This is a genomic window from Massilia sp. HP4, from assembly GCF_005222695.1.
Taxonomy (GTDB): Bacteria; Pseudomonadota; Gammaproteobacteria; order Burkholderiales; family Burkholderiaceae_D; genus Telluria.
In genome coordinates this window covers 401065-457753 of sequence record NZ_STGG01000012.1, presented here as the reverse complement: position 1 = coordinate 457753, position 56689 = coordinate 401065, and the positions used below count along the sequence as shown (strand labels likewise).

Annotated in this window: 55 protein-coding genes and 1 tRNA gene (2 of these 56 running past the window's edge); 25 read left to right on the top strand and 31 right to left on the bottom strand. The window is 66.8% G+C overall.

The annotated features are described in order from the left end of the window. The 9 genes from E8M83_RS07530 to E8M83_RS07490 all read left to right on the top strand — a co-directional run. Positions 1-263, top strand: the 3' end of a protein-coding gene (locus E8M83_RS07530) for a carboxyl transferase domain-containing protein (protein WP_137172728.1). The gene continues 1345 nt to the left of window position 1, outside the view; 263 of the gene's 1608 nt are visible here — the last part of the coding sequence; its start codon lies off the left edge, out of view; it ends in the stop codon at positions 261-263. A 14-nt stretch (positions 264-277) separates the two neighbouring features. Then, on the top strand, positions 278-1066 hold the full coding sequence (locus E8M83_RS07525; RefSeq protein ID WP_137172727.1) for an enoyl-CoA hydratase/isomerase family protein: 789 nt from the start codon (positions 278-280) through the stop codon (positions 1064-1066). Positions 1067-1082: 16 nt separating this feature from the next. Further along, positions 1083-2423, top strand: a complete 1341-nt coding sequence (gene bioA / locus E8M83_RS07520; RefSeq protein WP_137172726.1) for an adenosylmethionine--8-amino-7-oxononanoate transaminase — start codon at positions 1083-1085, stop codon at positions 2421-2423. A gap of 2 nt (positions 2424-2425) precedes the next feature. Further along, on the top strand, positions 2426-3613 hold the full coding sequence (gene bioF, locus E8M83_RS07515) for an 8-amino-7-oxononanoate synthase (protein WP_137172725.1): 1188 nt from the start codon (positions 2426-2428) through the stop codon (positions 3611-3613). Beyond that, entirely contained in the window at positions 3610-4437 is an 828-nt protein-coding gene (gene bioD / locus E8M83_RS07510; RefSeq protein ID WP_137172724.1) for a dethiobiotin synthase, read from the top strand. Before bioF ends, bioD begins: the two co-directional genes overlap by 4 nt. Positions 4438-4456: 19 nt before the next feature. Then, the gene (gene bioB / locus E8M83_RS07505) at positions 4457-5482 is read left to right on the top strand and encodes a biotin synthase BioB (RefSeq protein WP_137172831.1); all 1026 of its coding nucleotides are present in this window, start codon (positions 4457-4459) and stop codon (positions 5480-5482) included. 66 nt (positions 5483-5548) lie between these two features. After that, a complete protein-coding gene (locus tag E8M83_RS07500; RefSeq protein WP_137172723.1) occupies positions 5549-7570 on the top strand; it encodes an acetyl/propionyl/methylcrotonyl-CoA carboxylase subunit alpha in 2022 nt (673 codons plus the stop codon). Between the two features lie 44 nt (positions 7571-7614). Next, positions 7615-8544, top strand: coding sequence for a glyoxylate/hydroxypyruvate reductase A (locus E8M83_RS07495; RefSeq protein ID WP_137172722.1), 930 nt, complete (start codon positions 7615-7617; stop codon positions 8542-8544). Between the two features lie 3 nt (positions 8545-8547). Continuing rightward, positions 8548-9468 (top strand): hydroxymethylglutaryl-CoA lyase, encoded by a 921-nt coding sequence (locus E8M83_RS07490; protein WP_137172721.1) that lies wholly within the window; start codon positions 8548-8550, stop codon positions 9466-9468. A gap of 97 nt (positions 9469-9565) precedes the next feature. Here the strand turns inward: E8M83_RS07490 and E8M83_RS07485 are convergent. After that, a tRNA-Pro gene (locus E8M83_RS07485) sits at positions 9566-9642 on the bottom strand. Between the two features lie 99 nt (positions 9643-9741). Here E8M83_RS07485 and E8M83_RS07480 point away from each other — a divergent pair. Then, complete coding sequence (locus E8M83_RS07480; RefSeq protein ID WP_137172720.1) at positions 9742-10347, top strand: hypothetical protein; 606 nt, start codon at positions 9742-9744, stop codon at positions 10345-10347. 9 nt (positions 10348-10356) lie between these two features. Here E8M83_RS07480 and rsmI read toward each other — a convergent pair whose 3' ends face one another. Beyond that, positions 10357-11262, bottom strand: coding sequence for a 16S rRNA (cytidine(1402)-2'-O)-methyltransferase (gene rsmI / locus E8M83_RS07475; RefSeq protein ID WP_137172719.1), 906 nt, complete (start codon positions 11260-11262; stop codon positions 10357-10359). Between the two features lie 206 nt (positions 11263-11468). Between rsmI and E8M83_RS07470 the strand changes: the two genes are divergently transcribed. The 5 genes from E8M83_RS07470 (at position 11469) to E8M83_RS07450 (ending at position 14853) form a co-directional block, all read left to right on the top strand. Beyond that, entirely contained in the window at positions 11469-12614 is a 1146-nt protein-coding gene (locus E8M83_RS07470; RefSeq protein WP_229491447.1) for a penicillin-binding protein activator, read from the top strand. Position 12615: 1 nt separating this feature from the next. Further along, positions 12616-12975 carry a YraN family protein gene (locus E8M83_RS07465; RefSeq protein ID WP_137172717.1) on the top strand — a complete coding sequence of 120 codons (360 nt, stop codon included), beginning with the start codon at positions 12616-12618 and terminating at the stop codon, positions 12973-12975. A gap of 56 nt (positions 12976-13031) precedes the next feature. Continuing rightward, complete coding sequence (locus tag E8M83_RS07460; protein ID WP_137172716.1) at positions 13032-13628, top strand: phosphoheptose isomerase; 597 nt, start codon at positions 13032-13034, stop codon at positions 13626-13628. Beyond that, entirely contained in the window at positions 13621-14265 is a 645-nt protein-coding gene (locus E8M83_RS07455; protein WP_137172715.1) for a BON domain-containing protein, read from the top strand. The genes E8M83_RS07460 and E8M83_RS07455 overlap by 8 nt, the downstream gene beginning before the upstream one ends. A 69-nt stretch (positions 14266-14334) precedes the next feature. Next, complete coding sequence (locus E8M83_RS07450) at positions 14335-14853, top strand: TlpA disulfide reductase family protein (RefSeq protein WP_137172714.1); 519 nt, start codon at positions 14335-14337, stop codon at positions 14851-14853. A 3-nt stretch (positions 14854-14856) separates the two neighbouring features. Here the strand turns inward: E8M83_RS07450 and E8M83_RS07445 are convergent, their stop codons facing one another. The 12 genes from E8M83_RS07445 to E8M83_RS07390 form a co-directional block, all read right to left on the bottom strand. After that, positions 14857-15279, bottom strand: coding sequence for a PaaI family thioesterase (locus E8M83_RS07445; RefSeq protein ID WP_229414851.1), 423 nt, complete (start codon positions 15277-15279; stop codon positions 14857-14859). Positions 15280-15363: 84 nt separating this feature from the next. Next, positions 15364-17391: a helicase-related protein gene (locus tag E8M83_RS07440; protein ID WP_137172712.1), complete on the bottom strand. Its 2028-nt coding sequence runs from the start codon at positions 17389-17391 to the stop codon at positions 15364-15366. 123 nt (positions 17392-17514) lie between these two features. Beyond that, a complete protein-coding gene (lipA, locus tag E8M83_RS07435) occupies positions 17515-18507 on the bottom strand; it encodes a lipoyl synthase (protein WP_137172711.1) in 993 nt (330 codons plus the stop codon). A gap of 14 nt (positions 18508-18521) precedes the next feature. Beyond that, the gene (gene lipB / locus E8M83_RS07430) at positions 18522-19226 is read right to left on the bottom strand and encodes a lipoyl(octanoyl) transferase LipB (protein ID WP_137172710.1); all 705 of its coding nucleotides are present in this window, start codon (positions 19224-19226) and stop codon (positions 18522-18524) included. A 320-nt stretch (positions 19227-19546) separates the two neighbouring features. Continuing rightward, positions 19547-22633 (bottom strand): YDG domain-containing protein, encoded by a 3087-nt coding sequence (locus E8M83_RS07425; RefSeq protein ID WP_137172709.1) that lies wholly within the window; start codon positions 22631-22633, stop codon positions 19547-19549. Between the two features lie 42 nt (positions 22634-22675). Continuing rightward, a complete protein-coding gene (locus E8M83_RS07420) occupies positions 22676-24196 on the bottom strand; it encodes a ShlB/FhaC/HecB family hemolysin secretion/activation protein (protein WP_170976721.1) in 1521 nt (506 codons plus the stop codon). Between the two features lie 587 nt (positions 24197-24783). Beyond that, positions 24784-25041: a transposase gene (locus E8M83_RS26460; protein WP_267874195.1), complete on the bottom strand. Its 258-nt coding sequence runs from the start codon at positions 25039-25041 to the stop codon at positions 24784-24786. 187 nt (positions 25042-25228) lie between these two features. Beyond that, the gene (locus E8M83_RS07410) at positions 25229-25495 is read right to left on the bottom strand and encodes a DUF493 family protein (RefSeq protein ID WP_137172706.1); all 267 of its coding nucleotides are present in this window, start codon (positions 25493-25495) and stop codon (positions 25229-25231) included. Between the two features lie 62 nt (positions 25496-25557). Continuing rightward, positions 25558-27486: a DUF6600 domain-containing protein gene (locus E8M83_RS07405; RefSeq protein WP_170976720.1), complete on the bottom strand. Its 1929-nt coding sequence runs from the start codon at positions 27484-27486 to the stop codon at positions 25558-25560. A gap of 132 nt (positions 27487-27618) precedes the next feature. After that, positions 27619-28257, bottom strand: a complete 639-nt coding sequence (locus E8M83_RS07400; protein WP_137172704.1) for a LysE family transporter — start codon at positions 28255-28257, stop codon at positions 27619-27621. 121 nt (positions 28258-28378) lie between these two features. Then, on the bottom strand, positions 28379-28666 hold the full coding sequence (locus E8M83_RS07395) for an HU family DNA-binding protein (RefSeq protein WP_005664253.1): 288 nt from the start codon (positions 28664-28666) through the stop codon (positions 28379-28381). A gap of 89 nt (positions 28667-28755) precedes the next feature. After that, positions 28756-28980, bottom strand: a complete 225-nt coding sequence (locus E8M83_RS07390) for a BrnA antitoxin family protein (protein ID WP_137172703.1) — start codon at positions 28978-28980, stop codon at positions 28756-28758. 220 nt (positions 28981-29200) lie between these two features. Between E8M83_RS07390 and E8M83_RS07385 the strand changes: the two genes are divergently transcribed. Then, complete coding sequence (locus E8M83_RS07385) at positions 29201-30142, top strand: DUF808 domain-containing protein (RefSeq protein WP_137172702.1); 942 nt, start codon at positions 29201-29203, stop codon at positions 30140-30142. A 42-nt stretch (positions 30143-30184) separates the two neighbouring features. Here the strand turns inward: E8M83_RS07385 and E8M83_RS07380 are convergent, their stop codons facing one another. Next, entirely contained in the window at positions 30185-30658 is a 474-nt protein-coding gene (locus E8M83_RS07380) for a hypothetical protein (RefSeq protein WP_137172701.1), read from the bottom strand. 37 nt (positions 30659-30695) lie between these two features. On the opposite strand from E8M83_RS07380, the gene E8M83_RS07375 reads away from it, so the two are divergent. From E8M83_RS07375 to E8M83_RS07365, 3 genes are read left to right on the top strand one after another with little or no spacing between them, the layout of a single operon-like run. Then, positions 30696-31988 carry an SDR family oxidoreductase gene (locus tag E8M83_RS07375; RefSeq protein WP_137172700.1) on the top strand — a complete coding sequence of 431 codons (1293 nt, stop codon included), beginning with the start codon at positions 30696-30698 and terminating at the stop codon, positions 31986-31988. Continuing rightward, a complete protein-coding gene (locus E8M83_RS07370) occupies positions 31988-32452 on the top strand; it encodes a DUF2269 domain-containing protein (protein ID WP_137172830.1) in 465 nt (154 codons plus the stop codon). The genes E8M83_RS07375 and E8M83_RS07370 overlap by 1 nt, the downstream gene beginning before the upstream one ends. A 45-nt stretch (positions 32453-32497) precedes the next feature. Next, entirely contained in the window at positions 32498-33547 is a 1050-nt protein-coding gene (locus E8M83_RS07365; protein ID WP_137172699.1) for an NAD(P)-dependent alcohol dehydrogenase, read from the top strand. Positions 33548-33709: 162 nt separating this feature from the next. Here E8M83_RS07365 and E8M83_RS07360 read toward each other — a convergent pair whose 3' ends face one another. The 5 genes from E8M83_RS07360 to E8M83_RS07335 all read right to left on the bottom strand — a co-directional run bounded on the left by E8M83_RS07360 (position 33710) and on the right by E8M83_RS07335 (position 38213). After that, entirely contained in the window at positions 33710-34495 is a 786-nt protein-coding gene (locus E8M83_RS07360; RefSeq protein ID WP_137172698.1) for a glutaminyl-peptide cyclotransferase, read from the bottom strand. Between the two features lie 72 nt (positions 34496-34567). Continuing rightward, a complete protein-coding gene (locus E8M83_RS07355) occupies positions 34568-34945 on the bottom strand; it encodes a hypothetical protein (protein WP_307721851.1) in 378 nt (125 codons plus the stop codon). A 98-nt stretch (positions 34946-35043) separates the two neighbouring features. Further along, complete coding sequence (locus E8M83_RS07350; protein WP_170976719.1) at positions 35044-35388, bottom strand: DUF6152 family protein; 345 nt, start codon at positions 35386-35388, stop codon at positions 35044-35046. Between the two features lie 234 nt (positions 35389-35622). Continuing rightward, positions 35623-37047 (bottom strand): MFS transporter, encoded by a 1425-nt coding sequence (locus tag E8M83_RS07340; protein WP_170976718.1) that lies wholly within the window; start codon positions 37045-37047, stop codon positions 35623-35625. A gap of 44 nt (positions 37048-37091) precedes the next feature. Then, entirely contained in the window at positions 37092-38213 is a 1122-nt protein-coding gene (locus E8M83_RS07335) for an ROK family transcriptional regulator (protein ID WP_137172694.1), read from the bottom strand. A 135-nt stretch (positions 38214-38348) separates the two neighbouring features. Here E8M83_RS07335 and E8M83_RS07330 point away from each other — a divergent pair, with 135 nt between their 5' ends. Both E8M83_RS07330 and E8M83_RS07325 read left to right on the top strand, forming a co-directional pair. Next, positions 38349-40853 (top strand): TonB-dependent receptor, encoded by a 2505-nt coding sequence (locus E8M83_RS07330; RefSeq protein ID WP_206077435.1) that lies wholly within the window; start codon positions 38349-38351, stop codon positions 40851-40853. Between the two features lie 5 nt (positions 40854-40858). Continuing rightward, positions 40859-41998, top strand: a complete 1140-nt coding sequence (locus tag E8M83_RS07325) for a YdcF family protein (protein ID WP_206077434.1) — start codon at positions 40859-40861, stop codon at positions 41996-41998. A 17-nt stretch (positions 41999-42015) separates the two neighbouring features. Here E8M83_RS07325 and E8M83_RS07320 read toward each other — a convergent pair whose 3' ends face one another. The 3 genes from E8M83_RS07320 to E8M83_RS07310 form a co-directional block, all read right to left on the bottom strand. Next, positions 42016-42777: an SDR family oxidoreductase gene (locus E8M83_RS07320; RefSeq protein WP_137172693.1), complete on the bottom strand. Its 762-nt coding sequence runs from the start codon at positions 42775-42777 to the stop codon at positions 42016-42018. 129 nt (positions 42778-42906) lie between these two features. After that, entirely contained in the window at positions 42907-43560 is a 654-nt protein-coding gene (nfsB, locus tag E8M83_RS07315) for an oxygen-insensitive NAD(P)H nitroreductase (RefSeq protein ID WP_137172692.1), read from the bottom strand. 52 nt (positions 43561-43612) lie between these two features. Next, positions 43613-44620, bottom strand: coding sequence for a zinc-binding alcohol dehydrogenase family protein (locus tag E8M83_RS07310; protein ID WP_137172691.1), 1008 nt, complete (start codon positions 44618-44620; stop codon positions 43613-43615). 108 nt (positions 44621-44728) lie between these two features. Between E8M83_RS07310 and E8M83_RS07305 the strand changes: the two genes are divergently transcribed. Then, on the top strand, positions 44729-45652 hold the full coding sequence (locus E8M83_RS07305) for a LysR family transcriptional regulator (RefSeq protein WP_137172690.1): 924 nt from the start codon (positions 44729-44731) through the stop codon (positions 45650-45652). Here E8M83_RS07305 and E8M83_RS07300 read toward each other — a convergent pair. Together E8M83_RS07300 and E8M83_RS07295 are read right to left on the bottom strand one after the other, a co-directional pair. Then, entirely contained in the window at positions 45649-46932 is a 1284-nt protein-coding gene (locus tag E8M83_RS07300; protein ID WP_137172689.1) for an amidohydrolase family protein, read from the bottom strand. The genes E8M83_RS07305 and E8M83_RS07300 overlap by 4 nt on opposite strands. Positions 46933-47004: 72 nt before the next feature. Continuing rightward, the gene (locus E8M83_RS07295; protein WP_137172688.1) at positions 47005-47622 is read right to left on the bottom strand and encodes a LysE/ArgO family amino acid transporter; all 618 of its coding nucleotides are present in this window, start codon (positions 47620-47622) and stop codon (positions 47005-47007) included. Between the two features lie 95 nt (positions 47623-47717). On the opposite strand from E8M83_RS07295, the gene E8M83_RS07290 reads away from it, so the two are divergent. Next, the gene (locus E8M83_RS07290; RefSeq protein ID WP_137172687.1) at positions 47718-48611 is read left to right on the top strand and encodes a LysR family transcriptional regulator ArgP; all 894 of its coding nucleotides are present in this window, start codon (positions 47718-47720) and stop codon (positions 48609-48611) included. Here E8M83_RS07290 and E8M83_RS07285 read toward each other — a convergent pair. Further along, positions 48536-49003: a hypothetical protein gene (locus E8M83_RS07285; protein ID WP_137172686.1), complete on the bottom strand. Its 468-nt coding sequence runs from the start codon at positions 49001-49003 to the stop codon at positions 48536-48538. The two genes, E8M83_RS07290 and E8M83_RS07285, sit on opposite strands and share 76 nt — an antisense overlap. Before the next feature lie 140 nt (positions 49004-49143). Further along, positions 49144-51414 carry a PhoX family phosphatase gene (locus E8M83_RS07280; RefSeq protein ID WP_137172685.1) on the bottom strand — a complete coding sequence of 757 codons (2271 nt, stop codon included), beginning with the start codon at positions 51412-51414 and terminating at the stop codon, positions 49144-49146. A gap of 220 nt (positions 51415-51634) precedes the next feature. Here E8M83_RS07280 and E8M83_RS07275 point away from each other — a divergent pair, with 220 nt between their 5' ends. Continuing rightward, a complete protein-coding gene (locus E8M83_RS07275; RefSeq protein WP_206077433.1) occupies positions 51635-51820 on the top strand; it encodes a hypothetical protein in 186 nt (61 codons plus the stop codon). Between the two features lie 3 nt (positions 51821-51823). Here E8M83_RS07275 and E8M83_RS07270 read toward each other — a convergent pair whose 3' ends face one another. From E8M83_RS07270 to tssE, 4 genes are all read right to left on the bottom strand, one after another. Next, positions 51824-52231 (bottom strand): DUF2750 domain-containing protein, encoded by a 408-nt coding sequence (locus E8M83_RS07270; RefSeq protein WP_137172684.1) that lies wholly within the window; start codon positions 52229-52231, stop codon positions 51824-51826. 95 nt (positions 52232-52326) lie between these two features. Further along, positions 52327-53445, bottom strand: coding sequence for a type VI secretion system baseplate subunit TssG (gene tssG / locus E8M83_RS07265; protein WP_137172683.1), 1119 nt, complete (start codon positions 53443-53445; stop codon positions 52327-52329). Next, entirely contained in the window at positions 53409-55250 is a 1842-nt protein-coding gene (tssF, locus tag E8M83_RS07260; RefSeq protein ID WP_137172682.1) for a type VI secretion system baseplate subunit TssF, read from the bottom strand. Before tssF ends, tssG begins: the two co-directional genes overlap by 37 nt. After that, positions 55251-55775 carry a type VI secretion system baseplate subunit TssE gene (tssE, locus tag E8M83_RS07255; protein WP_137172681.1) on the bottom strand — a complete coding sequence of 175 codons (525 nt, stop codon included), beginning with the start codon at positions 55773-55775 and terminating at the stop codon, positions 55251-55253. A gap of 155 nt (positions 55776-55930) precedes the next feature. Here tssE and tssK point away from each other — a divergent pair, with 155 nt between their 5' ends. Next, positions 55931-56689, top strand: partial view of a type VI secretion system baseplate subunit TssK gene (tssK, locus tag E8M83_RS07250; RefSeq protein ID WP_137172680.1) — the 5' portion only. The gene runs 582 nt beyond the window's last position; the window shows 759 of its 1341 coding nt (coding positions 1-759); the start codon lies at positions 55931-55933; its stop codon lies beyond the right edge, outside the window.

Below are 56689 nucleotides of genomic sequence, written 5' to 3'. Positions count from 1 at the left end.
AGGCGGCGTCGGTGCTGGCCACCGTCAAGCGCGATGGCATCGAATCGAAAGGCGGCCAGTGGACGCCAGAAGAAGAGGCCGCGTTCAAGCAGCCGATCAAGGACCAGTACGAACACCAGGGCCACCCTTATTACGCCAGCGCGCGCCTGTGGGACGATGGCGTGATCGACCCATGCGACACGCGCATGGTGCTGGGCCTGGGCCTCTCCGCGGCGATGAACAAGCCGATCGAAGACACGAAGTTCGGCGTGTTCCGCATGTAAGGGAGACGATGAATATGGACTATCACACCCTCACCATCGCGATCGCCGACAAGGTGGCCACCGTCACCCTCAACCGCCCCTTGCTGCGCAACGCCTTCAACGAACACGCGATCGCCGAACTGGCGCTGGCCTTCGATGAACTGGGCAGGAGCGACACGGTGCGCGCCATCGTGCTGGCCGCGAACGGCCCGTCGTTCTGTGCAGGCGCGGACCTGAACTGGATGAAGAAGATGGCCGGCTACTCGCATGAAGAGAACCATGACGACGCGCTGCGCCTGGCCGATATGCTGCGCACGATCTACCTTTGCCCGAAGCCGACGGTTGCCAAGGTCCAGGGCGATTGCTACGCCGGCGGCATGGGCCTGGTGGCGGCCTGCGACATCGTGGTCGCCGTCGACAGCGCCGGTTTTTGCCTGTCCGAAGTGAAGCTCGGCCTGATTCCGGCTACCATCTCGCCTTACGTGATCAAGGCCATGGGCGAGCAGGCTGCGCGCCGCTACTTCCTGACCGCCGAGCGCTTCGACGCGCTTGAGGCGCGCCGCATCGGCTTCGCGCATGAGGTGGTGGCCGCCGATGCGCTGGATGCGACCGTCGCCGGCATCGTCAAGGCCCTGGTCAATAACAGCCCGAACGCCGTGAAACAAGCCAAGACGCTGGTGCGCGAGATCGTCGGGCAGCCAGTCAGCGATGCGCTGCTGGCGGACACCGCCGGCCGCATCGCCGCCATCCGTGCCTCGCTCGAGGGCCGCGAAGGCGTGGCCTCCTTCCTCGAAAAACGCAAGCCGACATGGCTTCAAACATAGATATTGGACACCTGAAGTGACTCAATCGACCTCCTCCGAGTGGATCGCGCGCAGCCTGCGCAGCGTATGGCATCCCTGCACGCAAATGCAGCACCACGAGGAGGTGCCGCTGATCGCGGTCAGCCATGGCAAGGGCCCGTGGCTGTACGACTACGACGGCAAGCGCTACCTGGACGGCATCAGCTCCTGGTGGGTCAATATGTTCGGCCATGCAAACCCGCGCATCAATGCGGCGCTGAAAGACCAGCTGGACAAGCTCGAACACGCGATGCTGGCCGGCTTCACGCATGCGCCGGTGGTCGAGCTGGCCGAACGTTTGTCGGCACTCACCGGCCACGCGCTGGGCCACGCCACCTTCGCCTCGGACGGCGCGTCGGCGGTCGAGATCGCGATGAAGATGAGCTTCCACGCCTGGCGCAACGCCGGCTTGTCGGGCAAACAGGAATTCGTCTGCCTGCAGGGTAGCTACCACGGCGAGACCATCGGCGCGCTGTCGGTCACCGACGTCCCGCTGTTCAAGGATGCCTATGGCCCGCTGCTGCGCGCTTCCCACGTGGTGAGCGCGCCGGATGCACGCAATGCGGCCGAAGGCGAAACCGCCCAGGACGTGGCGCGCCGCGCGATCCTGGAAGTAAAAGAACTGTTCGAGCAGCGCGGCGACAACATCGCCGCCATCATCGTCGAACCGCTGGTGCAGTGCGCGACCGGCATGGCGATGTACGACCCGCTCTACCTCAAATTGCTGCGCGACCTGTGCGACCAGCACCATGTGCACCTGATCGCCGACGAGATCGCGGTCGGGTGCGGGCGCACCGGCACCTTCTTCGCCAGCGAACAGGCCGGCATCTGGCCTGACTTCCTGTGCCTGTCGAAAGGCATCAGCGGCGGCTACCTGCCGTTGTCGCTGGTGCTCACCCGCGACGATATCTATCAAGCCTTCTACAGCGAAGACATCACGCGCGGCTTCCTGCACTCGCATTCGTACACCGGCAATCCGCTGGCCTGCCGCGCGGCGCTGGCCACGCTCGACATCTTTGAACAAGACGATGTCCTGAACCGCAACCGCGAACTGGCCACCAGGATGACGATCGCGCTGGCCCCGCTGGCAGAACATGAACGCGCGCGCCACTTCCGCCAGCGCGGCATGATCTTCGCCTTCGACGCCATCGAGCCGGACACCGACCGCGCCTCGACCTTCTCGCGCCGCTTCTTCTCGACCGCGGTCGAGAACGAACTGCTGCTGCGCCCGATCGGCCGCACCGTCTACCTGATGCCGCCGTACGTGCTGGACGACGAGGACGTCGCAGGCCTGGCCGCGCGCACGCTCAAGACCTTCGAGTCGGTGATCGCGCCCTGACCATGAACCTGATTGCCGACATCGACCGCAAGCTCGACGCGCTCGCCGCCCACAGCCTGGTACGCAAACGCCGCGTCACCGATGGCGCCTGCGCGCCTCGCCAGCGCGTCGACGGCCGCGATCTGCTTGCGTTCTGCAGCAACGACTACCTCGGCCTGGCATCGCACCCACAGGTGATCGACGCGCTGCGCGAAGGCGCCTCGCTGTACGGCGCCGGCAGCGGCGCCTCGCACCTGGTATCGGGCCACGGCCGCGCCCATCATCTGCTGGAAGAGCGCCTGGCCGAATGGATGGCGCCGAACCTGGAACAGGCGCGCGCGCTCACGCTGTGCACCGGCTATATGGCCAACCTGGCGATCCTGACCGCGCTGGGCCAGGACGCCGACGCGATGATCTTTTCCGAAGCGCTGAACCACGCCTCGCTGATCGACGGCGCGCGCCTGGCCAAGGCTGGCGTCACGGTCTACCCGCATGGCGACGTCGCCGCGCTCGAAGCACACCTCGAGGCCAGCAGCGCCGGCACCAGGATCGTCGTCACCGACAGCGTGTTCAGCATGGACGGCAACCTGGCTCCGCTGCCCGCCCTGCTGGCCGCCTGCGAGCGCCACGGCGCCTGGCTGGTGGTCGACGATGCGCACGGCTTCGGCGTGCTGGGGGCAAATGGCCGCGGCGCGCTCGAGCATTTCAACTTGCGCTCGCCCAACCTGGTCTATATGGGCACGCTCGGCAAGGCCGCCGGCGTCGGTGGCGCCTTCGTCGCGGCCCACGCCAGCGTGATCGAATTGCTGGTCCAGCGCGCCCGCCCCTACATCTACACCACGGCGTGCGCGCCGGCCCTCGCGCACGCCCTGCTCGCCAGCCTTGCTATCATTGGCGGGGCCGAAGGCGCAAAACGACGCGCCCACCTGGCGGGACTCATCAAGCAGTTGCGCGAATCGCTGGATTTCCAACGTTGGAAACTGGCGGCATCGGCCACCGCGATCCAGCCCGTCATCATCGGCAGCAACGACGATGCGCTGGCAGCCAGTGCGGCCCTTCACGAGCAGGGCCTGTGGGTGCCGGCGATCCGCCCGCCGACCGTGGCGCCGGGCACGGCGCGCCTGCGCGTGACCTTGTCGGCCGCCCATGGCATCGACGACGTCGCGCAGTTGGCGCAGGCGCTCAACAGACTGGAAAAGGCCGCACCATGAAAAACCTGAACGAGACCGACGACCCGATCGCCGCACCACCGGCCGTCGTGCCGCAAGCAGAACTCGACGAACCGGCGCTGGAGCCGGAGCTCGAAGCGCGCGCCATCGATGGCTTGCCGTCGCGCTTCGCCTGCTTCGTCACCGGCACCGACACCGAGATCGGCAAGACCCTGGTGTCGAGCGCCATCCTGCACAAGCTGGCAAGCGGCGGCGTACGCGCCTGCGGCATGAAGCCGGTAGCGGCCGGCGCCGAGCTGGTCGAGGGCGAACTGCATAACGACGACGCCGACATGCTGATCGCAGCCGGCAACGTGCACCTGCCGGCATCGATCACCACGCCCTACATGCTGCGCGAGCCGGCGGCGCCGCACATCGCCGCCGCGCTGGAAGGCGTGACCATCGAATCGGCGCCGATCATCGCCGCCTTCGCCGAGATCCAGGCCGCGTCCGACGCGGTCGTGGTCGAGGGTGTGGGCGGCTTCCGGGTGCCGTTCAACGACGACTTCGACAGCGCCGACCTGGCCGCGCAACTGAACCTGCCGGTGATCCTGGTGGTCGGCATGCGCCTGGGCTGCATCAGCCACGCCCTGCTCACGGTCGAAGCGATCGTGGCGCGCGGCCTGGTGCTGGCCGGCTGGGTCGCCAACACGGCCGACCCGAACATGCGCTTTGCGCAAGAAAACATCGAAGCGCTGGCACAGCGCATCCCGGCGCCGCTGCTGGGCCGCGTGCCACGCCTGCAAACACCGACGGCCGCCGCGGCGGCCGAATTCATCGATCTCGCTGGACTGCCGGGATGGCCGTCCACGCGAGGCCAGTCCTGAAGGAACCACTATGTCCGATATGAACACCATCGCCCTGCACCGCCCTGCGGCCGCCATCAAGCCTGCGGAGAATGCAACCTGGCCGCTGGCCGACGTGCTCGCGCTGTTCGAGCTGCCTTTCCCCGAACTGATGCACCGAGCGTCCAGCCTGCACCGCGAACACTTCCCTGACGGCGACGTCGAGCTGGCGACCCTGTTGTCGATCAAGACCGGCGGCTGCGAGGAAGACTGCGGCTATTGCCCGCAGGCGGCGCGCTACGACACCGGCGTCGAAGCCAAGAAGATCCTCGACATCGACACCGTGCTGGACGCGGCGCGCGCGGCGAAAGCCAGCGGCGCGACCCGCTTCTGCATGGGCGCCGCATGGCGTAGCCCGAAAGAGCGCGACATGGAAAAGGTCGAGACCATGGTGCGCGAAGTGAAGGCGCTGGGCATGGAAACCTGCGCCACCCTGGGCATGCTCGAAGCCGGCCAGGCCGAGCAGCTGAAAAAGGCGGGCCTGGACTACTACAACCACAATATCGATACCGCGCCCGACTTCTACAACAACGTGATTTCGACCCGCGAATACCAGGACCGCCTGGATACGCTGGGCCGCGTGCGCGAAGCCGGCCTGAAGGTCTGCTGCGGCGGCATCGTCGGCATGGGCGAGACGCGCGAACAGCGCGCCGGCCTGATCGCCCAATTGGCGAACCTGAATCCGTACCCGGAATCGGTGCCGGTCAACCACCTGGTGCAGGTGGCAGGCACGCCGCTGCACGGCATGGACAAGCTGGACCCGATCGAATTCGTGCGTACCATCGCGGTCGCGCGCATCACCATGCCGCTGGCGCGCGTGCGCCTGTCGGCGGGCCGCCGCGAACTGGGAGAAGCGGTGCAGGCGATGTGCTTCATGGCCGGCGCCAACTCGATCTTCTACGGCGACAAGCTGCTCACCACCGACAACCCGGAAGCCGACGACGACCGCGTCCTGCTGGCCAAGCTGGGCCTCAAGACCCGCGCCGCCACGCTCGATTCGGTGCAGAAGGAAGCCTGCGGCTGCTAAGCATCGGCGGCTGGGGGAGACACAGCCGCACCATCTCCGAACAACCATAAGCGAAAGATACAGCGCATGTTCACCAAGATCCTCATTGCCAACCGTGGCGAAATCGCCTGCCGTGTCGCCGCCACCGCGCGCCGCATGGGTATCCGTACCGTCGCCGTGTACTCGGAAGCCGACGCCGGCGCCAAGCATGTCGCGGTGTGCGATGAGGCAGTCCTGATCGGCCCCGCGGCCGCCCAGGACAGTTATCTGCGCGGCGCGAAGATCATCGAGGTGGCGAAAGCCACCGGCGCCCAGGCGATCCACCCCGGCTACGGCTTCTTGTCCGAGAACGCCGGGTTCGCGGATGCGGTGCAGGCCGCCGGCCTGGTGTTCATCGGCCCGCCGGCATCGTCGATGCGGGCGATGGGCTCGAAGTCGGCCGCCAAGCAGCTGATGGAAGGCGCCAGCGTGCCGCTGGTGCCGGGCTACCACGGCGACGAACAGGATCCTGGTTTTCTACGCCAGCAGGCCGACCGCATCGGCTATCCGGTGCTGCTCAAGGCCAGCGCCGGCGGCGGCGGCAAGGGCATGCGCGTGGTCGAGCGTTCGGAAGATTTCGAGGCCGCGCTGGCCTCGTGCCAGCGCGAAGCAATCAGTTCGTTTGGCGACGCCAAGGTGCTGGTCGAGAAATACCTGATCCGCCCGCGCCACATCGAGATCCAGGTGTTCGCCGACAGCCTGGGCAACTGCGTCTACCTGCACGAGCGCGATTGCTCGGTGCAGCGCCGCCACCAGAAGGTGCTCGAAGAAGCACCGGCGCCCGGCATGCCGGCGGACCGCCGCGCCGCCATGGGCGAAGCGGCCGTGAACGCCGCGCGCGCAGTCGGCTACGTCGGCGCCGGCACGGTCGAATTCATCGCCAACCAGGACGGATCGTTCTACTTCATGGAGATGAACACCCGCCTGCAGGTCGAACATCCGGTGACCGAGATGATTACCGGGACCGACCTGGTCGAATGGCAGTTGCGCGTCGCCTTCGGCGAGCCGCTGCCGAAGAAGCAGCATGAGCTGGCCATCCACGGCCACGCGATCGAGGCGCGCGTGTATGCCGAAAATCCCGAGAAGGGCTTCCTGCCGTCGATCGGCACCTTGCGCCACATGGACGTGCCGCAGGCGGTGGCGTTCGAGCTCGGCGCGGACGGAGTAAACCCAGCCGCGGTGCGCGTCGATTCCGGCGTGCGCGAGGGCGATGCGATCTCGCCGTTCTACGACCCGATGATCGCCAAGCTGATCGTCTGGGGCGCCGACCGCACGCAGGCACTGGCGCGCATGTCGCAGGCCCTGGCCGAGTTCCGCATCGTCGGCCTCGCCACCAATATCGCTTTCTTGAAACGCCTGGTCGACGGCGAGGCGTTCTCGAGCGCCGACCTGGATACGGGTTTGATCGAGCGCAATCAAGCCTCACTTTTCCCGCCGGCGGCCCCGGCCCCGCTGGGTGCGCTGGCCCTGGCCGCGCTCGCCCTCAGCGACAGCGAAACCGTACACGGCGCTGCCAACGACGCCGATCCATGGAGCCAGGCGCGCGGCTGGCGCATGAATGGCGACTATCGCCGCACCCTGTCGTTCGCCGACGAGTACGGCGACTACCGTGTCGGCCTGACCTACCGCAAGGATAGTTGGGATATCGACCTGAGCGACCTCGACAGCCAGCGCCAGCGCGTCGAGCTGGTATCGCAGATTGGTGCCGAGCTGGCCCTGCGCCTGGGCGACACCGCCCTGCACGGCTGCGTGCGCCGCGACGGCGACGCATTCCATGTATTTACCGGTGGCCGTCATCACACCCTGACGTACAATGACCCGATGGCACATGCCGGCGAGACTGAAGCGGCCGGTGGACGGCTGACGGCGCCGATGCCGGGCAAGGTGGTCGCGGTGCTGGCCCAGTCCGGCAAGGACGTCAAAAAGGGCGAGCCGCTGGTGATCATGGAGGCGATGAAGATGGAACACACGATTGCCGCGCCGAGCGACGGCCTGGTCGAGGAAGTGCTGTACCAGGTCGGCGACCAGGTCGCGGATGGCGCGCCGCTGCTGGCCTTCAAGGCGGCATAGACAAACACATACAAGAACCACCCTGACAAAAACGAGGGGGAGACATGCGCATTGTCCTGTACCGGGGCGATGGCGTCATCGAGCCGTGGGAGCGCGAGCTCTCGGCCGTGATGCCAGGCGTCGAGACGGTCACCTGGAAGGAGGGCCAGTTGCTGGCCCCCTGCGATTACGCCGTATTGTGGAACCCGGCGCCGGGCCTGCTGGCCCAGCTCAGCGAGGTCAAGGCGATCTTCTTGATGGGCGCCGGCGTCGACGCCGTGCTCAAGTTCGGCGATTCGCTGCCGCGCGTGCCGCTGGTGCGCCTGGGCGACGCCGGCATGGGCGTGCAGATGGCCGAGTACGTAGCGCACGCCGTGCTGCGCTATTTTCGGCGCTTCGACGAATACGAACAACAGGCCCGGCACGGCGCCTGGAACCCGCTGCCCCAGCATCCGAAAGAATCGTTCACGATCGGCGTCATGGGCCTGGGCCGGCTCGGCATGCCGGTGGTCGAGGCGATGCGCCATTTCGGCTTTCCGGTGCGTGGCTGGAGCCGCAGCCCGAAGGACATCCCCGGCGTGCCGACCTATGCCGGCATGGAGGGGCTCGACGACTTTTTACACGGCACGCGCGTGCTGGTGTGCCTGCTGCCGCTGACCGCGGACACCACCAACCTGCTCGACCGCCACCGGCTGGGCAAGCTGGCGCCCGGCGCCTACCTGATCAACGTCTCGCGCGGCGCCATCCTGGCCGAGCCCGACCTGATGACCCTGATCCGTTCCGGCCACATCGCCGGCGCCACGCTCGACGTGTTCCGCCACGAACCGCTGCCGGCCCCGCATCCGTTCTGGAACGAGCCGCGCATCGCCCTCACCCCGCATATCTCGGCGCTCACCATGCGCCATGACGCCGTGCGCCAGATCGCCGACAAGATTGGCTCCCTGGAAGACGGTCTATCGGTCGACGACCTGGTCGATCGCCAACTTGGATACTGATAGATGAACCAACAAGCCGTGTTACCCACCAAGGTCAAGATCGTCGAAGTCGGCCCGCGCGACGGCCTGCAGAACGAGAAGGAAGCCCTCAGCGCCGACGTGAAAGTCGAGCTGGTCGAGCGCCTGGCGCGCGCCGGCTTCGTCAACGTCGAGGCGGCGGCCTTCGTGTCGCCCAAATGGGTGCCGCAGATGGCGACCAGTGCCGAGGTGCTGGCGCGCATCGAGCGCCGTCCCGGCACCATCTATTCGGCGCTGGTGCCGAATATGCAGGGCTTTGAAGCGGCCCTGGCCGGCGGGGCCGACGAGGTGGTCGTGTTCGGCGCGGCCTCGGAAGCCTTCTCGCAAAAGAACATCAACTGCTCGATCGCGCAGTCGATCGCGCGCTTCGAGCCGGTGGCGCGCGCGGCGCAGGAACACGGCCTGCGCCTGCGCGGCTCGATCAGCACCGCCTTCGGCTGCCCCTACCAGGGCGAGGTCGCGCTGGACGCCGTGGGCGACGTGGTGGCGCGCATGCGCGACCTGGGCTGCGACGAGATCGACATCGCCGACACCATCGGCGTCTCGACCGCACGCAAGACACAGGCCGTGATGCTGCGCGCGGCCCGTGAATTCCCGATCGGCCAGCTGGCCGGCCACTTCCACGACACCTACGGCCAGGCGCTGGCCAATATCTATGCGGCGCTGGAAGTCGGCGTGGCGATCTTCCACTCGTCCGTGGCCGGCCTGGGCGGCTGCCCCTATGCCAAGGGCGCGACCGGCAATGTGGCGACCGAGGACGTGCTGTACCTGATGCAGGGGCTGGGCATCGAGACCGGCGTCGATCTCGACCAGGTAGTCGATGCCGGGCTGTTCATCTCGCAGCAGCTGGGACGTCCGAACACCAGCCGCGCCGGGAAGGCGATCGCCGCGAAACGCGCTGGATAATCGTCCTTGTGACGGGTGGCTGCGCGCCACCCGCCACAAAAACCGTTGGTCAACGAAAAAAGCCGACAACTCACGTTGTCGGCTTTTTTCTTAATGCTGGTCGGAGTACAAGGATTCGAACCTTGGACCCCCTGGTCCCAAACCAGGTGCGCTACCGGGCTGCGCTACACTCCGAAGAAGCGAGATCATATCGGTTTTGCGTGACCTGGTCAAGTTTTCGTTGCAAAATAGTGCGCTGGACGTTTTCTAAAGTTAAGTTGAGGTATGTATGTCATGCATATGGTTCTAAGCCATGCCGAGCCGGCCAGCCTGCGACAAGGCAACCGGCGCGTCGTCATCGGCGTCGTGGTATCGATCGCGGTACACGCCTTGTTCTTGCTGGCGTATCGGAATACGAATTTCAAGACCATGGAGGTCGGGCCCACCGAACCGACGGTAATCTCCGTCATGATCGCCCGGCCGGCGCCACCACCGCCTGAACCGCCACTTGCCCGCCCCATGCCGGCAGCGCCAAGCGCCCCCGTCGCACCACGCGCCACCCGGCCGGCGCCACCGCAAGCAGTGATCACAGTGCCCGAAAGCGCGAGCCCCGCACCCGATCCATTCGTCGTGCAGCAGGAAGAGACGCCGGAACCGGCGCCGAAGTTCGATATGAACGCGGCGCGCCAGGCTGCGCGCGCGAATGCGAATATGCGCGATCCGTCCAGGGAGGGCACGGCGCTGGCGCAATTCCCCGAGCCGGCGCTGCAGACCGAGTCGAAGCTGGCGCGCGGGATCCGCGAGGCCAAGCGACCCGATTGCAAGGATGGCCTCCCGGGTGGCTTGCTGGCGCCGATTTATTTATTGATGGAGAAGAAGGACTCGGGGTGCAAGTGGTAAGCCGTTCCGTCACTCGCCCTTGATCTGCAGGGCACGCTCATACAGCGCATTCTTCTTGCGGCCCGTAATCTGCGCCGCCAGGTTTGCTGCCTGCTTGACGCTGCATTCGCTCAACAGGATCTGCAAGATGCGCTCGGCCTCGGCGTCGTCGGCGTCAGTCGCCTCGACCGCCCCCGCCACCAGCACCACGAATTCCCCGCGCTCGCGGTGCTGGTCGGCCTTGACCCAGGCCAGCGCGTCCTTCAGTTCGCAGCGGTGCACTTCCTCGAACATCTTGCTCAATTCGCGGGCGAACACCACCTGCCGGCTCGGCTCGAAGGCCGCCGCCAGCGCTTCGACGCAGTCGACGATGCGGTGCGGCGCCTCATACAGCACCAGGGTCGACGTTTCGCGCACCAGCGACGCCAGCGCCGCCTCGCGGCCCTTGGCCTTGGCCGGCAGGAAGCCGACAAAGTGAAACCGGTCGTTTACCAGCCCGCTGGCCGACAGCGCCGCGATCGCGGCCGAGGGGCCGGGCAGCGGCACCACGTTCAGGCCGGCGGCGCGCACCGCGTCGACGATGCGCGCGCCGGGGTCGGACACGCCCGGCGTGCCGGCGTCGGACACCAGCGCCACGCGCTGGCCGGCCCGCAGCCGCTCGACGATTTTATCGGCCACTTCGCGCTCGTTGTGCTGGTGGGCGGCGATGGTCGGCTGGCTCAAGCCGAAGCGCTGCAGCAGCGCACCGGTCTTGCGCGTGTCTTCACAGGCGATGACGTCGCTAAGGGCCAGCAGGTGTAAAGCACGCAGCGTGATATCGGTAACGTTGCCGATCGGAGTAGCCACGACGTACAGCGTTGCGGTAGGATAGGACTGCTGGGCCGCCTCGCCCATGACGGGAAGTCGGGCGATGTCGATGGTCTGCTGATCTGTCATAAAGGGTTCCGATGCTGAAGAAAAAAAATCTACCGGGCTTGCTCGCGGCCGCCGTAATTACACTCTTGGCCGGCTGCGGCAGCACGCCATTGCCTCCCGATACCGGTTGCGGCATGCCAGGTGGCGTGTGCGGTCCCGGGGCGCCGGTGACAAATGCGCCGCCGCCGGCGCCAGCTTACACGCCACCGCCGCGTGACGAAAGTGGCGTGCAGACCAATCCGGTCGAACTGCCGCCAAGCGCCGATGGCAACCCACGCGCGGCGGCGCCATCGTCGGCGCCGTACAACGGCCCGGCCGTGCGCGTGGCGCTGCTGCTGCCGCTCGACTCGCAAGCCCTGGCCCAACCGGCCGAGGCGGTGCGCGCCGGCTTCATGGCAGCCCATCAGCTGCAACCGGAAGGCGTCACCGTCAACCTGGTGCCGACCGGCGACTCGGCACAGGCGGCGCTCGACGCCTACCGCGGCGCAGCCGAGCAAAACGATATCGTGGTCGGCCCGCTGGCGCGTTCCGCCGTGGCGTCGCTGGCCACCAGCGGCGCGGTCAACAAGCCGACCATCGCCCTGAACCACCCGCAAGTCAACTCCCCGCTGCCGCGCCAGATGCTCGTCATCGGCCTCTCGCTCGAAGACGAAGCGCGCCAGGTGGCCGAATGGGCCGCCAGCGAACAGCCTGTCGGCCAGGCCCTGGTGCTCACCGGCCGCGCCGCCTGGCAGCAACGCCTGGCGGGCGCCTTCAGCCAGCGCTGGGCCGAACTCGGCCGCAGCCAGGCGACGGTCGAATTGCCGGCCGAAGGCGGTTATGTCGACGGCAATGCGCTGGCCGAGCTGCGCGCCCGCTTGTCGAGCGAACCGCCGCAGCTGGTGTATGCCGCGCTCGACGCCAACGGCCTGCGCCAGGTGCGCATGTCGGTCGGCACCTCGCTGCCGACCTATGGCACCGCCTCGGTCAATCCAGGCCTCGATCCGGCCAGCGTGGCGGCCGAACTGGCGGGCGTGCGCTTCCTCGACCTGCCCTGGACGGTGCAACCCGACCATCCGGCCGTCGCCGGCTATCCGCGCTGGAGCGCCGGTGGCCAGGGACTCGACCCGCAGCGCCTGTACGCGCTCGGCATCGACGCCTACCGCGTCGCGCGCGAGCTGGCGCAACGCCCCAACGGCGCGTTCGAGCTCGATGGCGCCACCGGCCGCCTGTCGGTGAATATGGGACAAGGCGAACGCGCCTTCCGCCGCGTCGAGACCGGCGTCGTGGTGCGCGACAACGGCCCGACCGACCAGATCCTGACCGACGACGCCGGCGGCGACAGTGTCCCGCCACCGCGCCGCGTGTTCGAACCGGTCTCGACCGGTCTATGAGATGTGGCCGTCCCGCCTGTCCCGACGGCAGGCCCAGGGCCAGCAATGGGAACGCGCCGCCCTCGACTACCTGCGGCGCCACAAATTAAGCCCGGTCGAACAGAACTTTCGCTGCAAGGGCGGCGAGATCGACCTGATCATGCGCGATGGCGCAACCCTGGTGTTCGTCGAGGTGCGCCAGCGCGCCGACCGCGAACACGGCGGCGCCGCCGCCAGCATCACCCCTGCCAAGATACGCCGCTTGATCTGCGCGGCCCAAGTCTATCTGTTGCGTTTTCCCGTCACCCCTCCCTGCCGTTTCGACCTGGTCGCCATCGATGGCGAGCAAATTGAATGGTTGCGGAACGTCATTGAAGTGTAAGCAATTTTTACTGCGCTTGCTCAGGTGGGGTTGCCGCTGCACTATAATCCTCGGCTATGAATACACAACGCATCCTCGCTCACTTCCAGGAGAGCGCCGACCTGAAGATGAAGTCGGCCGCCACCCTGGCTCCCTCCATTTCGGCAGCGGTCGAACTCATGTTCGGCGCCCTCTCCAACGGCAACAAGATCCTGGCCTGCGGCAATGGCGGCTCGGCCGCCGACTGCCAGCACTTCGCGGCCGAGCTGGTCGGCCGTTTCGAGCGCGAGCGCTTCCCGCTCCCGGCGATCGCCCTGACCACCGACACCTCGATCCTGACCGCGGTCGGCAACGACTACAGCTTCAAGGAGATCTTCTCCAAGCAGGTGCAGGCATTCGGCCAGGCGGGCGACATCCTGCTGGCGATTTCGACCTCAGGCAACTCGACCAATGTGCTAGCCGCGGTCGAGGCGGCCCTGGAGCGCGAAATGCGCATCGTGGCCTTCACCGGCAAGGACGGCGGCCAGCTAGGCAAGCTGCTGACCGACGCCGACGTACACATCAACGTCCCGCATGCGCGCACCGCCCGCATCCAGGAAGTCCACCTGTGCGCCATTCACTGCATCTGCGACGGCATCGACGTCGCGCTATTCGGAGGAGACGAGAATGCGTAATGCCCGCCGGCCCATGGCCGCGCTGTTGACCAAAATTGTCCTGGGCACCGCCCTGGCCGCCTCGCTGTCGGGCTGCTTCGGCCTGGTGGTCGGCGCGGGCGTGGCCGGCGCCGTCTCGACGGTCGACCGCCGCACCCTGGGCGCCCAGACCGAGGACAAGTCGATCACGGTCAAGGCCGAGCTCGAAATGCGCAAAGTCACCGGCGACGCGGGCAACGTCAACGTCACCAGCTTCAACCGCCGCGTGCTGCTGACCGGCGAAGTGCGCGACGAAGCCATGAAGCAGGCCGCCGAGCGCCAGGTGCGCGCGATCACGAACGTGGTATCGGTCATCAACGAGCTGCAGGTCTCCGGTTCGTCGAGCTATACCTCGCGCTCGAACGACGCGCTGATCACCACCAAGGTCAAGGCCAGCCTGGTCGACATGAAGACCGTGTCGGCAATCTCGTTCAAGGTCACCACCGAACGCGGCGTGGTCTACCTGATGGGCCTTGTCACCCCGCGCGAAGGCAATATCGCCGCCGACGTCGCCAAGGGCGTCTCGGGCGTGACCCGCGTGGTGAAGATCTTCGAGTACATCAACGAAGAAGATCCGCGCGTGCGGCAGAACAGCCCGGCCCAGGCTTCGCTGGACTGAGCCTTTACCAGCCAGCCAAGAGCGGCAGGACTATAATGGTCCTGCCGCTTTTTTTATATCCGATCGACCATGACCGCACCTACCTCTTCCCGTTCCTGGTTCAAGCCCGCCGCCATCGGCGCCGTGGTGCTCGCGCTGGCCGGCATCGGCTATGCCTCGTTCAGCAGCACGACGCAGGCGCCCGACGTCACCTTCATCAGCATCGCCGGCGAAAAGATCTCCACCGAGTCCTTGCGCGGCAAGGTCGTGATGGTGAACTTCTGGGCCACGTCGTGCGTCACCTGCGTCAAGGAGATGCCGGACATGGTCGCGACCTACAACAAGTACAAGGACCAGGGCCTGGAGTTCGTCGCGGTCGCGATGCAGTACGACCGCCCCGACTACGTACTGAACTTCACCGAGCAGCGCCAGCTGCCGTTCAAGGTGGCGCTCGATTCGGCGGGCGACATCGCGCGCCAGTTCGGCGACGTCACCCTGACCCCGACCACCTTCCTGATCGACAAACAAGGCCGCATCATCAAGACCTATGTGGGCGAGCCCGATTTCGCGGCCGTCCACAAGCTGATCGAGAAGGAACTGGCGGGGTAAGCCTTACGCTTTCGGATACAGGATCATCTGGGTGCAGCGGAACAGGGCGATGGTCTTGCCGCTGGCCTGGTCCGTGACCGTGGCGTCCCACACCTGCGTGGTGCGGCCCAGGTGGACCGCGGTGGCGGTGCAAGCCAGCGTGCCTTCGCGCGCGGTGCCCAGGTGGTTCGATTTCAGTTCGATGGTGGTGAAGTTCTGCGCACCTTCGGGCAGGTTGCTCACGCAGCCATAGCCGGCGCAGGTATCGGCCAGGGTGACCACGCTGCCGGCATGCAGGTAGCCGTTGGGCGCCAGCAGCTGCGGCTCGACCTTCATCTCGGCGGACAGCTTGCCGGGGCTGACCTCAGTGATGCGGATGCCCAGGTGGCCAGGGAGGAACTTGGCGCCGAACTCGTTGAAGGCTTCCGGGGTGTACTTGGTATTCACTTGTGTCTCGATGTTGTTGTAAAAAACGGCATCGTACACCGGGAACGCCGCGCCGGTTCGAGTGAAGCTTCTAGTCGGCCGTGCTCAACGCCGCTTGCCACCGCCCTGCTTGCCACCCTGCTTCGCGCCCGGCCTGCCGCCTTGCCCGCCTCCCTGGCGCTTGCGCGCCGCCGAATTCTGCTGCTGCAGCACCGCATCGACCCGCTCCGCCGCCTCGCGCGCCAGCTCTTGGGCCAGCTCGATGCTGGGGAAATATTCCGGCTCGCGATAACCCAGCCAGGCATAGGCCGAATACACGCGGCAGGTATCCTCGACCTCTTGCAGGTTCATGTAGAACAGGTGCTGCGGATTCGGGTTCGGCTGCAGCTTGACCACCTTCTTCTTGGCGAGCGACAGCGCCCAGTGCTCCCAGGCGCTTTGCAGCACCGGCACCCGGCTCGAGATCGGCACCAGCGACAGCATGAATTTCTCGGCCACCGACAGCGGCAGCGTATCGAGCCATTCGGCGCGCTCGTTCTGTTCCTCGGTAATGCGCGGGTAGAAGAAACCATCCGGCACGTCGATATTGTGCACGAAGCGTTTCAGGAGCTTGACCAGCGAGGTCTCGCCGGTCACCGCCGCGATGCGGTGCAACTGCTCGAGCGACGGCGCGACCGCGAAGCCGGTGGCGGCCACTGGCGGGATCTTCTCTTTCATCAGCGCGCGCATCACCTGGTGGGTGTCGTCGTCGTAGCCGGCGACGAAACCTTCCTCGTGCACGCCATAGCGCCCTGCCCGGCCCGCGATCTGCTTGGCCAGCGCGGCCGGGATCTCTTCTTCCTCGACCCCGTTGTACTTGACCGTGGTGGTCATCACGATACGCGCGATCGGCATGTTCAGGCCCATCGCCAGCGCGTCGGTGCCGACCACGATGTCGGCCTGGCCTTCGCGGAAGCGCTCGGCCTGGGCCCGGCGCACCTCGGGCGACAGGTTGCCGTACACGGTCGCCACCGACAGGCCCTTCTCGGTGATCATGTCGCGCCACATCAAGACTTCGCGCCGCGAGAAGCAGATCACGGCGTCGCCGCGGCGCAGGTTCGACAGCTTGCGCACGCTGGTCGGCTCCATCAACAACGGCCCCATGCGCTTGAGCACATGGACTTCGAGCGGCACCTCCAGCCGTTCGGCCAGCGCCTCGATCGCGCGCCGCGCTTCGACCGCGCCGACCAGGTACACGACGTTGGCCGGCGCGCCGCACACGGCGGTGGTCCAGGCGGCGCCGCGGTCGCGGTCGGCCAGCATCTGGATCTCGTCGATCACGGCCACCTCGACCGGCGTTTTCGTGTCGAGCATCTCGACCGTGCTGGCGACGTGGGTCGCGCCTTCTTCGAGGCGCCGTTCCTCGCCCGTGACCAGGCTGACCTTGACCGGCTCGCCGTGCGGCCGCGCGGCCTGCAGGCGCTCGTAGTTCTCCAGCGCCAGCAAGCGCAGCGGCGCCAGGTAGACGCCGCTGCCGGCCTTGGCCAGCGCTTCCATCGCGCGGTGGGTCTTGCCCGAGTTGGTCGGGCCCAGCAGGGCGATGAACTTGCGCTGCATGCGGCTGGCGACCTCGAACGATTGCGGGTACTCGGCCAGGTTGATGCTTTCCTTGGTACGCGCCGCATGGCGTTCTTCTTCCGCGCGCTCGACCGCGTGGGTCAGGCGCTGCGAGATGCGCTGGAACACGTACTCGGCCGGCTCGGAGGTTTCGAGCTCATCCAGCACGTCGAGGAAGGTCATGGGATCCCATCCGAACTGGTCGGCGTCTTCGGCGATGTCGCGCACGAATTCCTGGGTCTCCGCGTGCAGGCGCTGCAGGTCTTTCTCGTCGGTGCGTTCCTCGATCAATTCGCGCCGTGCAAGCAGGTCCATCTTGCGCCACTTGCTCGGCTTGGCCAGCACGCCGCGCCCCGGCACCAGGCGGTAGGGCACGCGCAGGCCTTCGTAGCGCACCTCGCCCGAAAAGCGCAGGAAGACGCGGCCTTCGAGCTTGACCAGTTCGATGCCGCGCGCGGCCAGGCCGAGTTCGCGTTCGAGGAAGGCGTCGTCGGGTTCGGTGTTATCGGAGGGCAGGAAATCGCGGTGGTCGGTCATGGATCGATGCTGGATGTCTGGTTGTCGCACTATATCGCGCTGGCGGCATGAGCCTCGCGCGGGTGCCTGGAAGAAAAAAGGGACGGCAGAGCCGTCCCTTCGATCAGTCGCACGAGGCTGGAATCAGGCCGCCACACCCGCTTCATGCGCCTGCTGGTCGGCGTGATACGACGAGCGCACCATGGCGCCCACGGCGGCGTGCACGAAGCCCATCTCGTATGCCTTCTCTTCGAACATCTTGAACACGTCAGGGTGCACGTAGCGGCGCACTGGCAGGTGCGAGTTGGTCGGCGCCAGGTACTGGCCGATGGTCAGCATGTCGATGTCGTGCTCGCGCATGTCGCGCATCACTTCGAGGATTTCCTCGTCGGTCTCGCCCAGGCCGACCATCAGGCCCGACTTGGTGACCGCGCTCGGGTACATCTTCTTGAAGTCGCGCAGCAGCACCAGCGAGTGCTTGTAGTCGGCGCCCGGACGCGCTTCCTTGTACAGGCGCGGCACGGTTTCCAGGTTGTGGTTCATGACGTCAGGCAGGCCGTCGGCGAAGATGTTCAGCGCCTTCTCCAGACGACCGCGGAAGTCGGGCACCAGCACTTCGATCTTGGTGTTCGGCGACAGATCGCGGGTCTTCTGGATGCACTCGACGAAGTGGCCGGCGCCGCCGTCGCGCAGGTCGTCGCGGTCGACCGAGGTGATCACGACATACGACAGGCGCAGGTCGGCGATGGTCTTGGCCAGGTTGCCCGGCTCATTCACATCCAGCGGATCCGGGCGGCCGTGGCCGACGTCGCAGAACGGGCAGCGGCGGGTGCACTTGTCGCCCATGATCATGAAGGTCGCGGTGCCCTTGCCGAAGCATTCGCCGATGTTCGGGCAGCTGGCTTCCTCGCACACGGTGACCAGCTTGTTGGCGCGCAGGATGTCCTTGATCTCGTAGAAGCGCGACGAGGCGGTGGCCGCCTTGACGCGGATCCAGTCCGGCTTTTTCAGGCGCTCGACGTCCGCGATCGGCACGATCTTGATCGGGATGCGCGATGTCTTGCTGGCGCCTTTCTGCTTTTCGCTGGCGTTGTAGGCGGATGCGGAGGCGATGCCGGTATCGATTTCGGAAGTCATTTGGCTCGTTGCCCTTAAAGGGCGTCAGTTGGTTTGTTCGGTTCGGACTGGCCGGCGCCGATCGGCTGGCCCAGATGCTCGGTCAGGGCCCTGGCCAGCGCCTGCTGGACATCGGCCAGCGGCGCCGTGACGCCCATGGTGCGCATGTCGACCGTGGCCAGTCCCGAATAGCCGCACGGGTTGATCCAGGTGAACGGGGCCAGGTCCATGCCTACGTTCAGCGACACGCCGTGATAGGTGCAGCCGTTGCCGCGCACCTTGAGGCCCAGCGCGGCAATCTTGGCGCCCTTGCGCGGGCCTTCGGCGATATAGATGCCGGGCGCGCCGGCGATGCGCTCACCGGCCAGATTATACGCCCCTAATACATCGATCACCGCCTGTTCGATTTTTTCCACAAACTGGCGCGCATACAGCTTGCCGCCTGGCTTGTTGCGGCGCAAGTCCATCAACAGGTAGATCACGACCTGGCCCGGACCGTGGTAGGTCACCTCGCCGCCGCGGTCGGTCTGGACTACCGGCACGCCCTGCGGCGCCAGCACGTGGCCCGGATCGGCGCCCAGGCCCAGCGTGAACACGGGCGGGTGCTCGACGATCCACAACTCGTCCCGTGTTTCGGACGTGCGCGCGTCGGTGAAGGCGCGCATGGCGGCGAACGTGGGTTCGTAGTCGGCGCGGCCGAGTTCACGGACGAGCGGAGAAGCGGGGCGAATCGATGACATGGGATTGGGACAGGGCACCAGGCCGGAGGTTGGACAGCCCCGTCATTATAAGCCAGCACGATGGGACGTGCCTGCCGAACAGGCAGCCCGACCCAAAGAGACAGTCCCGACACAGTTGTCGATATGGCAAGCTACCCTTACAAGGCGTGCGCACAGTGAAAACCGGTGGGGTATTCGCACGCAATAGCGATGACGCTGAAGGCTGCCGAAGCCTATGCTCGACAAGCTGATCTGGAATCATACGTCCGTGCCGCCCTGTGTCGTGCGCCAGCCAAGCCGGAATATCTCGACGGGTTACAGCTACATGTGTCGATGCGGATTCACCGATCGGAGCCGGGTTCCGCCGCAGCATCGCACTGCGGCCACACCCGAGCCATCGAACACGAGGCCGGAAGCGCCGCCTGCAGCGCGCTGGCGATCGCGAGCGAGCCGCCGTCTTGCGCGCGCTGCAGCGGTCCGCCAGCCGGCAGGCCGGCCCGGACATCGAGCGCGCTGGCATTGCCGGGCGCCTGTACCAGTACGTAGTTCGCGGCGGTCAGTCCGGACCCGAATATCGGATGGGAACCGGGCGCCGAGGCCGGCGTCACCGTGGTGTGCCATTGCAGCGCACCCAGGGTGGAGTTGGCGAGCGTATCATTGCCCTTGAAACCGGTGATGGTGCCGCCAAGGCCGTCCACGTCCAATCCGCCAATGACGACACCAGGACGTGCGTTGTACACCAGCGTGGCCGGCGTGATCTCGCCGCGGGCGCCCATCGCCGTGGTCGCGACCCGGTTCGAGCCGCTATCCAGGATGGTGGCGTCGATCCGGTAGTTGGCGGCGTCGGTCCCGAGAATCTCGAAGACACCGCTGGCCACGATCCGCTTGCCGCTGCCGGCGTCGCGCGAATCAAAATGACCATGTGCCGGGCCGCGCACCGCGAGCGCGTCACCCGCGACCACGCCATCCAGGGCATAGGCGCCGGGCTCCAGATCGATCGTGGTCGTGGCGTCGTACTCCTTGCGCGGCGCAGAGTCGATCACGATGTGGAGTGCGCGGTGCATAATCGCGGCGCTGGCGCTGGCCGGCATCGACAGCGCATAGTTGGCGGCGTCCGCACCGGTCAGGGAGCCCGTAAGCGCGACCGTCTTGCCGCTGCCTGCATCCCTGGTATCGAATTGTCCCGCGATCTCGAGCGACACTGCGTCGCCAGTGACTGCGTCGGCCAGGGTCGCGCTGACCTGGGCGTCACGGGTCCCGTCGTAGATCTTGTCCTGCGCGGCCAGTCCGGCCAGCGTGACCTCGCGCGGACTGATGGTGGCGCGCACGTCGGCGGGCGCGCTCAAGATGTAATTGCGCGCGTCGACGCCACTTAGGGTGACGCCGTCGACCGAGACGAGCTTGGCGACTCCAGCCTTCTTGTCGGCGAACTGGCCGGTGGCGCTGCCCAGGACGACGTTGTCGCCAGCCAGGATACCGGTCAGGGTGCCGGAGAATGTCGCGACGCGGGTGCCGTCATACACCTTGTCCTGCGCGGTCAGGGCGCTGGCGCTGATCGCGCGCGGCGTAATGGTGGCCCGACCCGTGGCCGCGCCGCCGACGAGGTTGTAGTTGCGGGCATCGGCGCCGCTCAGTACGCCGCCGCTGAGCGTCACGGTCTTGCCGACGCCGGCGTTCTTGTCGGCGAACAGGCCGGACGCGCCGATCAGGCGCACGTTGTCCCCGGTGACCGGGCCGACCAGGGCGCCCGACACGCTGGCGGCACGGGTGCCGTCGTACACCTTGTCCTGCGCCGCTACCTGGCCCACGGTGACGGGCGCGCGTGCAACGTCGGCCACATAGGCCTGGCGCACGCCGTACACGGATTGGCCTGTCGCGGTGACGATCCCGAACAGCGGACCGGCGCCCCGGTAGTCGATCGGCTTGCCAACGCCGGCATGCTTGTCGGCGAAGTCGGCCTGGTAGGTGACACTCAGCCGATCGAGCGCGAGCCCGATAGGCAGGTCGCTCGACAGCGCCTGAGAAATCGTCGCGCGCGTGCTGCCGTCGTAGACGCGGTCGGCGTCGACGTGGATGCGCGCGTCCAGGTTTTCGCGCACGACCACGCCATGCTGGCCGATGCGTGCGGCAGGCAGTGCGCTGCCTTCGGCCGCGCCGACCTGGACGAAGGTAAATCCGAGCTGGTTTAGTTGCGGCGACTGCCACAGGTCGGCAATGCGGTCCAGGTAGACCAGCCAGCGGCCGTTCGGTGTCGTCAGCCGGCTACCGCTCACGGTGATGGCGGGGGTCGACAGTACGATGCTGTCGCCCGTCGCGTGCGCGCCCAGCCGGGTATCGGCCATGCCTATGCTGGTCGAGCCGTCAATGCGGATTGCGCCACCCGTTTGCACAAGCGCCCCATCGAGCCTGACGTCGCTTGCGGCGATGCCGATCTCGCCGTCGATGCCACTGGCGCTATTGGCAGAGACGCTGCCGGCGACCGAGACCGTGCCACCAACCGATTCGACCCTGACCAGGCCACCGGCCGCAGCGCCGTCGGCATCGGCCGACGTGATGCTGCTGCTGGCGAGTTGCAAGTCGGAGTGGGCCCGCAAGGTGACCCGGCCTGCGCTTGCGGCGCCGACGCTGTCAGCGCGCACGATGCCGCGCTGGTTGACGATCGCTCCGTGCAGGTCGATGCTGCCGCCGCCGGGCGCCAGAAGGCTGCCCAGGTTCACGGCTTCGCTGTCCGGCGCGCTTACCCGCACCGTCACGTTCGGCACGCCCGAATCGACCAGATCGATGCTCTGGCCGGCCGCGAGCACGATCTGCCCGCCCGGGGTGTCGATGGTGCCTTCGTTATGCACCGTACCGCCCACCAGCCAGACACGGCCGCCAAAGCTGGTGGACAATTCGCCCCGGTTGACCACCGATCCGGCAGCCGCACCTTCACCGAAACGGTGACGCCCGACCAGGAAGTCCTCGTTGCGCACGCCAAGGCTCGACGCCACCAGGGCGCCGACATCGATGCGCGCGCCGGCGCCGAACAGCACCCCATTCGGATTGACTAGCCAAACTTCGCCATTCGACGACAGGCTGCCCAGAATAGTCGACGGATCATTACCGACCACGCGGTTGAGCACCTTGCTGGCTGCGTTGGCTTGCTGGAAGTGCACGCCGTTGCCCGCGCCGATCGAGAACGATTGCCAGTCCAGCACCGCGTTGGGCGAGTTTGCTATCGTCATCTGCTTACCGGCAGTCTGCAAGCTGGCCATGCCGCTGGTGACTTGCAAGCCGCTCGGTAACGTGCTCTCTTGCGCCAGCGCCATGCCGGGCGCGTTCCCGAAGGCGGCGACGACGGCCGCGGCCAGCACGCGTTGAGCAAGGCGCGCACGCTGGATGGTGTAGGCGCTGCGGTAACCGCTGCGATGTTCGGGTGGCTGGCGCATGATTGCGTCCTCTTGATCGGTGTCGAAAAAACGTGCTGGCCGTCAGAGGGCCAGATTGAAGGCAGCGTGCGCGCGCATATCGCCGGAGGCAGAGCTGGCGCCGCGTTCGAGCGCACGCGCAACGTCCAGGGTCGCGCTGGCACGTCGCGGCAGGGTGAGGCGCAGGCCAATGCCAGCACCGGTCAAACTGCACGCGGTGGCGTCCACACCACGGCATGGCAGTTCGCCGCGGTTCACTACGCGGCCGTGGTCAACGAACGCATATGGCCGCAGGCGCAGGCCGCTGGCCCAGTCGGCACTGGCCAGCGCGGCTTCGGCGCGGACCAGGTAGCCGTGGTCGCCGGACAGCTCGCGTTCGGTGTAACCACGCACGCTGCCGGCGCCTCCGAGGCCGAATTTTTCGGCCGCTATCAGGGCGTGGGCGCTGTATTGGAACTCGACACGAGCGCTCAATGCGCCGCCGCCGCTCAGCGCGCGCTCGGTGAAACCGGTGAAGCGGCCCACGGTGTACTGGCGCTTGGCGCTGGCGCGCGCAGCCTCGAAAGTACGCGCGGCGCTTCCGCCCGCGTTGATCGCCAGCGTGACGCTCACGCCATGGGCCACGCGCGACCCGCTAAGCTGGCCGGTGTAGCTCAGGCTCACTGGCAGCGTGGTGACGTCCACCGCCGCCGAACCGCAGCCGGCCGCGCCGAAGTCGCCGATCGCGCAATCGTCGCGGTAGTCGCGCCGATCCAGGCCTAGCGTCAGCTGATGATCGTATTCGCCGATCCGGTCCAGATGACGGTTGGCGCGCAGGCCAACGATGGTGCCGCGACCAGTGAAGGTCAGCGGGCCGGCGGTGGTGGCGGTGGTGCCGTTATTGACGGTCGAGTGGGCCACGAAGGCATCCAGCGAGGCCGCGTGCGCATATAGTGGCACGCGGTAACCGCCGCTGAAGATGCGTACCCGGCCCGGGTGCTCTGGGGAGGTCTGGAACTGCAGCGTGCCTACGTGGTCGCTGTCGAACAGGTTGGCGTGTTCGACGCCGATGCTCAGGCGGTGGCGCCCGGTCATCCCGGTGCCGGTATTGTTATAGCCGACCAGCACCTGCAGCGGTCGGGCGTCGGTGACGCTAACGTCGGCATCGATCTCGCCCGGGTTGGCGCCGGCGCTCAGGCTGACGTTGACGCGCTTGCGCGGATTGCTGTTGGTGAGTCCGATGTCGCGGTCGATCGCCGCGATCCGCGGCGTCGCACCTTGCTGCAGGTGCGGCAGGCCGGCGCGCACGTTGGCGCTGCTGAAGTAGCCGTTGCCTGTCACGCGCACTTGCGCCAGCTTGCCCTCGACCACGCGCACGATCACCACGCCGTCGTTCGAGTCCTGCGGCGGGACATAGGCCAGCACGCCGCCGTAGCCGGCTTCACGGTAGGCATTCTGGATGCGCGCGGCGACGGCATGCAGCGCATCCAGGTCGGGCGCAGCGCCGGTCACGCCAGAGGTGAGCAACGCAAACGTCGAGTCGGGCAGCAATGTGTTGCCTTCGACCCGTATCGCAGTGATGGTCGCGGCCACAGTAGCCGGCACGGCCTGACTTGCCGACGGCTGAGCTGTCAGCCGTGTTGCCTTTTGAGCAGTTGCCATGGCTGGCGCGACCAGGCAAGCTACGCCGGCATGCAATGCCAGGCTGCGAATGCGTTTCACCATCGATATCTTCTTCCCGTCTTGCGATAGTTATTCGCAGCACATCCATCGGCCGCCGGTCTGTTGCAGGCGTGCTCACTGTTAATATTTATAAAGGCCCGCCAATTTACGCGATAATGTGTATATATGACATCATATTTCTTGCGCTTGTGGTGCCGTTGCAACCATGTCGCCGGATCTGCTTACAGGAAGATCCGCCCGTGCTCGCGCAGACAGCGGCGCGACATCGGCCGGCAGCCTGGCGGGAACTTGCCGCCCGGTTAAGGCCTTGTTCCTGCCCACGCAGGAGCACATGAATGAGCAATCCCTACCCCGCGCCAGGCAAGTCAGGCTGAGCCGCTGTGCGCCGCGCCAGCTCGCCCATGCGCTTGCCGACGTAGATGAAGACGAGCTGGTCATCCCAGTTCAGGACCAGGTGGTTGGCTGCGCAGCACAGCAGGGCCGGCAGCAGATGTTCGGGCGCCAGTCAGCTATGCAGGCTGGCTCGCTTGCTGGACATTGGCGCGGAACGCACTTGCACGGGGATATTGCGGGTCACGGATGCTGCTATCGGTCAGGTCCAGAAAACGCAGGACGCTGCGACGATCCAGCAACTGGTACTCGAGCGCGTCGTCGGCTGGATTGTAGAGTTGTTGCAGCACCAGGATCTTGATCATCATGACCGTGGATAAGGCGGCAGGGCACCCTTGGCGCGGACGCGGTACAGCGGTATCGAGACGCGCAGCCAACGCCTCGAAATCGATGTTCCGGGCCAAGCCACCCAACCGGTCGCCCAGTTCAGCCCGCTCGTCCTCTCACTCTTGTTCGGCAAACAGGCTGATCCGGGTTTTATTCATGGCGACACTCACTGGCTGAGTTCGATGTCAGGATTTTACCCAGCCAGGCTCGGGGAGGACGAGGTTTTTCAAGGTGCCCTTACAGCACCATCTTGACCATCGGATGGGTCGACAGGGTGCGGTACACCTCGTCGAGCATCTCGCGGCTGGTGGCGGTGACGGTGACGGTCAGGCCGGTGTAGTTGCCCTGGGCCGAAGGACGGGTTTCCAGCTTGCCTTCGTGGAAACTCGGATCCAGCTGGGTCACCAGCGCGATGATGGTGGGAGCGAAATCGATGTGGGTCGCGCCCATCACCTTGATCGGGAATTCGCTCGGGTATTCGATGAGGGATTCTTTAGGGTCCATAAATCAATCCTGTGTAAAAGCGCCTGTGCAAAGGCGCATTGTAGCCAATGCTGGCGATTTCCTCAGCGTTCCTGCACCTGCCGGCCACGCGGATCGGTATGGGCGCGTGGACTGTTGTCGCCGCGCGGCGTGAAAGCGGGCGCGGAAGGCTGCGGACGCGGCGCCGGCGGGGCGACCATCTGCGGCGGCGGCGAAGGGCGCTGCACCGGCGGGCTTGGGCGCATCTCTGGACGTGGCTCCGGCCGCGGCATCGGGCGCGGTTCCGGCCGTGAAAACGCCGGCGCCGGATTGGTCGACAACACCGGCGGCCGTTGTTGCTGCTGCATGCGTTCGGCCCGTTCGCGCATCCGCTCTTGCTGCTCGCGCTCGGTTCGTTGGGCCCGGTCGCGCTGGAAGCCCATGCGGTCGGCCTGCAGGCGGTTGTCGAGGTCGCGCTGCATGCGGTCGCGTTCGTCCTGCCGGCGCTCCTGCTGCTGCGCCCGTTCGCGCGCCAGCCGTTCATTGCTCTCGCGCTGGCGCGCCATCGGATCGGTATCGACCCGGCCGCGATCGACCTCGAAACGGTCGCGCGTCACGCGCTCGGTGTCCAGGCGTACCGGCCGGCGGTCGAGCAGGTCGCGCCGCTCGTTGCGCTGCTCGTTACGCAAGTCCTCGCGCAGGCCGGCGCGCGCCACCAGCGGCGGCGGTGGGGCGCTGCCCTGTCCACGCGGCACGGCAAGCTGCGGGCGGTCCGGACGCGGCGCCCGGGGCACGACCACCGGCCCGCGGCCGCCGAAATGCTCGCGCGGCACCACGGTCAGGCCACGGTGCGGGCCAGGCCGTTGTTGCGCGGCGCGGCGGGTGGCGTGGCGCCAGTCGTTCAGGCGCCGCAGGCGCTGGTCCGACAGGCGGTAGCCCGGGACGTAGCGGTCGTAGGGGCTGAGCGGATACCAGCCGTGCGCGTGCAGATTGTGCGCGCCGAAGCCGACGCTCCAGTTGCCGCCGCCGACCCAGCCGACCAGCGCCGGCGACCACACCGGCCGCCGCTCGAGGCGGCCCGGGGCCCAGGCCCAGCGATTGTGCACCTGCACCCAGCGGCCGTAGTGGAATGGCGCATAGCCCCATGGCGCGTTGTCGACCCAGGTCCAGCCCCAGGGCGCGATATAGCTCCACTGGCCGTCGCGGTAAGGGGTCCAGTCGGATGCCACGGTGGTCGGCGTCCACAGGCTGCCGTAGTCGGAATTGGTGCTCCAGCTGCCATGGCGGTCGAGCTCTTCGTAGCCGGTCATCTCGGTGCCGATGTGGCGCGACGACTGCTCGGCCACCAGGGTCTGGTCGCGGGTGAGCGACCAGTCGTCGAATTCGTCGCGCCGCGCCTGCAGGGTGCGCACCTCCTCGTCGCGCACGCCGTTACCGCTGATCTCAGCGCTGCGGCCGGTGCGGACCGTGAGGCTGGCGCCGGCGCCGTCGACCTGGGCCTCGCCATCGAGCACGCTCACCAGGCTCATGTCGGGCACGCGGTCGGCGTCCACGCGCAGCCGGCCCGGCTGGTTCAGGCGCACCAATGCCTGGGCCGTGCGCAGTTCGAATTCGGGCACGACTTCGCTGTTCATGACGCGGATGCTGGCGCTGCCGAAGTGCAGGCGCAGGCGCAGGCTGTCGTCGTCCAGTTCGGTGAACTCGAGCGAGCTGTCGCCATCGAGGCGGATCGAGGTGGAGCCGATGCGGATCTCGGTGCGCGCGCCGGGCGCGGTCGTGACGAGGTTGCGGGTGGTGACCGGCCAGTTGACCACGGCGGCGCTGCTCTCGGTGCCAATGTCACCACCGATCTCGACCTTGCCCTGGACCAGCGAGACGCGGCCGACGCGGCCCGGGGGCTCGGTTTCCAGCACGCCGCTGCCAGCCTCGACCTGGTCGGGCGGCGCGGTCTGCAGCACGGTTTGCGCGGGCGCGCAGGTGGAAAACGCGGCCAGCGCGAGCAGGGCGGCGGTGTGGGCGAGGCGATGGGTCATGGCATATTCCAGGTAAGGAACGCGGACGGGGTGGGGCAACCTCATTACAACGCTCGAGCTCCCGCTCGGACAACGCGGGTTACACAAAGTTGCATCTGCCGGCATACGGAAACAGTCGCCGGCGGCATGGGGTCAGGCCGGCTGGCGCTTGACAAAGAATAACATCGAGCCGATCAGCACCAGCACCGCGCCGAACACGCGGTTTTGCAGGCGCATATGGCGTGGATCGCGCATGAAGCGCTGCATCGAGGCGGCCAGGGCGGCGTAGCCGTGCATCACGATCGAATCGATCGCCACCATGGTCACGCCCAGGATCGCCAGCTGGGTCAGCAGCGGCGCATCCTTGGCGATGAACTGCGGCAGCACCGCGACCATGAAGATGATGCCCTTCGGATTGGTGGTATTGGTCAGGAAACCGGTCAGCACGCGCTTGCCGAACGAAGGGTGGGCTTCCAGGCCGGCGGTGGATGCCGTCGGGCCCGGCGCCGGGGCGGCGCGCCACTGGCTGATGCCGAGGTAGATCAGGTACAGCGCGCCGACTACCTTGACCACCGTGAACGCGACCGAGGATGCCAGCAGCAGCGAACCGACGCCGGCGCCGGCGATCACCAGCACCAGCACCAGGCCCAGTTGCAGGCCGAGGACGGTCGCACTGGCCTTCTTGAGGCCATAGGCCAGGCCATGCGACATCGACAGGACCGCGCCGGAACCGGGAGAAATGGCGATCAGCGAACCGGCGATGACGAAGGCGATCCAGGTGGCGAAGCTCATGGCGGCGGAAAAAAATGAAAGGAATTGCGGGGAGGGGGAAAGCAGGAATGCCAGATAAGCCGGCAAATTCAGCCAGCGCGCGCGACCCGCGAACGGGCCGCGACGCGAGGCCGGGTACTGATTACTTCTTCTTGGTCGGGTTGACCGCTGCCTTCAGGGTCGCGCCAGCCGAGAAACGCGGGCTCTTGGAAGCCGCGATCTTGATCACTTCACCGGTTGCAGGGTTACGGCCCTTGCGTGCGGCGCGCTTGGTCACCGAGAAGGTGCCGAAGCCGGTGATGCCCACCGTGTCGCCCTTTTTGAGGCGCTCGGTGATGATCTCGATGATGGTGTTCACGGCGTCGCCAGCGGCTGCGCCCGACATCTCGGTGCGCTTCGCGAATTCTGCGATCAGTTCGCCTTTTTTCATAAATCCCTCCGGGGTTAAAAGAGCGGGAAGATTAGCATAAATATTGCTATGTGTAATGCCGCGCCCAGAGGGAAATTTGAAAGGAAGCCTTATGCGACGCCAGATTCGATGACCGGACCGCCCAAACGGTTGCGCAGCGCCGCGTTGATCAGGGTCTGGTAGCCGGTGCCGCAGCGCTCGGACAGGTTGCGGAATTCGTTCAGCACTTCATCGTCGAGATAGATCGTGATGCGGGTCTTGCGCTTCGGTGGACGAGCACGGCGCACGGGAGCGGCGGCGACGGGAGCGGCGGACTGGATCGAATCGGTGTTCATGGAATGATCTCCTTCGTTTGGGGGGACGAGGCTGCAGTACCGCAACCTTCAGCGTTGCACTATACGTATGCAGACCGGAAGTCGCCCTGTAAAAGCGACGAGATGCAGATTTCCAGGCATGAACTGCAAAAAGCCGCGCCGAACTGCGCCGCGAACCGTGTAGCCGCCGTTTCGCGCCTCGGTTAATATCGTGTCAACTTACTATCACGGAGCATTACCCATGGCCGGAGCCAGTTTATTTACCCTGTTGGACGATATCGCCACCATCCTCGACGACGTGGCCGCAATGAGCAAGGTCGCGGCGAAAAAGACGGCGGGGGTGCTGGGCGACGACCTGGCGCTCAATGCGCAGCAGGTCACCGGCGTGAAGGCCGAGCGCGAGCTGCCGGTGGTGTGGGCGGTGGCCAAGGGATCGATGGTCAACAAGGCGATCCTGGTGCCGGCCGCGCTGGCGATCTCGGTATTCTTACCCTGGCTGATCACGCCGCTCCTGATGATCGGCGGCGCCTTCCTGTGCTACGAGGGCTTCGAGAAGCTGGCCCACAAATACCTGCACAGCGCGCAGGACGATGCCGCGCGCAAGGCCGAGCACAAGGCGGCGGTGGCCAACCCTCAGGTCGACATCGTGCAAATGGAAAAGGACAAGATCAAGGGCGCGGTGCGCACCGACTTCATCCTGTCGGCCGAGATCATCGTGATCTCGCTCGGCACCGTGGCCGGCGTGGCGCTCAGCCAGCAGGCGGCGGTGCTGGTGACGATCGCGGTCGCGATGACGATCGGCGTGTATGGCCTGGTGGCCGCCATCGTCAAGATGGACGACGCCGGCCTGTACCTGAGCCAGAGCAACAACGGCGCCGCGCGCGGCCTGGGCAAGGGCCTGCTGGCCACCGCGCCGCGCCTGATGAAGGTGCTGTCGGTGGTCGGCACGGCCGCCATGTTCATGGTCGGCGGCGGCATCATCGCGCACGCGATCGAAGCCGTGCACCACTTCTCGCAAGGCGTCGCCGCCTCGCTCGCCGACATCCCGGCGGTAGGGCCGGTGCTGGCCTTCCTGGCGCCGATCGTGGTCGACGCCCTGGTCGGCGTGCTGGTCGGCGCCGTGGTGCTGGCGGCGGTGATGCTGGTGCAGCGCCTGCGCGGCAAGAAGGCTGCCGCACACTGATGTCATTCATTGACGCGGGCGTTCGCCCGCGTCATCCCGCCGTCAGCGCGCCGGTTCGTCCTTGCGCGTCAGGATGGCGCCGATCGCCAGCCCGATCGCGAATCCCACGTACACCACGCCCAGCGCCTTGCCCGACAAGCGCTTCTCGTAGCCCGGCTGCAGCGGCCGCGGTGTCAGCTTGTAGTCGGTAAAGGCGGCAAACGCCGACGTCGCCGCCGACGCAGCGGCAATGGCCATCGGATTCTTGCCGTTCATGACGCCACCCAGGGTACGCTCGAACACGAAGGACCAGAACGTGGCGCTGGCATGGTGGATCAGGTAGCCCGGCACCGTGTAGCGCAGCGAGAAGCGGTCGCGGTAGCTTGCTTTCTTGCCGTGGACGTAGTGGCTGACGGCATTGGTCGGCGCAAATGCGCTGCCGGTTTCCTTCTTGCCGACCAGGGACATCGCTACCGTCGACAGGATGCTCGACGTCGCACCGGAGATGAGTGCGCGCTGTAAGGCCGTATTTTCCATACAATCCTCTTTTACTTTGATGTGAAGGGAAGAACGGATGCGGATTTTGCTGACGGGGGCAAGCGGTTTTATTGGGCAACACCTGTTGCAGGCTTTGCTGACCGAAGGCCACCACGTCGTGTGCGCGGTGCGAACACCCGAATCGAAGCTTCCGAAAAGCGATGACCCGCGCTTGAGCTACATTCACGCCGACTTTTCCAACGATACCGATAAATCCGCCTGGCTGGCGCGCCTGTCGCACATCGACGCCGTGATCAACACGGTGGGCATTTTTCGCGAAAGCGGTCGCCAGGATTTCGCCCGCCTGCACCGCGACGCGCCGCGCGCGCTGTTCGCCGCCTGCGCCGAGTCGCACGACGTGCAAGTGGTCATCCAGCTGTCGGCGCTGGGCGCCGACCGCGATGCGCAGTCGCCCTACCACCTGTCCAAGCGCGACGCCGACGACTACCTGGCGTCGCTGCCGCTGCGCTCCTACATCGTCCAGCCTTCGCTGGTGTACGGCCGCGACGGCGCCAGCGCGCGCACCTTCCGCAGCCTGGCCAGCATGCCGCTCACGCTGCGCTTCGGCAGCAAACCGCAGCTGGTGCAGCCGATCCACGTGGATGACCTGGTGCAGGCCATCGTCGGCCTGCTCAAGCACCGCCTGCCGATGATGCCGGGCGCCGGCACCTCGGTGCGGGTGCCGCTGGTGGGGCCGCAGGCGATGCCGTTTACCGACTACCTTGGCCTGCTGCGTTCATCGATGGGCATGGGGCGCCAGCGCGTGCTGACCCTGCCGGGGCCGCTGGCGCGGCTGGCGGCCGGGATCCTGCCGGGTGCATTGATCAGCCGCGACGCGCTCAGCATGCTCGACCGCGATAACACGGCCGACGTCATGCAGACAGCGATGCTGCTCGGCCACCTGCCGCGCGCACCTGGCGAGTTCATCGGCGACCCGGGCGGTGAACGCGCGCGCGCCAAGCTCGGCTGGCTACTGCCGATGCTTCGCACCAGCATCGCGGCGGTGTGGATCCTGACCGCCATCGTGTCCTTCGGCCTGTATCCGGTCGAGGCCAGCTACGAACTGCTGGCGCGCACCGGCATCCCGCCCGACCTGCAGCCCCTGATGCTGTATGGCGCCGCCAGCTTCGACCTGCTGCTGGGGCTGGGCATCCTGTTCCTGGCGCGGCGGCGCTGGCTGTGGCTCGCACAATTGGGCCTGATCGGGTTTTATACAGTCGTGATAGCGTTCAAGCTGCCTGAATTCCTGCTGCATCCCTACGGCCCGCTGACCAAGAACCTGCCGATGCTGGCCGCGATCTGGCTGCTGTACCAACTCGAGGAACAATGATGGATTACCTGGTGCTGAAATGGCTGCACATCGTCTCGTCGACGCTGCTGTTCGGCACCGGCATCGGGTCGGCCTGGTACATGCTGTTCGCGAACGTCAGTCGCGACGTGCGGGCGATCGCGGTAGTGGCGAAATACGTCGTCGTCGCCGACTGGCTGTTCACGGCGACCACCGCCATCCTGCAACCGCTGACCGGCTTCTACATGGTCTACCTGGCCGGCTATCCGCTGCACAGCAAGTGGCTCATGTGGTCGATCATCCTGTACGTGATCGCCGGCGCCTGCTGGCTGCCGGTGGTGTGGCTGCAGATCCGCATGCGCGACCTGGCGGCGCAAGCGGTGTGCACCGATACCGCTTTACCGGCGCTGTACTGGCGCTATTTCAGGATCTGGGTGGCGCTGGGCGTGCCGGCGTTTGCGGCATTCATCGCGATCTTCTGGCTGATGGTGGCCAAGCCAATGTGATCCCCCTTCACCCATTCACGAACCATCAACCTTGGAGAGGAATCCATGCTGGCTTACCAAATCCTTCCCGGCGCAAACATCGACGGCCTTCAATGCATCGACTACCCTGGGCGCGACCTCGGCCTGGGCGAAGTGCGCATCCGCGTGCACGCGGTCTCCCTCAACTACCGCGACCTGATGGTCGCCAGCGGCAACTACCTGGTGACGGTCGACGACCCGATCATCCCCTGCTCGGACGGCGCCGGCGAAGTGCTGGCGGTCGGTCCCGGCGTCACCCGGGTGCAGGTGGGCGACCGCGTGGCCGGCTCGTTCTTTCCGCACTGGCTCGAAGGCGGGCCGACGCCGGACAAGGTGCGTCACGGCCTGGGCGGCGACATCGACGGCATGCTGGCCGAAGAAGTCATCCTGCACCAGGATGCGCTGGCCATCGTCCCGGCCGGCCTCTCCTTCATCGAGGCGTCCACCATGCCGTGCGCGGCGGTCACCGCCTGGAATGCGATCTTCGTATCGAGCAACCATGTCAAGCCGGGCGATACCGTGCTGCTGCTGGGCACCGGCGGCGTCTCGATCCTCGGCCTGCAGCTGGCGCGCGCGGCGGGCCTGCGCACCATCGTCACCTCGTCCAGCGACGAAAAGCTGGCGCGGGCGCGCGCGCTGGGCGCGCATCACACGATCAATTACCAGACCATCCCGGAGTGGCACGACGAAGTGCTGCACCTGACGCATGGCGCCGGGGCCCAGGTGGTGCTGGAAGTAGGGGGCAAGGGCACCGTCAACCGCTCGCTGTCCAGCACGGCGATGGGCGGCACGGTCGCCATCATCGGCGGCGTCAGCGGCTTCGGGGGCGAAGTCAATCCGGCGTCGCTGCTGGCCAGCGCCAAGCGCCTGGTGGGCATCTATGTCGGCAGCCGCACCATGCTCGAGGACGTGATGCGCTTCGTGGACGTGGGTGGCGTCAAGCCGGTGATCGACCGCGTGTTCCCGTTCGGGCAGGCCCGGGAAGCGTATCGGCACATGGCGTCCGGCGCCCACTTCGGCAAGGTCGTGATCGACGTCACTGATCGCGGCAAGTGTCCTGAATTGAAGATTCGTTGAATAAATGCGGCGAGAATCGCCCCGATACTGCGTCGCAAATGCGCGCAAGGCCCCGGCCTTGCTGTGCTTTGCTCCTTGTCTCGGGCCGATTTCGCCACATTTACTATTCAACGAACTTCCAATTCAGGACACTAGGCTGGCGCCGCAGCTTGGTTCCCGAGCTTACTTTCTCAGCTTGGGCACCAGCGCGATCTCGAACAGCTTGGGCCACAGCTTGCCGGTGACGAACAGGCGCTTGCCCTTGCTGTCCCAGGCGATGCCGTTGAGGACGGCGTCGACTTCCGTGGTGCCGCGCTGCTCGCGTGGCAGCAGGCCGGTCAGGTCGATCACGCCGAGGACCTTGCCGCTGGCGGGATCGATGCGGGCGATGAGTTCGCTGCCCCAGATATTCGAATACAGCTCGCCATCGACCATTTCGAGCTCGTTCAGGCGCTCGACCGGGCGGCCTTCGGCCATCACCTGCACGCGGCGCAGCTCTTTCATCGTGTGCGGGTCGAGGATGCGGATGAAGGAGCTGCCGTCGCTCATGTACAGGTGTTTCGCATCGCTGGCCAAACCCCAACCTTCGCCCTCGTACTTGAAACTCTGCTTGAGCTTGAAGGTCTTGAGGTCGAACACATAGCCGACCTGCGAGGTCCAGGTCAGGCCGATCAGATTGTTGCCCACCGCCGTCGAGCCTTCGCCGAACACCTCGGCCGGCAAATCGGCCTTTTGCAGCACCTTGCCGGTCTTGAGTTCCACCTTGCGGATCGTCGAGCGCCCGTACTGGCCGGTGCTCTCGTACAGGTAGCCGTCGCGGTAGAACAGGCCCTGGGTGAAGGCCCCGGGATCGTGGGGATAGGTGTTCTTGACGACAAAGCCATAGACCGGCGGCGCGGCCTGGGCGGCGCCGGCGCCCGCACAGGCGATGGAGCAGGCGACGGCGAAGGTGGAGAACTGTTTGAGCATCGTGGTTGGCTGAAAAAGCGGCAACAGACTGTAGCACGAAGGTCGGCCGTTCACAGCCGGACCGAGTGTGCGCTAGACATAGGCCAGCAAGCGCCCGCAGGCGATCACGGCGATCCAGAGCAGCAGCGACAGCGCGGCGTGCAGCCGGGCCCAGGCCGGCGCGGCGTCAGGCCAGCGGGCAGCCCCGCGCCATGGCCCAGCGTGGAAGACGAGCGCATTCACGCCCGCCGCCACGACCAGCGCCAGCTTGAGCAGGAACACGTCGTTATCCAGCAGCTCGGACTGGGTCGAGAACATCAGCAGGCCGCTCGGCACGATCAGCAGCAGGCCGAACCATGACCACGGCAGCAGGTGGCGCGCCAGCGCCTGCACCGGCAGGCGGCGGCCGAAGCCGAGCAGGCGCAGGTCGAACATCGCCGCCGCCCCCACCAGTGCCGTGAAGCCGACGATGTGGACGATCTCGACGATCGGATACAGCCAGGCGTCGTCGCGCAGGGCCTGGGCCAGCGGCGTCGCGGCGGCCCAGGCGGCTGCCTCTCGCGCCGGGTTCAGCGCAGCTCCGTGACCTTGTCGCCGACCGTGATGCGTTCGGCCCGTAGTTCCCCGGGCTTGCTGCGGCTAGGGTAACCGTAGACGGTCACTTCATTGCCGACCGCTAATTTATCTTTGGCCAGGCCGCGGTTTTCCATCCGGCCTGGCGGCGCCAGCACCACGAGCCAGGTCTTGTCGGCCGTTTTCAGGCGCACGAAGCCGTGGGGCTGCTGGTAACCCGATTCCTCGATCGTGCCGGTCAGCTGCCGGGGTTGTTTGGCGTCGTATTCGCTCCAGCCGTGGTGGGCCGAAGCGGTGAAGGCCGTCGCAGACAGCAGGGCGGCCAGGAGTGCGCGTTTCATCGTTTCCTCCAGGAAGAAATTCATGAGGCATGCAAGCAGAATATACTTGAACAGGGAATGAAGCGCGCACCGCAGCTCGGCCGGAGAAGCATCCCCGATCACGGGCGTACTATCGAATTATTTCCATTGATCAAGGAGCACAGCCATGTTTTCGCGCCGCTCGGCCACCCAGGCCGATCTGTCGACATTGTGGGAGTTGCGTACCCGGGCGGTGCGCGCCGGTTGTTCCGCACACTACCCGGCTGCCGTGATCGATACCTGGTGCGCCACGCCTGCGCCGGCCGTCCTGAGCCTGTCGCACTGCCTGGCGCGCGCGCGCCAGCCGTTGACCCTGCGCACCCGCGCATGCATCGCGTGTCCGATATCCAGCCGCAGCAAGACCAGGATCGCGACCAGTGAGCCCAGCACCGGCACGCCGAAGGCCAGCGCCTTGAGCCCCAGCACGACGGCCGGCGCCTGGACCGCGCCCGGCACATACCCCAAATAGCCGAGCGTCCAGCCGATTGTCGCCAGCGCCGCCACGCCGCCGGCCTTGAGCAAGACCAGGATCGCGGCGAATACCACGGTCTCGCTCCGCTCGCGATAGCGAAATTCTGAAAAATCGACGATGTCCGCCAAGATCCCCCACGGAAGCATGGCCACGCCCGCCAGGCCGACGCCGGCCAGCGCCGCACATGCCAGCAGCAGCGGCTGGTGCGCGCCGGCACAGGCGAACAGGCCGATGCCGGTGGCGGCCACGCCATGGCTCAGCGCCAGCAGCGTCGTCTTGTCATGCAGGCGCACCAGCGCAATCCACAAGGTGGCGCCGGCGATGCCGCTCAGGGCCAGCGTCAGGAGCACCCGGCCGGCCAAGGCGGCGTCGTGCAGCACATAGGTGCACAGGTAGAGCAGGGTCTTGCCGAACATCGGGATCGCGAAGCCGGTCACCACGGCCACCACGGCGATCGCGCCGAACAGCCGGTCGGACCTGGGCCACCAGCCGCTGGCTGCGGCCTGCCGTGGAACCGGGCCGCAGGGCCGGCCGGCGGCCCGCGACGACCACGCCGCCAGCAGCAGGGTGGCGCAAAACAGGACGCCCGCGCCGATGCCCAGCCACGCCATGCGCAGCGGGGTCGCATGGCCCGCCGCGGCGTTCATCGAAGGTGCGATCACGGTGGCGACGACCACGCTGGCGCTGGCGCTGAACAGGGTGCGGTAGCCGGACGCGCGGCCGCGCGCGTGGCTGTCCACGGTCACCCGCGCCAGCAGGGCGTTGTGCGGCACGTCGATCAGGGCGTAGCTGGCGCGCAGCAGCAGCAGCAGGGTGGCGATCAGGACGAAGCTTTTCGCCTGCAGCAGCGGCAGGGCGTAGAGCGCCGCGAACGCGCAGGCGCAGGGCAGGACGCACAGGGCGATCAGGCGCGGATAGCCGATGCCGCGGCGGTCGGCGTGCGCCGCCAGCATGCCGGCGCCGATGTCGAACGCCAGGTCGCCCAGGAACACGACCAGCATGAGCAGGCTGACCTGCGCCGCCGGCATGCCGATGATGTCGGTCAGCAGGAATAGCAGCGTGATATCGATACTGCCGAGGAAGATCGCCTTGCCGAAGTTACCCGATGCGTAGCCGACGACGTGGCGGTCGCGGTTCAGCTGGGCGGCGCATGCGCGAAAGTCTGGCATCGCGCCAGCATAGCCGCCGCGCATGACAGCCTGATGTCAGCGCGCTAGCCGGCTACGAGAGTCGTCGCCGCATGGATCGGCAGCAGCGCGGCGCCCAGCGCGATGGCGCTGCCGCCCAGCGCCGAGATGCGGATCTGGCCCGGCCGCTCTGCCGGCCAGCACAGGGGCATGGCGTTCAGGCGCTCGGCCAGGCGCGCCACCACCGAGGCCGGCAAAGGGCTCGAAAACACGACGTCTTCCGGATCGAACCAGGCGATCGCACTGTTGACCAGCACTTCCAGCTGGCCGGCGGCGCGGTCGAGCCAGTCCTCGACCACGGCCTCGAAGCCGGCCGTGAGTTCGTCGAAGCGGGCCACCGAATCGATGCGGCAGCCGGCGTCGCCCAGCACCGACAGCAGATCCAGCGTGCTCGGGCGCGGCAGATGGCCGGGATAGAGCATGCCGACTTCGCCGGCGCCGCCAAATCCGCCCTTGACCAGGCGCCCGTCCTCGATCACGCCGGCGCCGATGCCGTAGCCGAGCAGGATCACGACCACGGTCGATGCCTTGCGCCCGGCGCTGCTCAGGTAGTACTCGGCCACCGCCGCGGCGTTGGCGTCGTTTTCCAGCAACACCGGCGTGCCGAGCGCATCGCCCAGCATCTGCCCCAGCGGCATGTCGTTCCAGCCCGGCAGTTCCTTTACCGTATGCCAGGAGTCGCCCTTGCGCGTACGCGGCGAACCGGGCAGGCCCACGCCGATGCCGAAGAAGCGTTGGCCCAGCAGGCGGTGGCGCACGCTGATCAGGTCCAGGTGCCGCTGCACGATGGCGGCGAATTCGACCGGGCTCGGCGTACCGATCTGCTCGCTGGCGAGCGCGATGATCTCGCCCGAAAAATCGACCAGGGCGATCTCGAGCACGCCCTTGTGCACTGTCGCGCCGGCCGCGAAACCGCCCTGCGGCGAGATACCGAGCGGGATGGTCGGCCGGCCGCGCGTGGGCGCCTCCAGCGCCTCGCGCTCCTCGACCAGGCCCAGGCTGATCAGGTTGTGCGACAGCTTCGTCAATGCCGAGTTGCTCACCTGGAGCGAGAGCGCCAGTTCGGTGCGCGGCATCGGCCCTTTCATGCGCAGCTGCCACAGCAGGCGTTTTTCTTCCGAGAGCAGGTGCAGGCGTGCGGGTTTCATCGTTGGAACCTCGTTATATCGTCCACGGACGCGGGATTTCGAATTTTAATATTTATTTCACGAGTAATAAATAATACGGTCAAAAATGGGCAATAAGCTGGCTGGGTTTATTTACATTCCAACAGGATTAACCCGATGATCAAGACCAGAATGACCCTGGCGCTGCACTGTGCACTTGGCGCCCTTGCCCTGGCCGGCCCACATGCAATGGCCCAGCAAGCTCCTGTGGCGCCCGCCATCAGCGAGGACGCCGACGCCATTACCGATTCCCAGGTGGTGGTGGTCACCGGTTCGGCGCGTCCGCAGCGTCGCTTCGACGTGTCGTATGCGGTCAACTCGCTGTCGCAGGGCGATATCCAGAAACTGGCGCCGCTGAACATGGCCGACCTGCTGGGCAAGATGCCCGGCATCCAGGTCGAGGCGACCGGTGGCGAAGTGCAGAACGTCACCCGCGTGCGCGGCATCCCGACCGATGACGGCTATGCCCTGTTCCAGCAGGACGGGCTGCCGCTGATGACCGAGATTAACGGCTTCTTCTTCCGCGGCGACAGCATGAACCGCTACGACCTGATGACCAGGAACGTGGAAATCGTGCGCGGCGGGCCGGCGCCGATCTACGCCAGCCAGGCCGCCGCCATCGTCAACAATACCACCGTCACCGGCTCCGAAAAGACCATGGGCAAGGCCCGGGTCACGGTCGGCACCACCGGCCTGAAGCGGCTCGACGCCTACCAGTCCGGCAAGCTCGCCGACAAGACCTATTATGCCGTGGGCGGCTTCATCCGCGAGGACGACGGCCACCGCGACAACGGCTTCCCCAACGACCGCGGCGGCCAGATCCGCGCCAACATCAAGCATGTGACCGACAGCGGCACCTGGAAGCTGAGCGCCAACTACCTCAACGACCACAACACCTTCTACCTGCCGATTCCGGTCTCGGATCCGCGCAATCCGGCGGTCTCGCTCGACCGCTATATCGACTATTTCGATGGCACGATGAATTCGCCCGCCCTGCGCAGCGTGCCGCAAAAATACCTGGACGGCAGCGGCAAGCTGCAGAGCGAAACGCGCGACCTGGCCGATGGCCGCCACCTCGAGTTCGGCAACCTGGGCCTGCAGTACGAGGGCGACCTGGGCGCCTGGCAGCTGTCGGCCAAGGCCGGCGCCACCCGCGGCAAGCTCGATTTCGACGCTTTCTACTCGACCTCGAACCCGGCCGACGCGACCACCTTCGCCAACGGCTTCCTGGCCCCTGCCAGGGCCGCCTTCGGCCCGGTCGCGCGCCTGGGCTATGCGGTCGCCGGCAGCAACGGCGCCCAGGCCTACGACCCGGCCCAGGATTCCGGCCTGGTGATGCAGGGCCAGTACCGCGCGGTCGGCGCCACCTTCTATTCGCACCAGGCCGACGTCAACCTGACGCGCACTTTCGACACCGGCCTGGGTAGCCATGACGTGAAAGGCGGCTTCTACATCAGCGCCTACGGCACCACCAGCAAGTCGGTCTACAACGACATGCTGATCGAAGTGAAGGGTCGGCCGCGCACCCTCGACCTGGTGGCCTACTCGGCCGACGGCGCAGTGCTCGGCTCGGTCACCGACAACGGCGTGTTGCGCTACACGACCACCCTGAACCAGGGCGACGTCGAGGCGCGCATGGGCGCGCTGTACCTGAACGACACCTGGACCGTGAACGACCAGCTGCGCCTGGACGCCGGCGTGCGCACCGAGCGTTACCGCTACGACGGCTATGCGCTGCTGACCGCGCAGGCCAAGCTGGGCGACGGTGCGACCCTGGCCGACGACACCACGCGCCGCTTCACCGGCGAGCGCCAGTCGCACGTCTACAAGCCGCGCACCACCAACTGGACCCTGGGCGCCAACTACGACTTCACCCCGAACCTGGGCGGCTATGCGCGCGTGTCGCACCTGGAGGTGCCGCCGACCATGAACGTGGCCTCGTCGGTCGATCCGCTGGTGCTGACCACCAAGGCCGACCAGTACGAAGTCGGCGTCAAGGCCACCCTCGGGCGCTCCTATCTGTACGTGACCGCCTTCCGCACCAACTTCGATCCGCTCAACGCTTCCTTCGTGGCCTTCAACCCGCTCACCGGCCGCAACGACCAGACCTTGCCGTTCTACGGCAAGGCCGTGGTGCAGGGCGCCGAGGCCGACGGCGCCTGGTACCTGACCGACCGCTTCGTGCTCAACGCCTCGCTGACGGTGCAGGAACCGGAATACCGCGACTTCGCCAGCGCCACCGGCGCCGATCCCTCGCGCATCATTGGCAACCAGCTGATCCGCCAGCCCAAGGTGTTCGGCAACATCCGCCCAAGCTACAGTTTCAACGTTGCAGGCAACGATGTCGACGTCTACGGCAGCGTCGCCTACATGGGCAAGCGCTATGTCGACTTTTTCAACGCGACCGAACTGCCGTCCTTCCACACCATCGGCGCCGGCGTGACCGTGACGCGCGGCGACTGGCAGTTCCAGCTCAGCGGCGACAACCTCACGAATGAGAAAGGCCTCACCGAAGGCAATACCCGTACCGATGCGCTGGCGGGCCAGGGCAGCAGCGTGGCGATCTATGGCCGTCCGGTGTTCGGACGCAGCGCGCGCTTCTCGATCAGCAAGGCCTGGTGACATCCATGATCAAGCATCTCATGCTCACCGCCGCACTGGCTGCGGCACTTCCCCTGCACGCCGCCCCGGCGGTAGATCGCCACTGGTCGTTGATGGCGGGCCGCATGTTCCCGCTGGTGAGCGCCATCCAGCCCGAGCGGGCGCCGGCCGCGCTGGCCGCCGTGCTGGAACAGCGCCGAAAGCGCATCGACGCCTGCGAACTCGCGCCCAAGTGCCTGCTGCTGGCATCGACCTGGACCGATGCCGAGATGGACGCGGTGGCTTCTTCGGTACCGGCGTCGGGCAAGCAGCCCGGCATGGCCGACGACGGCGCCAGGGCCCAGGTGGTGCGCGAGCTGCGCGGCCTGAACGCCGTGCTGCAGACCTACGGCTTCGGCGCCCAGCCGCGCTATCCGATGATCGACGGTCCGGTCGAGAAGGCCGACGGCGCCGGCTTCAAGGCATCGGTCGCGGATGCGATCTGGCTGGCCGACGCCGGCAAGAACGATCCGGCCGTGCGGCTGGACTCCAGCATCGCGCTGGCCATCGCCCTGATCGATGCCAACGAGCGGCGCGACGCGGTGCTGTTCGAGCCGCTCGACCAGGCCCATAACGCGGCGCCGTTCGCGCTGGCGAAGAAGACCGACTGGCAGCGCTACCGCTATTCGGCGATCATCATTCCCGGCGTGGGGCCGGACAATCCGGCGCTCTCGATCAGCGCGCGCAGCAAGCTGCACCTGCAGCTGGCGGCGCGCCGCTTCGCGCAGGGCGACGTGGGCTTCATCATCACCAGCGGCGCCGCCGTGCATCCGAAAGGATCGCAATTCGTCGAGGCGGTGGAGATGCGCAGGACGCTGGTCGAGCGCTTCGGAATTCCCGCCGAACGCATCGTGATCGAGCCCTATGCGCGCCACACGACGACCAACTTGCGCAACGCCACCCGGCGCCTGCACGCAATGGGCGCGCCGCTGGACAAGCCAACCCTGATCGTCGCCAACGCCAGCCAGAGCCGCTATATCTCGAGCCCCGAGTTCGCGGCCCGCAATCCGGCGGAACTCGGCTACGATCCGGGTACCGTCGGCCAGCGCCACTCGCCGTACGAGGTGGAGTTCGTACCGTCGCTGCGCTCGCTGCGCGTCGACCCCTGGGATCCGCTCGATCCCTGACGCGCGCGTCAGTTCACTCAGTGCGTCGGAATCGGGTTCGCCGCCAGGTAGGCATTGAACTCGTTGACCAGTTTGTGCTCGCCGGCGCCTGCGTTGGCGCGCATCGGCTGGGCCGCTTCGACCACCACTTCTTCTTTGCCCGTCGCCAGGCCGGCGATGGTCTGTTCGATGAAGGCCTCGAGCGGCATCGCGCGCGGATCGTCGCCCTTGTGGATCAGGTCGGTGTTGACCCAGGGCGGCGCGATTTCCTGCAGGGTCACCGAGGTATCGCGCAGCATGAAGCGCTGCGACAGCGTGTACGAATGCAGTGCCGCCTTGGTGGCCGAGTACACGGCGGTCGAGGCCAGCGGCACGTAGGCCAGCACCGAGGTGTTGTTGACGATGGTGGCGCGCGGCTGTTGTTTCAGGTGGCCCACCAGCGCGGAGCTCATGCGGATCGGACCGAGCAGGTTGGTGGTAACGGTCGACAGCATTGTCTCTTCGTCGATCTCGCCGGCCGCATCGTCGAAGGGCATGATGCCGGCATTGTTGACCAATACGTTCAGATGCGGGAAGTCCGTAGTCACCTGGGCCGCGACGCGCTTGATGCTGGCGGCATCGGCGATATCCAGCTCGACCGCATACATGCCCGGATTGGCGTTCACGACTTCGTCCAGCAGCGCCTTGCGGCGGCCCGCGATGATCACGGTATTGCCCAGCTTGTGGAAGGCTTCCGCCAGGCCGCGGCCGATGCCCGATGCGCCGCCGGTAATGAGGATGGTGTTGTTCGTCATGTGCATGGTGTTTCTCCTGTCGTTGTTTCGTTGTCGATAGAAACAGTCTACGGAGATGCACATTGGCCTATTGGTCGTATATCCCTCGATTTCAGCCAATCTGCAGATGGCCAAAATCGAGGGCGAACCAGGCGATCAGATAAAGCTGAAGGTCGCCTCCTGCGCCAGGCGCGACTTCGGCAGGCCGGCATTGAAATCGCTGGCCGACGAATAGCCGAAGCTCACCAGCACCAGGCTGGCCAGGCCCTTCTCGTTCAGGCCGAATTCGGCGTCCAGGATCTTCTGGTCGAAGCCTTCCATCGGGGTCGCGTCGATCTCGAGCGTGGCCGCACCGAGCAGCGCGGTGCCCAGCGCCAGGTAGACCTGCTTTTCGAGCCACTGGGCCACGTCCTTGCCGCCGAAGCGGTGCTGGTAGACGTAGCCGCGGCGCGCCGCGTCCTGGCCGGCGCGCGCCTGCGCATCGCGGAAGCGCCCATCGCGTTCTTCCTGGTCCAGCAGGGCGTTCAAATGGGCTTCGTCCATGTCGATGCGCGAGCACAGCACGATCACGTGGGAGGCGTCCGTGATCTTGGCCGCGTTATACGAATAGCCGCCCTGGGCCGCCCTGGCGATGCGCGCGCGGCCTTCCGGCGTGTTGGCGACGATGAAGTGCCACGGCTGCGAATTGACCGACGACGGGCTGTTCTGCAACAGCTGGTATACCTGCTGCATCACTTCCTCGGGGATGCGGCGCTGGGCGTCGTAGGCTTTGGCGGTATGGCGCTTCGTTGCGGCCGACAGGATATTCATGGTCTTCCTTTGCGTAATGGGGTTAACCCGACGATCTTAAGCGATCCTGGCCTCAGAAGTTCTCGAGCACGATTTTTCCGATCGCCCGGTTGCTCTCGATGAGGGCGTGGGCGCGGCGCAGGTTGGCGGCGTTGATCGTACCGAAGTGTTCGCCCAGCGTGGTCGTCAACGTGCCTGCCTCGATCATCGCCGCCACCCGGTCCAGGAGCTCGTGCTGGCGCACCATGTCGGCCGTCTCGAACATCGAGCGGGTGAACATCAGTTCCCAGTGCAGCGAGATCGACTTGCGCTTGAGCGGCACGGCATCGAGCGTGGCCGGATCGTCGATCAGCGCCAATTGGCCCTGCGGCGCCAGCGCGTCGATGATGTCCTGGTAGTGGTGGTCGGTGTGGGTCAGGCTGATCACGATGTCGACATTGTCAAAGCCCAGCGCGGCCAGCTGCGGCTGCATCGGGCGGGTATGGTCGACCGTGTGGTGGGCGCCCAGTTTGGTCACCCATTCGCGGGTGGCGTCGCGCGAGGCGCTGCCGATCACGGTCAGTTTGGTGAGCTGGCGCGCGAGCTGGGTCAGGATCGAGCCGACGCCGCCGCCGGCGCCGACGATCAGCAGCGATTTGCCCTCACCGCCGCCTTCCGCCACGCGCAAACGATCGAACAATAATTCCCAGGCCGTGATCGAGGTCAGGGGCAGGGCGGCCGCTTCGGCGAAGCCCAGGTTGGCGGGCATCCTGCCGACGATGCGTTCGTCGACCGCCTGGAACTGGCTGTTGGAACCGGGGCGCACGATCGAGCCGGCATAGAACACTTCGTCGCCCGGCGCGAACAGCGTCACGGCGGAGCCCACGGCGCGCACCACGCCGCTGGCATCCCAGCCCAGCACGCGCGGCTCGCTGACGGCGGCGCCCAGGCGGAGCTTGGTGTCGACCGGATTGACCGAGACCGCGCGTACTTCGACCAGCAGGTCGTACGGGCCGGCCAGCGGCATCGGCAGTTCGGTGTCGACCAGGGCCTGCGGGTGGTCAATGGGCAGGCCGTGTTGGGTATAGACTATCGCTTTCATTTTGTTCTCCGGGCGTAAAGTGTGTGAATCAGCGATGACGATTCTAGCGATGGGCCGCGCCACGAAACAGCGCCACGGCAGGGTTTCACTTTCACTGTGGGAGAGTAAATGATCCGCCTCGACGACCTGTCGCTGTTCGTTCGCGCCGCCGCCCTGGGCAGCTTTTCGCAGGCCGCGCGCGAAGTGAACCTGTTGCCCGGCCAGGCCAGCGCCGCGATCGGGCGGCTCGAACGCGAACTCGATATCCGCCTGTTTGCCCGCTCGACGCGCAGCCTGCGCCTGACCGACGAGGGCAAGCGCTACCTGCCGTTCGCCCAGGATGCGCTGCAGGCGCTGCGCGACGGCGTGGACGGCATGCGCGGCGAGGACGCGTCGCTGACCGGCACCTTGCAGGTGGCGGCGCCGTCCGATTTCGGCCGCAATGTGCTGCTGCCGTGGATCGCCGAATTCCGGCGCGCGCATCCGGGCCTGGACATCCAGCTGCTGGTGTCGGACCAGGTGGCCGACGTGTTCCGCGATCCCGTCGACATCGCGCTGCGCTATGGCCAGATCGAGGATGCGAGCTATATCGCGCTGCCGGTGGCGCCACATAATCGGCGCATGCTGGTCGCGTCGCCGGACTACCTGGCGCGGCATGGCCGCCCGCCTGCGCTGGCGGCGCTGGCCGATCACGCCTGCCTGGCCTATCGCCTGCGCGGGCGGATCTATGACCGCTGGTGCTTTGCGCTGCCGCAAGGAGAACAGGTGGTGCAGGTCAGGGGAGCGCTGGTCAGCGACGATGCCGACGTGGTGCGGCGCTGGGCCGTGGCGGGCGAAGGGATCGCCTATAAATCCTGGCTCGACGTCTGTGGCGATGTGCAAGCAGGAAGGCTCGAGGTGGTCTTGCCCGAAGTACCCGGCGAAGCCACCCCGTTGAACCTGGTGTGCCCGCACCGCAAGCAGTTCTCGCCCGCGGTGAAGCTGCTGCATGCGCTGCTCAGGGAGCGCTGCGCGCCGCTGCTGGCATCCCTGGCGCGCCTGGACGAGCTTTAAAGCGCGGCGCCCTTGACGATGGCGCCGCCCTGGATCACGACCGCCGGCGCTTCGAGCAGGGTGACGTCGACGGTCGGATCGCCCTTGACCGCCACCATGTCGGCATGGCGGCCCGGCTCGACGATGCCGACGTCCTTGCGCGCCAGCGCCTCGGCCGCATTCACGGTGGCGGCCTGGATCGCCTGCAGCGGCGTCATCCCGTACTGGACCATCACCGCGAACTGCTTGGCGTTGCCGCCGTGCGGGTGCACGCCGGCGTCGGTGCCGAACACCATCTTGACCCCGGCCGCGTGGGCTTTCCTGAAGTTCTGGCGCTGCAGCTCCGTTACTTCGCGGTCCTTGCGCAGGTTATCTTCGAGCACGCCGTTCTTCTTGCCCTCGGCCGCGGTATAGCTGCCGTTATAGATATCCATCGACAGCCAGGCGCCGTGCTTCCTGGCCAGCGCGATGCCTTCGTCGTCGATCAGGCTCGCATGCTCGATCGTGTTCACGCCGGCGCGGATCGCGTCCTTGATGCCGGCCGCGCCGTGGGCATGGGCCGCCACCTGCAGGCCCCACTGGTGCGCCTCCTCGACGACGGCGCGCATTTCGGCCAGGTTCATCTGCTGCTGGCCCGGCTCGGTATTGCGTGAGAAGACGCCGCCGGTGGCGCAGATCTTGATCACCTGGGCGCCGTACTTGCGCAGCGTGCGCACCGACTTGCGCCCCTCGTCCGGGCTGTCGGCGTTGTACGGGTTTTTCTCGTCCATCGAGGGCGGGAAGTAGGTGCTGTCGCAATGGCCGCCGGTGGCGCCGAACGACCAGGCTGCGGGCACGATGCGCGGGCCGCGCACCTTGCCGGCGGCGATGGCCTGGCCCAGGCCGACGTCGTTCCAGTCCGAGGCGCCCAGGTTGCGGATCGTGGTGAAGCCGGCATCGAGCGTCTTGCCCGCATGGGCCACGGCCAGCGCCGACCAGAAGCGGTCGTTGTATTCGAGGCCCGTATAGCCGCCATAGGTCGGATCCGAATCGAGGTGGACGTGCATGTCGATCAGGCCGGGCAGCAGCGTCATGCCGGGCAGGGCGATGCGGGTGGCGTCGCTTGCGGGGGGCGTGGCGGCATCGGGCTTGAGGCTGACGACCTTGCCGTCGCGCACCAGGATCTCGGGGTTCTGGATCATGCGGCCGCTCTTGACGTCGAGCAGGCGGTCGGCGGTGATGACCACGTCGGCAGCGTGAGCGGAAGACCAGCCAGCGGCGGCCAGGCACAGGGACAGGATGTTCAGGGTCGAGCGGTTCAAGCAGCCTCCGGGGCGTAGGATGGAGAAATAGCAACTTTACACCGGACAACATCCTACCCAGCTGTTTTTTTCTCAGCTGTCGATCAGCAGCAACGCCGCCAGCACCAGCATCATGGCGCCGGTCAGCGCCTCGAACACGCGCCACACCGTGGGCCGCGCCAGGGTCGAGGCGAAGCGGCGCGCGCCGAGCCCGATCGCGGTGAACCACAGGATCGAGGCCGTGATGGCGCCCAGCGCGAAAGAACTGCGTTGATCGGCCGCCAGGCTGCTGCCGACGGCGCCCAGCAACACCACGGTATCGAGATAGACGTGCGGATTGAGCAGCGACAGCGCCAGCACGGTCGCCAGCGCCGCGCCCAGGGTCTGCGCCTGGGCCGGGGGATCGGCCGCCAGCGAAGCGCCGCCGCGCAGGCTGCTCTTCCAGCAGCGCAGGCCGTACCAGACCAGGAAGGCGGCGCCGCCGTAGCGCGCCAGCGCCATCAGGAGCGGCGAGGCTTCGATCAAGGCGCCAAGGCCGGCGGTGCCGGCGGCGATCAGGATCACGTCGACCACGATGCAGGTGGCGACCGTCGGCAGCACGTGCCGGCCGCGCACCGCCGTGCGCAGCACGTGGGCGTTCTGGGCGCCGATGCCCATGATGAGGCCAGCGCCCAGGACCAGCCCCTGTAGATAAACCTGGTGCGAGAACATGGCAAACTCCTTGGGAAAGGCGCCACTATCCCAGCCCGGCGGATCTACTTCAATTATATTCATGATTATTCAGCCTACTTAAGCAAAATTAATCCATGACGATCGATCCCCGCCGCAGCGCCGCTTTCCTGGCCGCCATCGATTGCGGCAGCCTGGAAGCGGCGGCCGCCCAGCTCAAGGTCACGCCGTCGGCGGTGTCGCAGCGCATCGCGGCGCTCGAGCAGGAGCTGGGCACGCCGCTGCTGGTGCGCAGCCGTCCCTGCCGCCCGACCGCGCCCGGCACGCGGCTGCTGCAATACCTGCGCCGCTCCACCCTGCTCGAATCGGAATTCCTGGCGGGGATGAAGGATGATCCTGGACCCGCGCGGGTCACGCTGGCGGTCAATAACGACACCCTGGCGACCTGGCTGCTGCCGGTGCTGGCGCCGCTCCTGGATGCAGAAGGACTGCTGGTCGAATTCGTCCTGGACAACCAGGGCCATACCTTTGCGCTGCTGGAGGGCGGCCACGCAGTGGCCTGCATCTCGGGCGAGACGGAACCGATGCGCGGCTGCAGCGCCAGCCCGCTCGGCGTGATGCGCTACCGGATGGTGGCCTCGCCCGACTTCGCACGCCGCTGGTTCCCGGATGGGATGACGCGCGCGGCGGCCCAGCGCGCGCCGCTGGTGGTGTTCGACCGCAAGGATGCGATGCAGTCGTCCTTTTTGCTCACCCATTTCGGCCTGCCCGATGGCGCCTACCCATTCCACTATGTGCCGGCCAGCGATCCCTTCGTGCACGCGGTGCGCCACGGCATGGGCTACGGCATGCTGCCGGAGGAGCAGTGTGGCGCCTTCCTGGACAATGGCGAACTGGTCGACCTGGCGCCGGCGCTGTTCCACGACGTGCCGCTGTACTGGCACGCCTGGCGCATTCAGCCGCCGCGGCTGGAGCGCATGGGCGCGGCGCTGGTGAAGGCGGCGCGCGGCGTGCTGCTGCCGCTGGCCTGAGCCACCGGCCACCACTGGGCCACGCCCCACAGCAACTCCGGGACCAGGAACAGCCACAGCACCGGCAGCTCGGCCTCCAGCATCGCCCAGGCGATCCAGAGCGCGAACAGCAGGCGCCCGACGCCGTCGAAGCGGCCCAGGCGCAGGCTGGGCGCTTTCAGGCGCACCGCGCACCATAGCAGCACCAGCGTGCCGAGAAGCGTCGACAGCAGCAGGTGCAGCGGCGCGAACGGCGGCAGCGGCGCACCGCCCAGCCACACGTTCAATGCCGAGAGCCGCTCGATCAGCAGGCCGAAGGTCCAGGGCGTAGCGAAGGGCAGGATCTGCACGATGTCGTAGACGGCGCTGGCGCGCGCAAGACGCAGGTAGGAGGCAAGTGGCAAGGCGGACATGAAGGGGCTCCCGGTTGACGGTCCGCTCGATGCTGACACGGGCCGCGCCGGCCTATCTTGCGCGCAATAAAAAGAACGGGCCGGCTGCTTGCGCAACCGGCCCGTTCGAGCCCTACGGCCCGGACGACGTTACCGGTCGATCAGGAACCGATACGGCCGCCGTCGTTTTTCGTGATGACCAGGGTCGCCGAGCGTGGACGCTTGCCGGCGCCATAACCGGCATTCGCCGGCCACTGGCTGGTGAACTTGGTCGCATCGCCGACGTTGGCCGCGGCGGTGGTCTCGCCCGGGTGCTGGATGTTGACGAACAGCGCCTTGCCGTCCGGGGTTTCGGTGATGCCGGTCAGTTCGCAGCCGACCGGGCCGACCAGGAAGCGCTTGAGCGTATCGGCGCTGGCGGCGGCGCCGACGAAGGTGTCGACAGAGAGGGTCGAGCCGTCGGTCTTTGGATAGCTCAGGGTGACTTTCTTGCCGTCGCCGACCTTGCCCGGCAGGCCGGCCACCATCATGCAGTTGGTGACGTCGGTGTAGGCGCCATCGTCGGTCTGGAACCAGCAGATGCCGGTCGACTGGCTGAAGGCCAAGCCGTCCGGGCTCGAGAAGTCCTGGTCGTTCGTCAGGCCCGACAGGTTGATGCGCGAGGCATCGGCGGCAGCTTCGGCGCCGAACAGGTAGACGTCCCAAGTGAAGCCGGTGGCGGTCGAGCCGGCGGCATCTTCACGCACGCGGATGATGTGGCCGTTCGAGTTGCCCAGCTGGGAGGTAGCGCCTTTCATGTCGGTGTACGAACGCGGGTTGGCCGCGTCCGGGGCGACCTGGCTCGAGCTGCTCGGCTCGACGCGGCGGTTGCTGTTGTTGGTCAGCGTGTAGTAGATCTCGCCGTTGGCCGGGTTCACCGCGCACCATTCCGGACGGTCCATCTTGGTCGCGCCGACGGCATCGGCGGCCAGGCGGGCGTTGACCAGCACGTCGGCCTGGTCGGCGAACTTGTAGTTGGCGTAGGCGGAGATGGCGGCGTTGGCGATGTTCAGCTCGATCCACTGGCCCTTGCCGTCGGCATTGAAACGGGCGACGTACAGCTTGCCGCTGTCGAGGTATTTGTCGCCGGTGGCGATGCGATCGGCGGCGATGGCGTCGGCCGGGTTCCACGGTGCGGTCGAGACGAATTTGTAGATGTATTCGCCGCGCGAATCGTCGCCCATGTAGACGGCCAGCGGCTGGCCGGCGGTCAGGCGGCCGAACGAGGCGCTTTCGTGGGCGAAGCGGCCCAGCGCCGTGCGCTTCTTGAGCGGACGGTTCTTGTCGTAGGCATCCATCTCGATGATGTAGCCTTCGCCATTGAGTTCATTGCGGTAGTCGTCGCTGCCGTCGGCCGACGTGCCGGTTTTGCTGATGTTCCAGCGCTGGTACTTGTCATCGAGGCCGCCGGTTTCCCAGCCATGGCGCGAAGCGGTGCCCTGGGCCAGGCCGTAGCGGTTGAGCGAAGCGACGCTCTTGTCGCCGCGCGCGGCATTGTCGGTGCTCGAACGGGTGAAGTAGCCGGCCCAGTTCTCTTCGCCCGACAGATAGGTGTTCCATGGGGTGCGGCCGGTGCCGCAGTTGTTGATGGTGCCGCGGAACTTGGTGCCGTCCGGCGAGTACTTGGTCTTGACCAGGGCATTGCCGCGCACCGGGCCCGAGATCTGCACTTCGGTCTGCTGGTGCACGCGGCGGTTGAAGGTCGAGTTCTGCAGGTATTCCCACTTGCCGCCGTTGTTGCGCACTTCGACGATCGACAGGCCGTGCAGGGCCATTTCCTTGTCGACTTCAGGGGCCGGGCGCGGCAGCGAGTTGGTGCCGCCGTTGGCGTGCACGAAGAACGATGGCAGGCCTTCGTTGGTGGTCGCTTCGTGGTTCATCGCCAAGAGGCCGCGGGTGGCGCCGCTGGTCGAGACGCCGCCGCTGTCGGACAGCGAGAAGAATTCCATGCCGTCGTGGTGGTCGCCGGCGCGGTTCTCGTAGTCGGTGTCGGTGCCGTCGTTCTTGAAGGCGGCGGTGCCGCTGCTGATCGGATCGCCCAGCGCGTACAGGACGGTCGCGGTATAGCCAGCCGGGACGACCACGCGGTCGGCCAGGCTCTTGCCCACGGCGGTGAAGCCGAGCAGCTTCTCGACTGCCGGCGGCGGGTTGGTGCCGGTCGGCGGCGGGGTGGTGGTCGGCGGGGTGACAGGATCGTCGTCCGAACCGCCGCAGCCGGTCAGGCCGAAGCTGCCGAGCAGGGCGGTTGCAGCCGTTGCGGCGCCGCCGCGCAGCATATTGCGGCGGCTCAGGCGTTTCTGGAGAACGTCGCTGAAGTGTTCGTTCGACGAATTGTTCGAATCGACATCATCATGTTCGGCAGGGATGCGGGCGAAATCGGTCGGCTTGTTCACGGAAGTGGATCCTGTTATGTAGTGAGGGAAAGGAAAGCCACTAGATAGTAGTAAGGCAACATGACGACTCCGTGACAGTTCGGTCACAGTTTGATGACATCGGTTCAAGCCGTTCGGGGTTCGCCCATCGCAATCTTGAACATTTCTGTGTCATTCGCAGGACGCGGACGCCTTCGGCAGGGCGCTGTGGTATAGATAAAATTTCACCGGGAAGGCAGGCATGAGCGGCTACGACGTGGCGCGCTCGCTGCGCGCGATGGCCGAACTGGAGGGAGTCGTGCTGGTGGCCCTGACCGGCTGGGGCGCCGGGAGCGACCGCCAGCGCTCGGGCGAGGCCGGCTTCGATCATCATCTCACCAGGCCGGTGCAGCTGGCCGTGGTCGAGCAATTGCTGGCGCGCTTGTGAAACCTACATCCTGCGCAGTTCGTCCTCCAGGTCGCCGATCAGCTGGACGACGCTGGGCGTGATCCCCTTGTCGCCCGGCGTATAGAACACGCCGGGCAAGACGCTGTCTTCTTCGAGTTGCGGCAGCAGTTCGTCGATCAGCTCTTCGAGCGAGAACGCCTGGGCGTCGTAGCCGTCCCATTCGAATTCGGCGCACAGGGCGGCGTAGTCGCTCGCCGGCCACATGGGAAACACCAGGGTGCCGTCATCGGTCTTGGCCAGGGCCCAGCCGTCCTGGTACAGGCCCCACACTTCGCGTGCATCGGCTACGCGCTTGATGAAATACTCGTAGCGTTCCGGCCCCGGCAGCGTGACCACGGCCGCCAGTTGCTGGCCGCCCAGCTTGATCGCCGAGATGATACGTTCGCTCATCACCATTCCCGTTCATTGAGGCGCGAGGCCCGACATTGCCAGCATACGCCATCGGGCGGCGGCGGGTGCGTTCGACAGGATTGAAAAGGTGGCAACTAGACCGCGTGCAGGTCGTAGCGCACATCGTGCCGATCGCCCGGCGGGGCGTCCAGCACCAGGAAGGCATCCCAGCCGAGGCGCCCCGGGTGGGCGTCGCCGAGCGTGGTGTTGTGGACGTCGGCGGCGCGCAGCACCACCTCGACTTCGTACTCGAGCGCGACGCCGGTGAACAGCGCCAGCACGCTCTTGAGCGCGCGCGCCGCCAGGCCGCCCGGCAAGAATCCCTGGAAGCCGGCGTGCGCCAGCGGCCCGACCACCAGGCGCAGGCGCAGGCTGCGCTGCCAGACCCGCGCGCCGGCGATCGCGCGCGTGCCGAGGACGGCGCTGTCCTGGCCCAGCACGGTCTGCTGGGCGATGGGAACGTCGTACCACGAACCGACGAACTGTTCGGCCTCGACCTGCTCGCCGAAGTATTCCGACAGCACCCGCGCCAGCTGCACGGCGGACACCGGCCGGTGGCGGATGGCGGCGGCGAAGTAGCCGATCGACTCGTCCAGCACGGCGCCATCGGCGTCGCTCCCCAGGCGGCGACGCAGGGCGGCGTCGCCCAGGCCGGCCAGGGACAGCAGCAGCGGCAGGAAGGCGTCCTGCCCATCGAGCTGGTATTTGAAGGGCAGGCGGTACTTGCGCCAGGCTTCGTAGAACAGCGCCAGCGAGCGGTTCGAGAAGGCGTCCAGGAAGGCGCGCGGGCCCTCGTCCTCGCCTTCGTTCTTGTGGCGCGCCTGGTGCTCGGCGATGCGCTCGGTGTAGTGGACCGGCAGCACGCCGTTCCCGCCCAGCAGGCCCATGAAGGCAGGCGTCAGGTGCAGCCGGCGCAGGGTGCCCTGCTCCAGCGCGTCGCCCAGCGCGGCGGCGTCGACCAGCATGTCGAAGGGCATGCCGATATCGAGGTCGCGCAGCTCGGGCTCGATGGCTTCGACCTGGCTGGCCGGGAAGCCGAGCGAGATCGAATTGCGAAAACGCAGCATGTCGGCCACCAGGCCGTGGGCGGGGCGGCCGCGGCGCTTGAGCCACAGCTCGAGCACGCGCACCGCCTGGAAGAACTCGAAGCGCCACGGCTCGCGCAGCAGGCGCTCGATTACAGGAGACTCAGTTCGCCGCTTCGGGGCGCGCATCGCAGCAGCTCCTCTCCGGATTGATGGGACACGATCACCAGCTGGGTGAAGCTGTTGGCGTGCACGTACAGCGCCAGGAAGCGCTCGACGATGTGGGCGAAGGCATGGATGCCGCTGCCGACGAAGGCTTCCTCGTCGATGCCGATCCTGACCTCGACCCCGCGCACCAGGCAGTTGAAGGGATTGCCCGACAACCAGGCGCTGGTGGGCGTATAGGCGATCGCATTGACGCCGCCGACCTGGCGCGTCGAGGCGGCCGAGCGCGGCAGGTCGTGCAGCGCCAGCATCTCGCGGAAGGCGTCGACGCCGCCGTCGGCCAGCGACAGGTGGTTCAGCGAGAGCAGCGAAATCAGTCGCCAGTGGGCGCTGCGGCCGCGCGCGAAGCGCCAGGTGGGGCTGGGTTTGCGCAGGAAGGAAATCTCGCGCACGCCGGATCCGCCTTCGAGGAACAGGTCGCCGCCCGGCTGGCCGTAGCTCAGCAGCAGCGGCAGGTCGCGGTTGGTGCAGGTCAGTTCCAGGTTGAGGGTCGTGGTCTCGACGTCGGCCGGGTCGAAGTCGATGTCGACGATCGAGATCTGCGTCTCGAAGCCGGGGCTGCGCTCGGCCATCGTGTCGTCGCGGCGCAGGGCCCAGTAATGCCCGTTCTGTTCCGGCGTCTGCGCATGCTTGAGCGAATAAAAGGGCTGGAAGCGCACCACCGTCTCGCCCTGCGGCGTCTCGCGCACCAGGTTGACCTCGTCGATCGCATTGACCTCGTAGGCATAGGCGCGGCGCGCATCGGCCAGCACCGGATAGCTGGCCGTGGCGTGCGTCAGTCGGATCGGTTCGCCGCGCTGGGCGAACAGGTTGATCACCGGCGTGCAGCCCGCCACCAGGTTGTTGGTCGACAGCGTGCCGAGCATGCGCGCCAGGTTCGAGTCGCTGCGGATGCCGGCCAGCGCCAGGTGCAGGCTGAAGCGGCGCGTGCCGGGCGGAAGGCTGCGCGCCAGCAGCGCCAGGTCGAGGTCGACGAAGTTGAATTTCTCGGGAAAGCAGAAGTATTCGGTCAGCAGCCGGTAGGCGGTGTGGGAGCGGGCCGGGAAGTCGATCAGCGCATCGTCTTCGTCGAAGCCGGCGGCGCGCACCGGCAGCGCCGGCAGCGCGATCCAGTGGCCGCCCTCGAGCTGCACATAGGCGGCGACCGTGCGCGCCAGCAGCGCGTCGCGCAGGGCGGCGCAGAACGACGGCTCGCCATCGAGGAACAGGCGCAGCGCGGGCAGGTCGATGGCATCGAGGCCGCCGCTTTCGCAGGTGACGGCCAGGGACAGGCTGATGCTGGCGCTGGCGCCGGCCGGCAGGCGCGCCGCATCCGGCGCCTGGATGATCGGCGAGAATGCCGCGCGGCCCAGGACCAGCGGCGCCATCGCGACCGGATAGACGGTGCGAAAGATGCAGGCCACGCCGCGCACCGGCCGCGTGGTGAGCTTGGTGCCGCGCGGGAGCGTGGCCACCGTGGTCTGTTGCCTGGCCGCGGCGGCGATGTCCAGGCGCGCGATCGAGCACGAGGGGAAAGGGCGCAGGTAGTGCGGATACAGCACGTCGAACAGCGCCTCGGTGAACTCGGGATAGTCGTCGTCCAGGCGCTTGGCGATGCGCGCATTGAGGAAGGCGAACGACTCGATCATGCGCTCGGTATGCGGGTCTTCGCACACCTCGCCGCTGATCGCCAGGCGGCCGGCGATGCGCGGATAGCGCTCCGCGAATTCGCGCAGGTTGCGCCGCAGGTAGGCCAGTTCGCTTTCGTAATAGGGCAGCAGCTGGTCCATTCAGACCCCTGCCGGCGATGCCGATGGCGCGGCGTTGGCCGCGACCGCGCGGCCGTTCTTGCGGATGCTGTACTGGAGCGTGGACGGCTGCAGCACGGCGTCGAAGTTCACCGGCTCTTGCGACAGGCTCCCGACCAGCACGCCCGTGATCGAGAAGCCGAGACGGTTGACCGAAGGCGCGCCCGCCTCGTCGCGCATTTCGAGCAGCGCCTTCACGTTCTGCAGCCGCGGTTCGTGGCGCGCGATGGTCTGTTCGATGCAGGCGCAGATATGGGCGCGGTCGGTGGGACTGGACAGCGAGCGGTCGGCGAAATCGCACAAGCCATAGCCGACCATCGACTGGCGACACTCGGGGAAGGCGGCCAGCGCCCCATCCTGGATGGTCGAACGCGTGTTGAGCAGCGCTTCCAGGTCGCGCGCCACCGCATCCTTGAGCTCCTCGACATTCAGGCGCGCCACCACCACGCCATTGCGCAGCGGCTGGCCGAGCAGGCGGTCGAACAGGTCCGGCGTAAATCCTTTCATCAAGCTCCCCTCGTCGTCCGGATGTGTTGCGCACTGAAAACCAATCGCATGTTGCCACGGTGTTCAGCACCAAACTTTGATCAAGTTCACATGCCCGACAGCATCTCGTCGTTATCGTTTCCTTTCGCAAAGAACAACGTGGGGAGACGCCAGCGATGACCAGCAAAGTTTTGTGGGGCGAGGGCCTGCTGTTACGCCCGCAACATTTCCAGCGCCAAGACGCGTATCACGAGCATTGCCTGTACAAGGGCGTCAAGGCGGCGCATCCGTATGCATGGGGGGTCGAGCAGGTCGAGATCGACCGCGAGGCGCTGGCCAGCGGCATGCTGCGGGTGCTGGGCCTGTCGCTGCGCTTCCAGGACGGCGAGCTGGTCGAGGCGCCCGGCATCGACGAGCTGCCCGGCACCGTCGACCTGAACCAGCTGCAGCAATCGGTGCAGGCCGTGACCTATTACGCGGCGCTGCCGGGACTGAAACCGTTCAATGCCAACTTCGTCCAGCCGGGCCAGGCGGCCACCACCACGCGCTTCCTGCAGGCCAACGAGGAAACGCCGGACCTGTACACGCAAGCGGCGCCGGTGCAGCTGGCCTACCTGAAGCGCGCGCTGCGGCTGGTCTCCGAATTCGAGCCGCGCGACGCCTACATCCACTTTCCGCTGCTGCGCGTGCGCAGGAGCAGCACCGGCGGCTTCGAGATCGACCCGGCGCTGGTGCCGCCATCGGTGTCGCTGGGCGCGGCGCCGGCGCTGTTCCAGCAGCTACGCCGCCTGCTCGACGCGCTGCAGGCCAAGGTCGGCGCGCTGTACGGCCACCACCGCGAACCGACCCGCAACGTGATCGAATTCCGCTCGGGCGATATGTCCTCGTTCTGGCTGCTGCACACGGCCAGCTCGGCGTATGCGGCGCTGTCGCAC

Coding starts and splice junctions, on each gene's coding strand:
- E8M83_RS07370 (WP_137172830.1), top strand. CDS start 31,988: ATGGATTACCTGGTGCTGAAATGGCTGCACATCGTCTCGTCGACGCTG.
- lipB (WP_137172710.1), bottom strand. CDS start 19,226: ATGTCATCGATTCGCCCCGCTTCTCCGCTCGTCCGTGAACTCGGCCGC.
- E8M83_RS07385 (WP_137172702.1), top strand. CDS start 29,201: ATGGCCGGAGCCAGTTTATTTACCCTGTTGGACGATATCGCCACCATC.
- E8M83_RS07500 (WP_137172723.1), top strand. CDS start 5,549: ATGTTCACCAAGATCCTCATTGCCAACCGTGGCGAAATCGCCTGCCGT.
- nfsB (WP_137172692.1), bottom strand. CDS start 43,560: ATGAATATCCTGTCGGCCGCAACGAAGCGCCATACCGCCAAAGCCTAC.
- E8M83_RS07310 (WP_137172691.1), bottom strand. CDS start 44,620: ATGAAAGCGATAGTCTATACCCAACACGGCCTGCCCATTGACCACCCG.
- E8M83_RS07450 (WP_137172714.1), top strand. CDS start 14,335: ATGACCGCACCTACCTCTTCCCGTTCCTGGTTCAAGCCCGCCGCCATC.
- E8M83_RS07285 (WP_137172686.1), bottom strand. CDS start 49,003: ATGTCCGCCTTGCCACTTGCCTCCTACCTGCGTCTTGCGCGCGCCAGC.
- tssE (WP_137172681.1), bottom strand. CDS start 55,775: ATGAAAGGATTTACGCCGGACCTGTTCGACCGCCTGCTCGGCCAGCCG.
- E8M83_RS07375 (WP_137172700.1), top strand. CDS start 30,696: ATGCGGATTTTGCTGACGGGGGCAAGCGGTTTTATTGGGCAACACCTG.
- E8M83_RS07525 (WP_137172727.1), top strand. CDS start 278: ATGGACTATCACACCCTCACCATCGCGATCGCCGACAAGGTGGCCACC.
- E8M83_RS07365 (WP_137172699.1), top strand. CDS start 32,498: ATGCTGGCTTACCAAATCCTTCCCGGCGCAAACATCGACGGCCTTCAA.
- tssG (WP_137172683.1), bottom strand. CDS start 53,445: ATGCGCGCCCCGAAGCGGCGAACTGAGTCTCCTGTAATCGAGCGCCTG.
- E8M83_RS07270 (WP_137172684.1), bottom strand. CDS start 52,231: ATGAGCGAACGTATCATCTCGGCGATCAAGCTGGGCGGCCAGCAACTG.
- E8M83_RS07495 (WP_137172722.1), top strand. CDS start 7,615: ATGCGCATTGTCCTGTACCGGGGCGATGGCGTCATCGAGCCGTGGGAG.
- E8M83_RS07405 (WP_170976720.1), bottom strand. CDS start 27,486: ATGACCCATCGCCTCGCCCACACCGCCGCCCTGCTCGCGCTGGCCGCG.
- rsmI (WP_137172719.1), bottom strand. CDS start 11,262: ATGACAGATCAGCAGACCATCGACATCGCCCGACTTCCCGTCATGGGC.
- E8M83_RS07465 (WP_137172717.1), top strand. CDS start 12,616: ATGTGGCCGTCCCGCCTGTCCCGACGGCAGGCCCAGGGCCAGCAATGG.
- E8M83_RS07395 (WP_005664253.1), bottom strand. CDS start 28,666: ATGAAAAAAGGCGAACTGATCGCAGAATTCGCGAAGCGCACCGAGATG.
- E8M83_RS07410 (WP_137172706.1), bottom strand. CDS start 25,495: ATGGACCCTAAAGAATCCCTCATCGAATACCCGAGCGAATTCCCGATC.
- E8M83_RS07360 (WP_137172698.1), bottom strand. CDS start 34,495: ATGCTCAAACAGTTCTCCACCTTCGCCGTCGCCTGCTCCATCGCCTGT.
- E8M83_RS07455 (WP_137172715.1), top strand. CDS start 13,621: ATGCGTAATGCCCGCCGGCCCATGGCCGCGCTGTTGACCAAAATTGTC.
- E8M83_RS07330 (WP_206077435.1), top strand. CDS start 38,349: ATGATCAAGACCAGAATGACCCTGGCGCTGCACTGTGCACTTGGCGCC.
- E8M83_RS07295 (WP_137172688.1), bottom strand. CDS start 47,622: ATGTTCTCGCACCAGGTTTATCTACAGGGGCTGGTCCTGGGCGCTGGC.
- E8M83_RS07350 (WP_170976719.1), bottom strand. CDS start 35,388: ATGAAACGCGCACTCCTGGCCGCCCTGCTGTCTGCGACGGCCTTCACC.
- E8M83_RS07380 (WP_137172701.1), bottom strand. CDS start 30,658: ATGGAAAATACGGCCTTACAGCGCGCACTCATCTCCGGTGCGACGTCG.
- E8M83_RS07305 (WP_137172690.1), top strand. CDS start 44,729: ATGATCCGCCTCGACGACCTGTCGCTGTTCGTTCGCGCCGCCGCCCTG.
- E8M83_RS07460 (WP_137172716.1), top strand. CDS start 13,032: ATGAATACACAACGCATCCTCGCTCACTTCCAGGAGAGCGCCGACCTG.
- E8M83_RS07335 (WP_137172694.1), bottom strand. CDS start 38,213: ATGAAACCCGCACGCCTGCACCTGCTCTCGGAAGAAAAACGCCTGCTG.
- bioD (WP_137172724.1), top strand. CDS start 3,610: ATGAAAAACCTGAACGAGACCGACGACCCGATCGCCGCACCACCGGCC.
- E8M83_RS07400 (WP_137172704.1), bottom strand. CDS start 28,257: ATGAGCTTCGCCACCTGGATCGCCTTCGTCATCGCCGGTTCGCTGATC.
- E8M83_RS07275 (WP_206077433.1), top strand. CDS start 51,635: ATGAGCGGCTACGACGTGGCGCGCTCGCTGCGCGCGATGGCCGAACTG.
- E8M83_RS07390 (WP_137172703.1), bottom strand. CDS start 28,980: ATGAACACCGATTCGATCCAGTCCGCCGCTCCCGTCGCCGCCGCTCCC.
- E8M83_RS07425 (WP_137172709.1), bottom strand. CDS start 22,633: ATGCGCCAGCCACCCGAACATCGCAGCGGTTACCGCAGCGCCTACACC.
- E8M83_RS07325 (WP_206077434.1), top strand. CDS start 40,859: ATGATCAAGCATCTCATGCTCACCGCCGCACTGGCTGCGGCACTTCCC.
- bioF (WP_137172725.1), top strand. CDS start 2,426: ATGAACCTGATTGCCGACATCGACCGCAAGCTCGACGCGCTCGCCGCC.
- lipA (WP_137172711.1), bottom strand. CDS start 18,507: ATGACTTCCGAAATCGATACCGGCATCGCCTCCGCATCCGCCTACAAC.
- E8M83_RS07290 (WP_137172687.1), top strand. CDS start 47,718: ATGACGATCGATCCCCGCCGCAGCGCCGCTTTCCTGGCCGCCATCGAT.
- E8M83_RS07320 (WP_137172693.1), bottom strand. CDS start 42,777: ATGCACATGACGAACAACACCATCCTCATTACCGGCGGCGCATCGGGC.
- E8M83_RS07480 (WP_137172720.1), top strand. CDS start 9,742: ATGCATATGGTTCTAAGCCATGCCGAGCCGGCCAGCCTGCGACAAGGC.
- tssF (WP_137172682.1), bottom strand. CDS start 55,250: ATGGACCAGCTGCTGCCCTATTACGAAAGCGAACTGGCCTACCTGCGG.
- E8M83_RS07490 (WP_137172721.1), top strand. CDS start 8,548: ATGAACCAACAAGCCGTGTTACCCACCAAGGTCAAGATCGTCGAAGTC.
- E8M83_RS07340 (WP_170976718.1), bottom strand. CDS start 37,047: ATGCCAGACTTTCGCGCATGCGCCGCCCAGCTGAACCGCGACCGCCAC.
- bioB (WP_137172831.1), top strand. CDS start 4,457: ATGAACACCATCGCCCTGCACCGCCCTGCGGCCGCCATCAAGCCTGCG.
- E8M83_RS07440 (WP_137172712.1), bottom strand. CDS start 17,391: ATGACCGACCACCGCGATTTCCTGCCCTCCGATAACACCGAACCCGAC.